Origin of the sequence: Ideonella alba, from assembly GCF_018069845.1 — a bacterium.
In the GTDB taxonomy this organism is placed as follows: domain Bacteria; phylum Pseudomonadota; class Gammaproteobacteria; order Burkholderiales; family Burkholderiaceae_C; genus Ideonella; species Ideonella alba.
On sequence record NZ_JAGQDD010000021.1, the window covers coordinates 1 to 56,208 of the forward strand.

51 protein-coding genes (1 of these 51 only partly in view) are annotated in these 56,208 nt (G+C 70.3%); 33 read left to right on the forward strand and 18 right to left on the reverse strand.

All coding sequences use genetic code 11. The features are described from left to right. The first annotated feature begins 50 nt into the window (after nt 1-50). From KAK03_RS25460 to KAK03_RS20580, 5 genes are all read left to right on the forward strand, one after another. Entirely contained in the window at nt 51-464 is a 414-nt protein-coding gene (locus tag KAK03_RS25460; protein WP_310738692.1) for a CFI-box extended C-terminal domain-containing protein, read from the forward strand. Nucleotides 465-1,034: 570 nt separating this feature from the next. Further along, nucleotides 1,035-1,562 carry a helix-turn-helix transcriptional regulator gene (locus KAK03_RS20570; RefSeq protein WP_210856576.1) on the forward strand — a complete coding sequence of 176 codons (528 nt, stop codon included), beginning with the start codon at nt 1,035-1,037 and terminating at the stop codon, nt 1,560-1,562. A gap of 10 nt (nt 1,563-1,572) precedes the next feature. Further along, a complete protein-coding gene (locus tag KAK03_RS20575) occupies nt 1,573-2,232 on the forward strand; it encodes a nucleotidyl transferase AbiEii/AbiGii toxin family protein (protein WP_210856577.1) in 660 nt (219 codons plus the stop codon). Between the two features lie 279 nt (nt 2,233-2,511). After that, nucleotides 2,512-2,646 (forward strand): hypothetical protein, encoded by a 135-nt coding sequence (locus KAK03_RS25290; protein ID WP_259373447.1) that lies wholly within the window; start codon nt 2,512-2,514, stop codon nt 2,644-2,646. Between the two features lie 64 nt (nt 2,647-2,710). Then, nucleotides 2,711-3,739 carry a hypothetical protein gene (locus KAK03_RS20580; protein WP_210856578.1) on the forward strand — a complete coding sequence of 343 codons (1,029 nt, stop codon included), beginning with the start codon at nt 2,711-2,713 and terminating at the stop codon, nt 3,737-3,739. 305 nt (nt 3,740-4,044) lie between these two features. Here the strand turns inward: KAK03_RS20580 and aroQ are convergent, their stop codons facing one another. The 5 genes from aroQ to KAK03_RS20605 all read right to left on the reverse strand — a co-directional run bounded on the left by aroQ (nt 4,045) and on the right by KAK03_RS20605 (nt 9,102). Then, nucleotides 4,045-4,485, reverse strand: a complete 441-nt coding sequence (gene aroQ / locus KAK03_RS20585; RefSeq protein ID WP_210856579.1) for a type II 3-dehydroquinate dehydratase — start codon at nt 4,483-4,485, stop codon at nt 4,045-4,047. 49 nt (nt 4,486-4,534) lie between these two features. Next, entirely contained in the window at nt 4,535-4,951 is a 417-nt protein-coding gene (locus KAK03_RS20590; protein ID WP_210856580.1) for an acyl-CoA thioesterase, read from the reverse strand. Between the two features lie 7 nt (nt 4,952-4,958). Further along, nucleotides 4,959-7,235 carry a sensor histidine kinase gene (locus KAK03_RS20595; protein WP_210856581.1) on the reverse strand — a complete coding sequence of 759 codons (2,277 nt, stop codon included), beginning with the start codon at nt 7,233-7,235 and terminating at the stop codon, nt 4,959-4,961. A gap of 46 nt (nt 7,236-7,281) precedes the next feature. Next, a complete protein-coding gene (locus KAK03_RS20600; RefSeq protein WP_210856582.1) occupies nt 7,282-8,013 on the reverse strand; it encodes a LuxR C-terminal-related transcriptional regulator in 732 nt (243 codons plus the stop codon). Between the two features lie 108 nt (nt 8,014-8,121). Beyond that, entirely contained in the window at nt 8,122-9,102 is a 981-nt protein-coding gene (locus KAK03_RS20605) for an NADPH:quinone oxidoreductase family protein (RefSeq protein WP_210856583.1), read from the reverse strand. A 98-nt stretch (nt 9,103-9,200) separates the two neighbouring features. Here KAK03_RS20605 and surE point away from each other — a divergent pair, with 98 nt between their 5' ends. The 4 genes from surE (at nt 9,201) to rlmD (ending at nt 13,076) form a co-directional block, all read left to right on the forward strand. Then, nucleotides 9,201-9,971: a 5'/3'-nucleotidase SurE gene (gene surE / locus KAK03_RS20610; RefSeq protein ID WP_210856584.1), complete on the forward strand. Its 771-nt coding sequence runs from the start codon at nt 9,201-9,203 to the stop codon at nt 9,969-9,971. Further along, entirely contained in the window at nt 9,968-10,777 is an 810-nt protein-coding gene (locus KAK03_RS20615) for a protein-L-isoaspartate(D-aspartate) O-methyltransferase (protein WP_210856585.1), read from the forward strand. The genes surE and KAK03_RS20615 overlap by 4 nt, the downstream gene beginning before the upstream one ends. A gap of 14 nt (nt 10,778-10,791) precedes the next feature. Further along, nucleotides 10,792-11,658: a peptidoglycan DD-metalloendopeptidase family protein gene (locus KAK03_RS20620; protein ID WP_210856586.1), complete on the forward strand. Its 867-nt coding sequence runs from the start codon at nt 10,792-10,794 to the stop codon at nt 11,656-11,658. A gap of 71 nt (nt 11,659-11,729) precedes the next feature. Next, entirely contained in the window at nt 11,730-13,076 is a 1,347-nt protein-coding gene (gene rlmD / locus KAK03_RS20625) for a 23S rRNA (uracil(1939)-C(5))-methyltransferase RlmD (protein WP_210856587.1), read from the forward strand. Between the two features lie 10 nt (nt 13,077-13,086). Here rlmD and KAK03_RS20630 read toward each other — a convergent pair whose 3' ends face one another. Both KAK03_RS20630 and KAK03_RS20635 read right to left on the reverse strand, forming a co-directional pair. Next, nucleotides 13,087-14,322, reverse strand: coding sequence for an FAD-dependent monooxygenase (locus KAK03_RS20630; RefSeq protein ID WP_210856588.1), 1,236 nt, complete (start codon nt 14,320-14,322; stop codon nt 13,087-13,089). Between the two features lie 98 nt (nt 14,323-14,420). After that, nucleotides 14,421-15,116 (reverse strand): Bax inhibitor-1/YccA family protein, encoded by a 696-nt coding sequence (locus KAK03_RS20635; protein ID WP_210856589.1) that lies wholly within the window; start codon nt 15,114-15,116, stop codon nt 14,421-14,423. Nucleotides 15,117-15,426: 310 nt separating this feature from the next. Here KAK03_RS20635 and carA point away from each other — a divergent pair, with 310 nt between their 5' ends. The 5 genes from carA to KAK03_RS20660 all read left to right on the forward strand — a co-directional run bounded on the left by carA (nt 15,427) and on the right by KAK03_RS20660 (nt 21,651). Next, a complete protein-coding gene (gene carA / locus KAK03_RS20640; RefSeq protein ID WP_210856590.1) occupies nt 15,427-16,599 on the forward strand; it encodes a glutamine-hydrolyzing carbamoyl-phosphate synthase small subunit in 1,173 nt (390 codons plus the stop codon). 8 nt (nt 16,600-16,607) lie between these two features. Beyond that, entirely contained in the window at nt 16,608-17,249 is a 642-nt protein-coding gene (leuE, locus tag KAK03_RS20645; RefSeq protein ID WP_210856591.1) for a leucine efflux protein LeuE, read from the forward strand. A 31-nt stretch (nt 17,250-17,280) separates the two neighbouring features. After that, nucleotides 17,281-20,538, forward strand: coding sequence for a carbamoyl-phosphate synthase large subunit (carB, locus tag KAK03_RS20650; RefSeq protein ID WP_210856592.1), 3,258 nt, complete (start codon nt 17,281-17,283; stop codon nt 20,536-20,538). Nucleotides 20,539-20,704: 166 nt separating this feature from the next. Beyond that, the gene (gene greA / locus KAK03_RS20655) at nt 20,705-21,181 is read left to right on the forward strand and encodes a transcription elongation factor GreA (protein ID WP_210856593.1); all 477 of its coding nucleotides are present in this window, start codon (nt 20,705-20,707) and stop codon (nt 21,179-21,181) included. Next, the gene (locus KAK03_RS20660; protein WP_310738686.1) at nt 21,178-21,651 is read left to right on the forward strand and encodes a DUF4149 domain-containing protein; all 474 of its coding nucleotides are present in this window, start codon (nt 21,178-21,180) and stop codon (nt 21,649-21,651) included. The genes greA and KAK03_RS20660 overlap by 4 nt, the downstream gene beginning before the upstream one ends. On the opposite strand, the gene KAK03_RS20665 is transcribed toward KAK03_RS20660, so the two are convergent. Beyond that, nucleotides 21,626-22,102, reverse strand: a complete 477-nt coding sequence (locus KAK03_RS20665; RefSeq protein ID WP_210856594.1) for a YhbY family RNA-binding protein — start codon at nt 22,100-22,102, stop codon at nt 21,626-21,628. The two genes, KAK03_RS20660 and KAK03_RS20665, sit on opposite strands and share 26 nt — an antisense overlap. 30 nt (nt 22,103-22,132) lie before the next feature. Here KAK03_RS20665 and KAK03_RS20670 point away from each other — a divergent pair, with 30 nt between their 5' ends. From KAK03_RS20670 to phoR, 11 genes are all read left to right on the forward strand, one after another. Beyond that, on the forward strand, nt 22,133-22,810 hold the full coding sequence (locus KAK03_RS20670) for an RlmE family RNA methyltransferase (RefSeq protein WP_210856595.1): 678 nt from the start codon (nt 22,133-22,135) through the stop codon (nt 22,808-22,810). A 137-nt stretch (nt 22,811-22,947) separates the two neighbouring features. Beyond that, a complete protein-coding gene (gene ftsH, locus KAK03_RS20675; RefSeq protein WP_210856596.1) occupies nt 22,948-24,852 on the forward strand; it encodes an ATP-dependent zinc metalloprotease FtsH in 1,905 nt (634 codons plus the stop codon). A 77-nt stretch (nt 24,853-24,929) separates the two neighbouring features. Beyond that, nucleotides 24,930-25,772 carry a dihydropteroate synthase gene (gene folP, locus KAK03_RS20680; RefSeq protein WP_210856597.1) on the forward strand — a complete coding sequence of 281 codons (843 nt, stop codon included), beginning with the start codon at nt 24,930-24,932 and terminating at the stop codon, nt 25,770-25,772. Nucleotides 25,773-25,811: 39 nt separating this feature from the next. Continuing rightward, a complete protein-coding gene (gene glmM, locus KAK03_RS20685) occupies nt 25,812-27,152 on the forward strand; it encodes a phosphoglucosamine mutase (RefSeq protein WP_210856598.1) in 1,341 nt (446 codons plus the stop codon). Nucleotides 27,153-27,297: 145 nt separating this feature from the next. Beyond that, the gene (pstS, locus tag KAK03_RS20690; protein WP_210856599.1) at nt 27,298-28,329 is read left to right on the forward strand and encodes a phosphate ABC transporter substrate-binding protein PstS; all 1,032 of its coding nucleotides are present in this window, start codon (nt 27,298-27,300) and stop codon (nt 28,327-28,329) included. A gap of 100 nt (nt 28,330-28,429) precedes the next feature. After that, on the forward strand, nt 28,430-29,407 hold the full coding sequence (pstC, locus tag KAK03_RS20695; RefSeq protein ID WP_210856652.1) for a phosphate ABC transporter permease subunit PstC: 978 nt from the start codon (nt 28,430-28,432) through the stop codon (nt 29,405-29,407). Beyond that, complete coding sequence (gene pstA / locus KAK03_RS20700) at nt 29,404-30,273, forward strand: phosphate ABC transporter permease PstA (protein WP_210856600.1); 870 nt, start codon at nt 29,404-29,406, stop codon at nt 30,271-30,273. Before pstC ends, pstA begins: the two co-directional genes overlap by 4 nt. A 17-nt stretch (nt 30,274-30,290) precedes the next feature. Then, entirely contained in the window at nt 30,291-31,076 is a 786-nt protein-coding gene (gene pstB / locus KAK03_RS20705) for a phosphate ABC transporter ATP-binding protein PstB (RefSeq protein ID WP_210856601.1), read from the forward strand. A 19-nt stretch (nt 31,077-31,095) separates the two neighbouring features. Continuing rightward, nucleotides 31,096-31,812, forward strand: a complete 717-nt coding sequence (gene phoU / locus KAK03_RS20710) for a phosphate signaling complex protein PhoU (RefSeq protein WP_210856602.1) — start codon at nt 31,096-31,098, stop codon at nt 31,810-31,812. A gap of 8 nt (nt 31,813-31,820) precedes the next feature. Continuing rightward, a complete protein-coding gene (gene phoB / locus KAK03_RS20715) occupies nt 31,821-32,522 on the forward strand; it encodes a phosphate regulon transcriptional regulator PhoB (protein WP_210856603.1) in 702 nt (233 codons plus the stop codon). A 16-nt stretch (nt 32,523-32,538) separates the two neighbouring features. After that, entirely contained in the window at nt 32,539-33,864 is a 1,326-nt protein-coding gene (phoR, locus tag KAK03_RS20720) for a phosphate regulon sensor histidine kinase PhoR (protein WP_210856604.1), read from the forward strand. 3 nt (nt 33,865-33,867) lie between these two features. Here phoR and KAK03_RS20725 read toward each other — a convergent pair whose 3' ends face one another. Both KAK03_RS20725 and KAK03_RS20730 read right to left on the reverse strand, forming a co-directional pair. Continuing rightward, nucleotides 33,868-35,517 carry a hypothetical protein gene (locus KAK03_RS20725; RefSeq protein WP_210856605.1) on the reverse strand — a complete coding sequence of 550 codons (1,650 nt, stop codon included), beginning with the start codon at nt 35,515-35,517 and terminating at the stop codon, nt 33,868-33,870. 79 nt (nt 35,518-35,596) lie between these two features. Beyond that, nucleotides 35,597-35,857 (reverse strand): type B 50S ribosomal protein L31, encoded by a 261-nt coding sequence (locus KAK03_RS20730; RefSeq protein ID WP_210856606.1) that lies wholly within the window; start codon nt 35,855-35,857, stop codon nt 35,597-35,599. Nucleotides 35,858-36,014: 157 nt separating this feature from the next. On the opposite strand from KAK03_RS20730, the gene KAK03_RS20735 reads away from it, so the two are divergent. Continuing rightward, complete coding sequence (locus KAK03_RS20735; RefSeq protein WP_210856607.1) at nt 36,015-36,815, forward strand: transporter; 801 nt, start codon at nt 36,015-36,017, stop codon at nt 36,813-36,815. Nucleotides 36,816-36,881: 66 nt separating this feature from the next. Here the strand turns inward: KAK03_RS20735 and rho are convergent, their stop codons facing one another. Beyond that, nucleotides 36,882-38,147: a transcription termination factor Rho gene (rho, locus tag KAK03_RS20740; protein ID WP_210856608.1), complete on the reverse strand. Its 1,266-nt coding sequence runs from the start codon at nt 38,145-38,147 to the stop codon at nt 36,882-36,884. A 274-nt stretch (nt 38,148-38,421) separates the two neighbouring features. Then, nucleotides 38,422-38,751, reverse strand: a complete 330-nt coding sequence (gene trxA / locus KAK03_RS20745) for a thioredoxin TrxA (protein WP_210804071.1) — start codon at nt 38,749-38,751, stop codon at nt 38,422-38,424. 84 nt (nt 38,752-38,835) lie between these two features. On the opposite strand from trxA, the gene KAK03_RS20750 reads away from it, so the two are divergent. From KAK03_RS20750 to KAK03_RS20770, 5 genes are all read left to right on the forward strand, one after another. After that, nucleotides 38,836-41,487, forward strand: a complete 2,652-nt coding sequence (locus tag KAK03_RS20750; RefSeq protein ID WP_210856609.1) for a PD-(D/E)XK nuclease family protein — start codon at nt 38,836-38,838, stop codon at nt 41,485-41,487. Further along, nucleotides 41,484-44,795 carry a UvrD-helicase domain-containing protein gene (locus KAK03_RS20755; protein WP_210856610.1) on the forward strand — a complete coding sequence of 1,104 codons (3,312 nt, stop codon included), beginning with the start codon at nt 41,484-41,486 and terminating at the stop codon, nt 44,793-44,795. Before KAK03_RS20750 ends, KAK03_RS20755 begins: the two co-directional genes overlap by 4 nt. Before the next feature lie 86 nt (nt 44,796-44,881). Then, nucleotides 44,882-46,702, forward strand: coding sequence for a serine/threonine protein kinase (locus KAK03_RS20760; protein WP_210856611.1), 1,821 nt, complete (start codon nt 44,882-44,884; stop codon nt 46,700-46,702). Then, nucleotides 46,699-48,990, forward strand: coding sequence for a protein kinase domain-containing protein (locus KAK03_RS20765; protein ID WP_210856612.1), 2,292 nt, complete (start codon nt 46,699-46,701; stop codon nt 48,988-48,990). Before KAK03_RS20760 ends, KAK03_RS20765 begins: the two co-directional genes overlap by 4 nt. Before the next feature lie 12 nt (nt 48,991-49,002). Then, nucleotides 49,003-50,241, forward strand: coding sequence for an MFS transporter (locus KAK03_RS20770; RefSeq protein WP_210856613.1), 1,239 nt, complete (start codon nt 49,003-49,005; stop codon nt 50,239-50,241). Between the two features lie 19 nt (nt 50,242-50,260). Here KAK03_RS20770 and KAK03_RS20775 read toward each other — a convergent pair whose 3' ends face one another. Both KAK03_RS20775 and lexA read right to left on the reverse strand, forming a co-directional pair. Next, nucleotides 50,261-50,572, reverse strand: a complete 312-nt coding sequence (locus KAK03_RS20775) for a helix-hairpin-helix domain-containing protein (protein ID WP_210856614.1) — start codon at nt 50,570-50,572, stop codon at nt 50,261-50,263. A 20-nt stretch (nt 50,573-50,592) separates the two neighbouring features. Beyond that, nucleotides 50,593-51,270 (reverse strand): transcriptional repressor LexA, encoded by a 678-nt coding sequence (gene lexA, locus KAK03_RS20780; RefSeq protein ID WP_210856615.1) that lies wholly within the window; start codon nt 51,268-51,270, stop codon nt 50,593-50,595. Between the two features lie 78 nt (nt 51,271-51,348). Here lexA and KAK03_RS20785 point away from each other — a divergent pair, with 78 nt between their 5' ends. After that, nucleotides 51,349-52,278, forward strand: a complete 930-nt coding sequence (locus KAK03_RS20785) for an asparaginase (RefSeq protein ID WP_210856616.1) — start codon at nt 51,349-51,351, stop codon at nt 52,276-52,278. Here the strand turns inward: KAK03_RS20785 and KAK03_RS20790 are convergent, their stop codons facing one another. From KAK03_RS20790 to KAK03_RS20800, 3 genes are all read right to left on the reverse strand, one after another. Next, a complete protein-coding gene (locus KAK03_RS20790) occupies nt 52,279-53,625 on the reverse strand; it encodes an esterase-like activity of phytase family protein (RefSeq protein WP_210856617.1) in 1,347 nt (448 codons plus the stop codon). Nucleotides 53,626-53,714: 89 nt separating this feature from the next. Beyond that, nucleotides 53,715-54,140 (reverse strand): organic hydroperoxide resistance protein, encoded by a 426-nt coding sequence (locus KAK03_RS20795; protein WP_210856618.1) that lies wholly within the window; start codon nt 54,138-54,140, stop codon nt 53,715-53,717. A 30-nt stretch (nt 54,141-54,170) separates the two neighbouring features. Then, entirely contained in the window at nt 54,171-54,641 is a 471-nt protein-coding gene (locus tag KAK03_RS20800) for a MarR family winged helix-turn-helix transcriptional regulator (protein ID WP_210856619.1), read from the reverse strand. A 146-nt stretch (nt 54,642-54,787) separates the two neighbouring features. Between KAK03_RS20800 and argG the strand changes: the two genes are divergently transcribed. Further along, the gene (argG, locus tag KAK03_RS20805; protein ID WP_210856620.1) at nt 54,788-56,128 is read left to right on the forward strand and encodes an argininosuccinate synthase; all 1,341 of its coding nucleotides are present in this window, start codon (nt 54,788-54,790) and stop codon (nt 56,126-56,128) included. Nucleotides 56,129-56,176: 48 nt separating this feature from the next. On the opposite strand, the gene KAK03_RS20810 is transcribed toward argG, so the two are convergent. Then, nucleotides 56,177-56,208, reverse strand: the end of a protein-coding gene (locus KAK03_RS20810; RefSeq protein WP_210856621.1) for a DUF2189 domain-containing protein. Its footprint extends 742 nt past the window's final position; the window shows 32 of its 774 coding nt (coding positions 743-774); its start codon lies off the right edge, out of view; the stop codon is at nt 56,177-56,179.

Here is a 56,208-nt window from a genome sequence, read left to right on the forward strand (position 1 = left end):
CCGGGCTGAGGACCCTGGTCGCTTGGGTGGGGAAAATTCGTCCGCCCGAAATGGGGAAAAGTACGGCGCCATTGACAGTTCTCGAATCCCTGCACGGCCCGCGTCGAAGCACTTCACAGGAAGGGGCGCGCCGGAGGGGCATCGCTGCCCATGTGCGCTTCGAGTTGCAGGGTCGGCGCGCCACAGCGCCAGGCGACGGGTCGACGCGACGACCGGGCGAGAGGTGCTTCATCGCGACGATGGCATTCGGGGACGCTTGGCAGACCGATGCGTTACGCGACTTCAGGGACACGGTCCTGAGGCCGCGGCCTTGGGGGCGCCGCCTGGTGGCGGCCTACTATGCGGCCGGGCCCCGCCTTTGCACAGTTCTGCAGCACTGCCCGCCACTGCTAGGGTTGACCAGGTGGATCCTGTGTTTCGTGGCGCATGGCTGGCGGCGATGGTCGGCAAGGCGTCGACCATGAGGTTCGAGCCGATGTGGCCGTGGGTGCTGCTCCTGGCTGTTGCCTTGGCAGTCGCGTGGCATCTGTTCCGGCGTCACCGCGCACGCGTTGCAGAGTGGAGGGACCGACCGGCCGCTCTGCGGGATGCCGAATTGATCTGCGTGGAGTCGCAGTTCAGGTCGAAGAGCCGCTGGCCCATCGTGGCCAGGGTGGACAGGGCCTACCGGCTGCCGAGCGGTCTGGTCGTGCTGGTTGAACTGAAGACGCGGTCGACTGCGGCGGTGAGGGCGTCGGATGTCATCCAGCTCTCGGCGCAGCGGGTGGCCGTGGAGGATGAACTGCGTGTCCAGGTGTCTGACGAGGCGTTCGTGATCTTTCCTGGTCGGCACTCAGCGCTGCCGACCTCACGAGCGGTCCGCTTGATGTCGCGGGAGCAAGTCGAAGCCGTTGCAGCGAGACACCGTCGACTGATCGATGGACTCGATCGCCCGCAGTGGCCCGACAGCGAGCATGTTTGTCATGGCTGTGGGCAGCGAGCGGCCTGCGGCGCCGCTGGCGAGGGCCTGGCGGGTGCGGTCCGGAGGCGATAGAATGTCCAAAATCTTCGACAATTCTTCCGGCCAAGCTGTGGATCTCTCCAACCTAGGCACCATCATCCGCGAGCGGCGCGAGGCGCTGGGACTGACGCAGTCCCGGCTTGCGCAACTGAGCGGGCTTTCGCGGCAGACGCTGGTCGGCCTGGAAGCGGGCGCTTTGAGCGATCTGGGATTCAACCGGGTCGCCCAGGTGCTGGCCGTGCTTGGGCTAGACCTCGATCCGCCCAGCCAGGCCGCGCGCGCCCGGAAGCGGGGCCTGTGGATGGCGGCGAAGAACGCCAGCGTGAGCTACGTCCATGAGGTGCCGCCCGACACGCTCGGCCATGCGCTGGTCAGCGGCAGCGTCCCGAAGGGCTACGCGGCCCACCTGACGCACCTGCTCGACGAGGCGCCGGTGCCCCTGGTGGTGATGGCCGTGGAGGAAGCAGCCGCGAACGAGGGCGTGGCCCCCAAGGCTGTTTGGCGCAACGTCGCGAAGCTCGCCAGGTCACTGGCCGTGCACCGGCAGGGCCTCTGGGCGTGATGAGCGTGCAATGAGGTCGCTGCCGTCTGGCCCCTGGGAAGTGCTGTTCCAGCGAGCGCTGCAGCTGGTCGACGACATCCAGCGCCATGGGGGGCTTGCGGACCCGTTCTGGACCTTCGGAGGCGGGACCGTCCTGATGTTCAGGTACGGACACCGCCTCAGCAAGGACATCGACATCTTCGTGCCGGACCCGCAGTACCTCGGCTACGTGACGCCCCGACTCAGCGACACGGCGGCATCTCTGACCGAGGAGTACACGGAGATGCCGGGCTCGTTCGTCAAGCTGCAGTTCGAGGAAGGCGAGATCGACTTCGTGGCCGCACCGAACCTCACCGACGCGGCCTGGGAGCGGTGGGAGATCCAGGGGCGGCCGGTGCGCGTTGAGACGGCCGGGGAGGTGATCGCCAAGAAGATGTACCACCGTGGGGACCGTGCGACGGCGCGTGATCTGTTCGACCTCGCCATGGTGGTCGAGCGGGAGCCGGATGCGCTGGCGGCAGCCGCGCCTTTCCTCGTGCGGCACCGGGACAGGTTCCTGGAGCAGATCAGGCAACCCGGGGCAGGATTCGTGGCGACTTTCGAGGCGATCGCCGCGACCGGGTATCGGCCGAGTCTGGAGCACTGCATTGCCGTGGCCACAGCCTACCTGTCCGCGCTGGGGGACCGATGACCCGGTTGCACCAGGGCGACATGGCGACGCGGTAGGCGACGGAGCACCGGGGACTTGGGCACAGGAAATCCACAAGGGTTTCCACTACCGCCCGGCGAGGCCTGGATAGAATCACAGGGCCTGCAACGAACAAAGCCAGGCGGCAACCTGGCTTTGTACGCCCTGAACTGGTTCGAGCCCAGGGGAAGGGAGGCCGCTGGAACCCCCGATCGGAACGTCGGATTTTAGCGAGCCTCGTAGGCATCGGGCTCATGTTGATCGAACAGAAAGGTGATCGACATGACGAAGAAGACCCAAGAGAGCTATCGCAGCGCTGTGACCGGCAGGTACGTCAAGGAGCACTACGGCAAGACGCACCCTGACACGACTGTCAAGGAGCGGACGCCGGCACCTCAGCCGCCGAAGAAGAAGTAACCGCAAGGTCGAGGGGCACCGGGAACCGGTGCCCCTCTTTGTCTTGGTGCCGCGTAGAGGTCCTATGTTCGACAACCTTTTGCGAGAACTGCGTGCGCTCGAGCGCCGCTCGATTGCCGTCCCCATCGACAGTGACGAGAAGGGCTACATCGACAAGGAGTGCCCGTCGACCAGCTGCGAGTTCCAGTTCAAGATCAAGGACGAAGACTGGAAGAACATCTGCCGCGACGAAGGCGTCTGGTGTCCGATGTGCGGTCACGCGGCGCCAGCCAAGAGCTGGTTCACCAAGGCCCAGGTTCGACATGCCGAGCGGCACGCCCACAGGGTGATCGAGTCGACGATCGACGGCGCGATGCGCGCGGATGCGAGGGCCTTCAACGGTCGGCAGCCAAGGAACTCGCTGATCTCGATGTCGATGAAGGTAGGCGGCGCACCGCACTTCACGCCGCACAGGGTTCCAGCGGCTGCGTCGGCAGCAATGGAGCTCGAGATCGCGTGCGAGAAGTGCACCTGCCGATTCGCAGTCATCGGCTCGGCGTACTTCTGTCCCGCCTGCGGCCACAGTTCCGTGGATCGCATGTTCGACGACTCGCTGCGCAAGATCAGGGCCAAGAAGGACAACGTGGACATTGTGCGCGACGCCATCGCGGCGTCGGCTGGACGCGATGAGGCCGAACTGATGTGTCGATCGCTGATTGAGTCATGCCTTCAGGACGGAGTGACTGCGTTTCAGCGGTGCTGCGAGGGCCTGTATGCCTCGACCGGACCGGCGACGCCTGCACCAATGAATGCCTTCCAGCGACTCGCGCAAGGCAGCGAGCTTTGGGCGGCGAGGGTCGGCATGACCTACGCAGACATCCTTGGCGCTGCGGATCTTGAGCGTCTCAGGCGACTGTTCCAGAAGCGGCACCTGCTGGCTCACAGCGATGGCATCGTCGACCAGCGCTACGTCAACGAGTCGGGCGACATGACGTACAAGGTGGGACAGCGCATCACAGTCTCAACGTCGGAGGTCGACGACATCGTCGCAGGCATCGGCCGATTGGTCGCAGGCCTGCGGCGCGCCATCGGCGCATCGCCGGAACGGCCGTAGCTTGCTACGAGGTCAGGGCTGCCCGCCATAGTCGAAGGGCCGGCCCCAGGCCGTGACAGCGTCATTGCGAGTGACGAGCAAGACGGCGAGAATGTTGTTGCTGACGGTCTCAAGACGTCCCATGCGGACAAGGGGAACAGACGGGGGAACAAGTCAGTTTTCCTCGGCGCTTTTCCCAATGAGATCAACAGCTTAGGTCGCCGTTTTGTATCCCATCAGCCACCCCACCGCATTCCTGCCAACGGCCCCTCTTCAGGGGCCGTTGCTTTTGGTGGCCCACGCCCGGGTGCGGCGGGCGCTGCTGATCAGGCGCTGCGCAGGCGGCCGGCCACGAACTGCAGCGCCGCGCTGTAGCCGAACACGCCCAGCCCAGCGATCACGCCTTCTGCGATGCCCGAAATGTAGGAGTGGTGGCGGAATTCCTCGCGCCGGTGCACATTGCTCACATGCACCTCGACCACCGGGATGGCCACGCCGGCCAGGGCGTCGCGCAGCGCCACGCTGGTGTGGGTCCAGCCACCCGGATTGATGACGATGAAGCGGGTGCCGTCCAGCCGCGCCGCATGGATGCGGTCGATCATCTGGCCTTCGTGGTTGGTCTGGAAGCACTCGGCCTGCAGGCCCAGTGCGGCCGCTTCATCGCTGAAGCGCTTCTCCACGTCAGCCAGCGTGTCGGCGCCGTAGATGTGGGGCTCGCGGGTGCCGAGCAGGTTCAGGTTGGGACCGTTGAGCAGCAGGACGCGCATGGGACGTGTGGCGGGCAGGGAGAACAGACCGACAGGTTAGCAGTTCGCTTCAGCTGCAGGCCAGCCGGATGTCGTCCGGCACGGGCAGTGCCTTGAGGCGGCCTGTCTCGGGATCACGGCCCACGAAGGCGCGCACCTCGCGCGACTCGCACAGCAGGGTGTCGCCGCGCAGCACCCGGTGGCGGTGGACGAAGACCTTGGCGCGCCATTCCTCGACGCTGGTCTCCACCATGATCGCCTCGCCATAGGTGGCACTGGCCACGAAGCGGGTGTTGATTTCCAGCACCGGCGTGCCCACGATGCCGCGGGTCTTCTCCAGTTCGCGCCAGGGCGGCAGGCCGCAGGCCATGAAGAAGGCCAGCGAGGACTGGTCCATCCAGCGCGAGAAGTTGGGGAAGAAGACGATGCCCGCCGGGTCGCAGTCGCCGAAGTGCACCTGCACGGGGTGGTGGTGGATGCGGCTCATCGGGTGTTCAGGCCGTGGTGGCGGGAGGGGTCAGGTGCGGGATGTCGACCTGGCAGAGGATGCCGCGCGGCTGGCGCTCCTGCCACTCGACGGTGCCGCCCATGGCCTTGACGCGCTTGCGGATGCCGCCCAGGCCCAGGCCATGCGACCACACCGACGGGTTGCGGCCGCTGCCATCGTCGCTGATGCGGATCTGCATCCGGCCTTCATGCAGCCGGCACTCGATGCGCACCTGGCGCGCCTGGGCGTGGGCGATGACATTGCTGACCAGCTCACGCAGGATGCGGGTGATCGACGACCACTGCACCATCGACAGCGTGGGATCGGCGTCGAAATCGGACTCCCATTCCAGCTCGCAGCGGGCGGCCTGCAGGCGGTGGGTCATGTCGGTCTTCCACTCGGCGGCGGCCAGTGTCAGCGGATGCTCCTTGGCGGCCAGGCCGCGGGTGAGCGTCTTCAGGTCCTGCAGCGTGTGGCGGACATAGTCCTCCATCTCCTTGCTGGGCGACTTGTACATCAGCGTCAGCAGGCGCGCGCCGATGTCGTCATGCAGGTCCTGGGCGATGCGGGTGCGCTCCTCGCTGCGGCCGCGCTCGACCGCGCGGTCGTGGGCCAGGGCGCGCATCAGCTGCTCGACGATGCGGTCGGCCAGGCGCGCGTCCTCAGGCGTGAACAGGCGCTTGCCGCGCTCGGCAAAGCGCAGCGCCACCATGCCTTGCAGGTGGGCCGCCTCGACCAGCTTGGGCACCGGCACCAGCAGCACCGCGCCGTTGCCGGCAATGCGGCTGAGCTTGCCGTGGCCGCCCACCAGCTGCGCCTCCAGCGGCTCGAAGACGTTGCGCAGCAGCTCGGTCATGCGGTCGCCCGCGCGCTCGGGGCGCGCTTCCACCTCGCGCGCGATGCGGTAGAGGTGGGTGAACATGCGCTCGGTGGTCAGCGCCCGGGCACCCATCATCTGGTTGATCAGCCACTGGCGGATGGCCGCATAGGCGCCCAGCGACAGGAACAGCGACAGCGTCAACGAGGTGAACTGGCTGAACGAAAACACCGCCACGAACAGCAGGTCCACCGAGGTGGCCACGGTGCTGATGCCGGCCAGCATCGCGAACTCGCGCATCACATGCTGCGAGCGTGACACGAAGGGCACCAGCAGCACCACCGAGGCCAGGAAGACGTTCCAGATCATAGGCGCCGCCATCGCCATCGGCTGCACGTCGGTGGGCATGCGGTCGACATAGGACACCGACAGCGCCAGCAGCAGCAGCGCGCAGACCGTGACGGTGGTGAAGCGGCGCATCACCAGCACGAAAGGGTGGCGTTCGCGGCTGTAGGACCAGCTCAGCAGCAGCACGCAGGACACGCCCTGGACCAGCAGCAGCATGTCGCCCCAGCGCCAGGCCATCGGCTGCAGTTGGCTGGCGAAGGTCAGCGCGGCATAGCCGCCGGTGACCACCCACACGGCGGTGGCCAGCAGGCCGCGACCGGGCAGGCGCAAGGGGTGCCACAGCACGGCGGTCAGCACCGCGGCGCCGGTGATCGCGTCCAGCAGCGTGCGCAGCATCGGCTCGCTGCCCACCAGCATCACCGGCAGGGCCAGGCCCGGCACCGAGGCGATGGCCGACAGCAGCAGCTGGGCGGCCTGCGCATGGGCCATCACCGCATAGAGAAAATTGCCCTCGCGCGGCTGGACCAGCGGCACGATCCAGCCCACCAGGAACACCACCATCGCGAAGGCGCTGAGCAGCCAGAACATCGAGCCCAGCTCGACATAGCCGCGTGGGCGAGACGCGATCTCGACCCGGCTGCCGTCCCGGAACACCAGCACCACCTGGCCGTCGGCCAGCGCGTGGGCGGCGGTGAGCCGCGCGTTGAGCAGTCGCTGGCGCAGTGTCGGGTCGCTGATCCAGCGCGAGGAATGGGTCAGCGCCAGGCTGTTGAAGGGCACCGGCTCGACCCCGGCACCACCGATGGCCAGCAACTCCTTGCCCATGTGCTCCTTGAGCGCCGGCAGCGGCGAGAAGACCAGTTCCAGCCGGTCGTCATTGCCCTGTCGCCACTCGGCCGCCACATGGGGGTGGTTGGCCATGGTGCGGGCCAGCAGGAAGACCGTCAGGCAGCCGACGATGGCCGCCAGCAGCAGCGCGTGGCGCCGCCAGCCGATGCGCGGCGTCGCCGTGGCCAGACCGCTGGGCAGGGCGTCGGCCGGCCCGTCGCTGTCGGTGGGCAGACCGGACGCGGGGAAGCGGCTCGAGGGTTGGGTGGAGTCCAGCGGGTTCAGCGCCATCCCGCGATGATGCCCCAGCTTCGGCCCGTGGGCCGAAGGCAATGGATCAGACCAAACCCTGCTTGCTGGCCAGCACCGCCGCCTCGGCGCGGCTGGACACGTTGAGCTTGCGGTAGATCGACTTGATGTGGTCGTTCACCGTGAACCACTTGATGCCCATGAGGTTCGCGATCTCCTTGATCGTGAAGCCCTTGCTGAGGTAGGTGAGCACCTCGATCTCGCGCGGCGTCAGGTGGGGCAGGTCCACCGGCTTCTCGATCGGCACCGGCGCCTTGGTGGCGCCGCCCATCGTGCCGATGCCGGGGGAGGGCGGCGGCGCATCGGCGGCGGTGCCGTGGCGGAAATGGGTCAGCAGGCGGCGGGCGATGGCCGGCGACAGCGGCGGCTGGCCCAGCACGATCTTGCGCAGCTCCTCGACCAGCACCTCGAAGCGGTCTTCCTTCAGCAGGTAGCCGTCGGCGCCGCATTGCAGCGCCGGGAACAGGTGCTCGTCGTCCGAATACAGCGTGGTCACGACCTTGGTGGCGGGGTACTGGCCCAGGTCGGCCAGCAGCTCCAGGCCGTTGCCGTCGGGCAGTTCCAGGTCGACCAGCATCAGCTTGAACGGGTCGGCGCCGTGCAGGCCACCCGGGCCGGTCAGGGCGATCTGCCGCCGAGCGGTCTCCAGATCGCCTGCTTCGGTGATCGTGATCGGATCACTGAACGCCTCGCGCAGCACGCGTGACAGGAAATCCCGGGCGACCGGGTTGTCTTCGAGTATCAGAACCTTGACCGACATGGCGACCTCTCGACAGGCCACCAGGACCCGCGCTATCCACGACGGCCGCCATGCTAGCAGGCGGTCGCCTCGGGCAGTTGCCCTGTATGGGGGACAGCGGCGGCGTCCTCAGTCTGGCTGGACCATCACCAGCTTGCCGCGCACCTGGCGGGCCGCCAGGCGACGGAAGGCCTCCCCCAGCTCGCCCAGGGGCAGCTGGCTGTCGATCAGCGGCCGCACCCGGCCCTCGGCATACCACCCGGCCAGCTGCGCCAGGCCGCGGGCGCTGGCGGCCGGCTCGCGGCGCACGAACTCGCCCCAGAACACGCCCACCAGGGACGCGCCCTTGAGCAGCGGCAGGTTCAGCGGCAGCGCCGGGATGCCACCGGCGGCGAAGCCCACCACCAGGTAGCGGCCGCGCCAGGCGATCGAGCGGAAGGCCGCCTCGGCCAGATCGCCGCCCACCGGGTCGTAGACCACATCGGGGCCACGGCCGCCGGTCAGCGCCTTCAGGCGCTCACGCAGGTCCTCGCTGGCGTAGTCGATGGTCTCGTCGGCGCCGATCTCGCGGCAGAAGGCCACCTTGTCGGCACCGGCGGCGCCAGCGATCACCCGCGCGCCCGCCGCCTTGGCGATCTGCACTGCCGCGGTGCCCACGCCGCCGCCGGCGCCCAGCACCAGCACGGTCTCTCCGGCCTGCAGCGCGCCGCGGTCGATCAGCGCGTGGTGCGAGGTGCCATAGGTGAAGGCGAAGGCCGCGCCATGCTCGAACGGCATGCCCGCGGGCAGAGGCAGCAGCCGCGCCTCGTCGACCAGCGCATGGGTGGCGAAGCCGCCGGTGCCGGCCAGCGCGATCACCCGGTCGCCGACCTTCAGCCGTGTCACGCCGTCGCCCACGGCCTCGACCACGCCGGCGAACTCGGCACCGGGCACGAAGGGGTAGGGCGGCTTGTGCTGGTACTTGCCCTGGGTGATCAGCAGATCGGGGAAGTTCAGGCTGGCGGCGCGGATCGCCACCCGGGCCTGGCCCGGGCCGGGCTCGGGCGTGGCCTGCTCGGTCCAGCGCAGGGCCTCGGGTCCGCCGTCGTTGTTGCAGATCCACGCATGCATGGCTTGTCTCCTGTCAAAGGTCGTCGTGGGGCGCGATGATAGGCAGGCGCGCTGCGCGGCGGCGTCACCCTGGCGACGCGTCCCTACAATCGGTGCGCATGCGCATCCTCATTGCCAACGACGACGGCTACCTGGCCCCCGGCATCGCCGCTCTGGTGCGGGCCTGCCAGGGCCTGGGCGAGATCGACGTCATCGCGCCCGAGCAGAACGCCAGCGGCACCTCCAACGCCCTCAGCCTGAACCGGCCGCTGTCGGTCTACGCCGCCCAGGGCGAGCACCTCAGGGGCGTGCGCTACGTGAACGGCACGCCCTCCGACTGCGTCCACATCGCCCTCACCGGGCTGCTGCCGCAGCGGCCCGAACTGGTGCTCTCGGGCATCAACCAGGGCGCCAACATGGGTGACGACACGCTCTACTCGGGCACTGTGGCGGCGGCCATGGAGGGTTATCTGTTCGGCATCCCGGCGATCGCCTTCTCGCAGGTGGAGAAAGGCTGGGTCGAGCTGGACGCCGCCGCCCGCACCGCGCGCCGGGTGGTCGAGACGGTGCTGGCCCAGCGCCAGGCCGGCACCTGGGGGGCGCCCTTCCTGCTCAACGTGAACATCCCCAACCACCCGCAGGCCGACACCCTGGACTGGCAGATCACCCGCCTGGGGCGGCGCCATGCCAGCGAACCGGTGATCCGCCAGCAGAGCCCGCGCGGTGAGACGGTCTACTGGATCGGCCCGGCCGGTGATGCACGTGAGGCGGGCGAGGGCACCGATTTCCACGCCACGGCGCAGGGGCGGGTGTCGATCACGCCGCTGCAGGTGGACCTGACCGACCACGCCCACCTGGGCGACTGGGCCGCCCGCCTGGCGCGGCCATGACCAAACCCCGCACCGGCCGCTTCCCGGCCTCGCTCGACGCGGTGGCGCCCGGCGCCCGTGCCGGGGCGGGCGCCACGCTGCGGCCGCAGCGCCCGCTGGCCGAAGCGGCGCGCGACCAGCGCCAGCAGTCCACCCCCACCGGTCTGGGGCTGGACGGCACGGCGGTGCGCACCCGCATGGTCGAGCGCCTGCGCGCCGATGGCGTGCTCAGCGAGCCGGTGCTGCAGGCCATGCTGGCCGTGCCGCGGCACCGCTTCGTTGACTCGGCGCTCGCCAACCAGGCCTACGAGGACACCAGCCTGCCGATCGGCCTGGGCCAGACCATCTCCAAGCCCTCGGTGGTCGCTCGCATGCTGGAGTGGTGCTTCCTGGGCGAGACCGCCCGGGCCCGCGGCCACCTGGGCAAGGTGCTGGAGATCGGCACCGGCTGCGGCTACCAGGCGGCGGTGCTGGCGGCGCTGTCCCGGCACGTGGTCTCGATCGAGCGCCTGGGCCCGCTGCACCAGCTGGCCCGCAGCCACCTGGGCACCCTGGGCGTGCACCATGTACGCCTGATCCACGGCGACGGCATGCGGGGCCACGCGCCCGGCGGCCCCTATGACACGATCGTCGCCGCCGCGGGTGGCGAGGACCTGCCCGCCGCCTGGCTGGACCAGCTGGCGCTGGGTGGACGCCTGGTGGCGCCGGCGCTGGCCGCCGATGGCCGCAGCCAGGTGCTGGTCATCGTCGACCGCCGTGCCGACGGTTGGCAACGCACCGTGGGAGAGACGGTGCAGTTCGTCCCCTTAAAATCGGGTATTGCATGAACCAGGGAAGTTCCATGACCGACGCGCTGCGGCCGCTCCTGCGCCGAACTCTGATGATCGGCCTGGCGACGCTGCTGGTGGCCTGCTCCGCCACCCGCCCGCCCGCGCCCGTCGAGGACCGCTCGGCCGGCCGGGGTGCCCGGCCAGTGGCCGAGGCGCCCAAACCCGCGGCGCCGGCCTCGGCCCCGGCGGCCGCGCCAGCCGACCTCAAGCCCGGCACCTACGTGGTCAAGCCTGGCGACACGCTGATGCGCATCGCGCTGGAGAACGGCCAGGGCTGGCGCGACATCGCCCGTTGGAACGGCATCGAGAACCCCAACCTGATCGAGGTGGGTCAGGTGCTGCGCGTGGCCCCGCCGGAAGGCACTGCCGTGGCCACCAAGCCGGTGACCGCACCCAAGGTGGACGCCAAGCCGCTGCCCGGCGCGGCCTCCGCCTCGGCCAGCGGCGCGGCCAGCGCACCCGCTGCGACGCCTGCGCCGGCCCCGGCGCCGCTGCCCAAGGAGGCCGACGACGACATCCCCTGGGGCTGGCCCGCGGCCGGTCCGGTGATCAGTCCCTTTGACGAGGCCCGCAGCAAGGGTCTGGGCATCGGCGGGCGGGCAGGTGACCCGGTCCTGGCGGCCGCGGATGGCCGCGTGGTCTATGCCGGCTCCGGCCTGCGGGGCTACGGCAACCTGGTGATCGTCAAGCACAACGCCACCTACCTGACGGCCTACGCCCACAACCAGACCCTGCTGGTCAAGGAAGACCAGGCGGTGCGCAAGGGCCAGAAGATCGCCGAGATGGGCAACACCGATGCCGAGCGGGTGCAACTGCACTTCGAGATCCGGCGCCAGGGCAAGCCCATCGATCCGGCGCGGCTGCTGCCCGCGCGCTGAACCCGCTGGCGCCACGGCCGGGGCCGCCTGCGGGCGGCCTCGGTGTTTTCAGCCCCCCGATAATCCCCACCATGACAGCACAGGACGAATGGCTGCGCGTTGATGCGCTCGACATCGAGGCGCAGGGCGTGGCCCGCAATGCCGAAGGCAAGGTGGTCTTCATCGAGGGCGCGCTGCCCGGCGAGGAGGCCCTGGTCACGGTGGCTCGCCGCAAGAACAACTGGGAGCAGGCCAGCCTGCGCGAGCTGCGCAGTGAAAGCGCGCAGCGCGTGACACCCGGCTGCCCGCATTTCGGCCTGCATGCCGGTGCCTGTGGTGGCTGCAAGATGCAGCATCTGCACGCCAGCGCGCAGGTGGCGATCAAGCAGCGGGTGCTGGAAGACAACCTGTCGCACCTGGGCAAGGTCAAGCCCGAGCGCGTGCTGCGCCCGATCGAGGGACCGACCTGGGGCTACCGCCTGCGCGCCCGGCTGTCGGTGCGCTACGTGGCGCGCAAGGAAACCGTGCTGGTGGGCTTCCACGAACGCAAGTCGCGCTACGTGGCCGACATGCGCGAGTGCCACGTGCTGCCGGCGCGCATCAGCGCGATGCTGATGCCGCTGCGCGCGCTGGTGGGCGCGATGGATGCGCGCGACACGCTGCCGCAGATCGAACTCGCCGTGGGCGACCAGGTCACCGCGCTGGTGCTGCGCCACCTGGCGCCGCTGTCCGACGCCGACCGCCAGCGCCTGCGCGACTTCGCGGCCGAGCACGGCGTGCAGTGGTGGCTGCAACCCAAGGGGCCGGACACCGTGCACCTGCTGGACGACGGGGGCGAGGAACTGGCCTACTCGTTGCCCGAGTTCGGCGTGACGATGCCGTTCAAGCCCACCGACTTCACCCAGGTCAACCACCAGATCAACACCGTGCTGGTCGGGCGCGCGCTGCGCCTGCTGGATGCGCAGCCCGACGAGCGGGTGATCGACTGGTTCTGCGGCCTGGGCAACTTCACGCTGCCGATCGCCACCCGCGCGCAATCGGTGCTGGGCATCGAGGGCAGCGAGACCCTGGTCGAGCGCTCGCGCCAAAACGCGCAGCGCAATGGCCTGGCGCACAAGACCGCCTTCGAGGCGCGCAACCTGTTCGAGCTGACGCCCGACGACCTGGTGGGCTGGGGCAACGCCCAGCGCTGGCTGGTCGACCCGCCGCGCGAGGGCGCCTTTGCGCTGGTCAAGGCGCTGGGCGACCTGCAGCAGGCCCCGCGCGCGGGCTGGACGCCGCCGCAGCGCATCGTCTATGTCAGCTGCAACCCGGCCACGCTGGCGCGCGATGCCGGCCTGCTGGTGCACGTGGCCGGCTACCGCTGTGTGGCGGCCGGCGCGGTGAACATGTTCCCGCACACCGCGCACGTCGAGAGCATCGCGGTGTTCGAGCGCTGAGGCGCGTGCCTCAGGGCAGCAGCATGCTGCGGATGCCGCGCCAGGTCAGCAGGCTGCCCGGCATGCGCCGCTCGTTCAGGATGTCGCTGAGCTTGGCGCGGATGCGCGGGCTCTGGTTGGCACGCCAGACCATGATGTTGAGCAGCCAGGGGTGGCGGTTGAAGCTGGCCGCCTGGCGGTACATCTCGAAGCGCGGTTTCAGCGCCTGCAGGCTGGCGCGGTAGGCGGCCTCCACCGCTGCGTCATCGCCCCGGTGGGCGATCAGCGCTTCGGCCGCGGCGATGCCAGTTTCCATCGCCTTGCCAATGCCCTCGCCCGAGAACGAATAGGTGGCGCCCACCGCGTCGCCTGCCACCAGCACGCCGGGGGCGGTCCAGGCCGCGCCTTCCAGGTCGCAGCGCAGCGGCGCGCCCTTGAGCTCGCCCACCATCGTGCCCTCGCGCACCAGGCGAGCGGCCACCGGGTCGACGGCCACGAAGTCGTCGAACATGCGGCGCAGGTTGCGGGGCGGCTTGCCGCGGTCCTCGTCCAGCTGACCCACCAGCACGCCGGTGCCCAGGTTGTAGGTGTGGTCAGGGCCTTCGAAGATCCAGCCGTAGCCATCGCGCAGTGTCGGGTGCCAGACGAAACGCAGTCCGCCCACGGCTGCCGCCATGTCGGGGTCGGTGTGCCGGACATAGCCACGGATCGCCATGCAGCTGGGCGACTTGCGCTGGCACAGGCCCATGGCCGCCAGCGGGCCGGTCCCGGCCCCGGTGGCCAGCACCAGCCAGCGCGCCGACAGCGGACGCTGGCGCTGTCCGTCGTCGAGCAGCGCGCCGGTGACGCGACCGCTGTCGCCGCGCAGCGACGCGACGAAGCGCGCCGGCGCCGCGTGCAGCGCGCCAGCGGCCACCGCGGCGCGGCAGAGCAGGGCGTCCAGCTCGCGCCGTGGCAGCACCGCCAGCTCGCCCGCCACGTCCACATGCCGGCCATTGGGCGCCAGACAGCGCGCCGCCGCCGCGCCCTGGGCACGCTGCAGCACCTCGTCGATCACGCCCAGGCGTCGCAGTGCGGCGTGGGTGTCGGGCACCAGGCCGTCGCCGCAGGTCTTGTCGCGCGGAAAGGCCTGGGCATCCACCATCACCACCGAGCGGCCGGCCTGGGCCAGCACCCGCGCCGCCGCGCTGCCGGCGGGTCCACTGCCCACCACCAGCACATCGGTGGCATCGGGCAGGTCGCTCAGGGGCTGGTTCCAGTCGGGCATGGCGGGTCGGCGGGTGGCTGTCTCGCGACGCATTGTGCCGTGGCGGCGGGCATGAAAAAGGGGCCCGCAGGCCCCTGTGTGGATGCGGCCGGGCCGCGTCAGTCGTCGCCGCCGAAGATGCCCAGCAGGCTCAGCAGGCTCTGGAACACGTTGTAGATGTCCAGGTAGATCGCCAGCGTGGCGGTGACGTAGTTGGTCTCGCCGCCGTCGATGATGCGCTTGATGTCGTAGACCATGAAGGCCGAGAACAGGCCGATGCACAGCACCGACACCGTCAGGAACAGCGCACCCGACTGCAGGAACACGTTGATGATGCCGGCAGCGAAGATCACCAGCGCGCCCACCATCAGGAACTTGCCCATGCCCGACAGGTCGCGCTTGATCACGCTGGCCAGCGTGGCCATGGCCAGGAAGACCAGCGCGGTGCCGCCGAAGGCGGTCATCACCAGCGTCGGGCCGTTGCCCTTGGCCAGCACGAAGCCCAGCAGGCGCGACAGCATCACGCCCATGAAGAACGTGAAGAGCAGCAGGAAGCCGACGCCAGCGGCGGAGTTCTTGGTGCGTTCGATCGCGAACATCAGGCCGAAGGAGCCGGCCAGGAAGATCACCAGCGACATCACCGGGCTCAGGCCGCGCATCAGCCCGGTGCTCACACCCAGCCAGGCGCCCATCACAGTGGGCACCATGGACAAGGCCAGCAGCCAGTAGGTGTTGCGCAGCACGCGGTTGCGCTGGGCGGCCAGCGAGCCCGAGCCGGTCGAGAGGCCGGGGAAGGTTTGCAGGCTGTCGTTCATCAAAGAACCTCCAAGGGGTTGCCAGTCTGTGGGTTGCAGGCGGTGGCCCGCCCCAGGGCATCAGACCCTGAACGGTCATTCTAGTTCCCAGCCCGCCGAGGGCGCTTGGCCGAGGGGTCTTTCCAACGTGGACCTGACAGGCGAGCCGGTCTTTCAGGCTATAATCAGCGGGTTTACCCCAAAACAAGCCACCCAGCGAAACGACGTTTTCGGAAACTTCCTGCCAAGCCCATGGCAACCCCCTGAAACGTCGCAGGACGGGGGTGGCCTGGCGGGCGAGGGGCTGGGTGCGCGAACACCGGAGTTCCCCTTGTTGCCCGTCCTCGCTCCCGCCCTCCTCGCGCTTGCTGACGGCACGGTTTTTCGTGGCACCTCGATCGGCGCGGCCGGTCACACGGTGGGTGAAGTGGTGTTCAACACCGCGCTCACCGGCTACCAGGAGATCCTCACCGACCCGAGCTACTGCCGGCAGATCGTCACGCTGACGTATCCGCACATCGGCAACTACGGCGTCAATGACGAGGATGTCGAAGCCACGAAGGTCCATGCTGCCGGCCTGATCATCAAGGACCTGCCGGTCCGCACCTCCAACTTCCGCCAGACCCGCACGCTGGGCGAGTACCTGCAGGCCGAGGGCACGGTGGCGATCGCCGACATCGACACCCGCCGCCTGACCCGCGTGTTGCGCACCACCGGCGCCCAGAACGGCTGCATCGCCACCTTTGCCGCCGGCCACACCATCAGCGACGCCGATGTGGCCGACGCCGTGGCCCGCGCCAAGGCCGCGCCCAGCATGGCCGGCCAGGACCTGGCCCAGGTCGTCAGCGCCGAGCAGTCCTACCCCTGGACCGAGACCGAATGGCAGCTCTCGCGTGCCGACGGCACGCCGGGTTACGGCACGCTGACCAACGCGAAGTACCACGTCGTCGCCTATGACTTCGGCGTCAAGCGCAACATCCTGCGCATGCTGGCCGAGCGGGGCTGCCGCGTGACCGTGGTGCCCGCCAAGACCCCGGCGGCCGAGGTGCTGAAGCACCAGCCCGACGGCATCTTCCTGTCCAACGGCCCGGGCGACCCGGAGCCCTGCGACTACGCGATCGCCGCCGCGCGCGAACTGATCGAGTCCGGCATCCCCACCTTCGGCATCTGCCTGGGTCACCAGATCATGGCGCTGGCTTCGGGCGCCAAGACCTTCAAGATGAAGTTTGGCCACCACGGCGCGAACCATCCGGTGAAGGACCTGGACAACGGCCGCGTGTCGATCACCAGCCAGAACCATGGCTTCGCGGTGGACGAGAAGACGCTGCCGGCCCACCTGCGCGCCACCCACGTCAGCCTGTTCGACGGCACGCTGCAGGGCCTGGCCCGCACCGACAAGCCGGCCTTCTGCTTCCAGGGCCACCCGGAGGCCTCGCCGGGGCCGCACGACATCGGCTACCTGTTCGACCGCTTCACCACGCTGATGGACCAGGCCCGCGCCTGAGTTGCCCCATGCTCGGCATCACCGACCTGACCACCTACCTGCTGGGCACGATCGCGATCGTGCTGCTGCCGGGCCCGAACTCGCTGTTCGTGCTGTCGGTGGCGGCGCGCCGCGGCGTGCGGCCCGGCTATGCCGCGGCCTGCGGGGTGTTTGTCGGCGACACCGTGCTGATGACCCTGGCCGCGCTGGGCGCCGCCTCGCTGCTGAAGGCGGTGCCGGCGCTGTTTCTGGTGATCAAGGTCGTGGGTGCGAGCTACCTGGCCTGGGTGGGCATCCAGCTGCTGCTGGGGGCGATCCGCCGCTGGCGCGGTGAGCTGCCGCCGGTGGACGAGAGTCGGCTGGACCTGAGCCAGCCGTTTCGCAAGGCGCTGGTGATCAGCCTGCTCAACCCCAAGGCCATCCTGTTCTTCGTGTCCTTCTTCATCCAGTTCGTCGACCCCGCGTACCCGTGGCCGGCGCTGACCTTCCTGGGCCTGGGCGCGATCGCGCAGGCCTGCAGTGCCGTCTACCTGTCGGTGCTGATCTTCGCGGGGATGCGGCTGGCCGCCGCCTTCGCCGCCCACCGCCGCACCGCCAGTGCGGCCGCCTCGGGCGTTGGCGCCCTGTTCCTCGGCTTTGGCGCCAAGCTCGCCACCGCCAGCCTTGGCTGATGCCTGCCCGAATCAGATAAAGACTTTGACCATGCCCAAGCGTTCCGACCTCCAGAGCATCCTCATCATCGGCGCCGGCCCGATCATCATCGGTCAGGCCTGCGAGTTCGACTACTCCGGCGCCCAGGCCTGCAAGGCGCTGCGCGAGGAGGGCTACAAGGTCATCCTGGTCAACAGCAATCCGGCGACCATCATGACCGACCCGGACACGGCCGATGTCACCTACATCGAGCCGATCACCTGGCAGGTGGTCGAGAAGATCATCGCCAAGGAGCGCCCGGACGCGATCCTGCCCACGATGGGCGGCCAGACCGCGCTGAACTGTGCGCTGGACCTGCACAAGCACGGCGTGCTCGACAAGTACCAGGTCGAGATGATCGGCGCCAACGAGCACGCGATCGAAAAGGCCGAGGACCGCCTGAAGTTCAAGGACGCGATGACCAAGATCGGCCTGGGTTCGGCCAAGTCGGGCATCGCGCACAGCATGGAGGAGGCCTGGGCGGTGCAGAAGAGCATCCAGGCCGAGATCGGCGGCTCGGGCTTCCCGATGGTCATCCGCCCCAGCTTCACGCTGGGTGGCACCGGTGGCGGCATCGCCTACAACCCGGAGGAGTTCGAGGAGATCTGCAAGCGCGGTCTGGACCTCAGCCCCACCAATGAGCTGCTGATCGAGGAATCGCTGATCGGCTGGAAGGAATACGAGATGGAAGTGGTCCGCGACAAGGCGGACAACTGCATCATCGTCTGCTCGATCGAGAACCTCGACCCGATGGGCATCCACACCGGCGACTCGATCACCGTGGCCCCGGCCCAGACGCTGACCGACAAGGAATACCAGCTGCTGCGCAACGCCTCGATCGCGATCCTGCGCGAGATCGGCGTCGACACCGGCGGCTCCAACGTGCAGTTCTCGATCAACCCGGACACCGGCCGGATGATCGTCATCGAGATGAACCCGCGCGTGTCGCGCTCGTCGGCATTGGCCTCCAAGGCCACGGGCTTCCCGATCGCCAAGGTCGCGGCCAAGCTGGCGGTGGGCTACACGCTGGATGAGCTGCGCAACGACATCACCGGCGGCGCCACGCCCGCCTCGTTCGAGCCCTCGATCGATTACGTGGTCACCAAGATCCCGCGCTTCGCCTTCGAGAAGTTCCCGGCGGCCGATGCGCACCTGACCACGCAGATGAAGTCGGTGGGCGAGGTGATGGCCATGGGCCGCACCTTCCAGGAATCGTTCCAGAAGGCCCTGCGCGGCCTGGAGACCGGCATCGACGGCCTGAGCGAGCGCAGCACCGACCGCGAGGAGATCATCCAGGAGATCGGTGAGCCCGGCCCGGAGCGCATCCTGTTCGTCGCGGACGCCTTCCGCATCGGCATGACGCTCGATGAGATCTTCGCCGAGACCGCGATCGACCCCTGGTTCCTGGCCCAGATCGAGCAGATCATCCAGGCCGAGCAGGCGCTGAAAGGCCGCACGCTGGAGAGCCTGTCCCGCGACGAGCTGGTTTTCCTCAAGCGCAAGGGCTTCTCCGACCGCCGCCTGGCCAAGCTGCTGGGCACCCACCAGCACGCCGTGCGCGAGAAGCGCCATGCGCTGAACGTGCGCCCGGTCTACAAGCGGGTGGACACCTGCGCCGCCGAGTTCGCCACCCAGACCGCCTACATGTACTCCACCTACGACGAGGAGTGCGAGGCGCAGCCCACCGACAAGAAGAAGATCATGGTGCTGGGCGGTGGCCCGAACCGCATCGGGCAGGGCATCGAGTTCGACTACTGCTGCGTCCATGCGGCCCTCGCCATGCGCGAGGACGGCTACGAGACCATCATGGTCAACTGCAACCCCGAGACGGTGTCCACCGACTACGACACCTCCGACCGCCTCTACTTCGAGCCGGTGACCCTGGAGGACGTGCTGGAGATCGTGGCCAAGGAGCAGCCGGTCGGCGTGATCGTGCAGTACGGCGGCCAGACGCCGCTGAAGCTGGCCCTGGACCTGGAGCGTGCTGGCGTGCCCATCATCGGCACCACGCCCGACTCGATCGACATCGCCGAGGACCGCGAGCGCTTCCAGCAGCTGCTGCACACGCTGGGCCTGAAGCAGCCGCCCAACCGCACCGCCCGCAACGAGGAAGACGCGGTGCGTCTGGCCAACGAGATCGGCTACCCGCTGGTGGTGCGCCCGTCCTACGTGCTGGGCGGCCGGGCGATGGAAATCGTCCATGGCGACAAGGACCTCGAGCGTTACATGCGCGAGGCGGTGCGTGTCTCCGAGAAGTCGCCGGTGCTGCTGGACCGCTTCCTCGATGACGCCATCGAAGTGGACGTTGACTGCATCGCCGATGCCTCGGGCGCGGTGATGATCGGCGGCATCATGGAGCACATCGAGCAGGCCGGCGTGCACTCGGGGGATTCGGCCTGCTCGCTGCCGCCGTACTCGCTGTCCAAGGAACTGCAGGACGAGCTGCGCCGTCAGACCGCCGAAATGGCCAAGGCCCTGAAGGTGGTGGGCCTGATGAACGTGCAGTTCGCCATCCAGGGCGACGGCGACGACGCCGTGGTCTACGTGCTGGAGGTCAACCCCCGCGCCTCGCGCACCGTGCCCTTTGTCTCGAAGGCCACCGGCCAGCCACTGGCCAAGATCGCCGCGCGCTGCATGGCCGGCCAGCTGCTCAAGGACCAGACCGGTGTCGGTGGCCGTGCGCCGCACGAGGTCATCCCGCCGTACTTCAGCGTCAAGGAAGCGGTCTTCCCGTTCAACAAGTTCCCGGGGGTGGACCCCATCCTGGGCCCCGAGATGCGCTCCACCGGCGAGGTGATGGGCGTGGCCTACAGCTTCGGTGAGGCCATGCTCAAGAGCCAGCTGGGCGCCGGCAGCCGCCTGCCCGGCAAGGGCACGGTGGTCATCACCGTCAAGAACAACGACAAGGACCGCGCGGTCAAGGTGGCCTCGGAGCTGGTGAACCTGGGCTTCCTGGTGGCCGCCACCAAGGGCACGGCGGCCGCCATCGCCGAGGCCGGCATCCCGGTCAAGGTGGTCAACAAGGTCAAGGACGGCCGCCCGCACATCGCGGACATGATCAAGGCCGGTGACGTGCAGCTGGTCTTCACCACCGTGGACGAAACCCGCACCGCGATCGCCGACAGCCGCTACATCCGCACCGCCGCGCTGGCCAACCGCGTGACCTACTACACCACGATGGCTGGCTGCGAGGCAGCAACCGAGGCGTTGAAGCACCAGGACGACATCGGTGTGCTGTCGCTGCAGGAGCTGCACACGTCGCTGGCCTGACGTGCTGAACGGCCGGTCTGACTGGCCGGTCTGACGGGCCGGGTCGAGCGGCTCGCCGCACAGGCCCCGACTGCACTACACTTCGCCCATTGCACCGCCGCCGCCCACCGCCCGACCGGGCCGTGGCGGCGGTTTGCCTTTGTAGACACCCCTGAACACCCGAGACATGAGCACGATTCCCCTGACCAAGCGCGGCGCCGAAAAGCTGAAGGACGAACTGCACCGCCTCAAGCACGTCGAGCGTCCGGCCGTGGTGCAGGCCATTGCCGAGGCCCGCGCCCAGGGCGACCTGTCCGAGAACGCCGAGTACGACGCGGCCAAGGACAAGCAGGGCTTCATCGAAGGCCGCATCCTCGAGATCGAGGGCAAGCTCTCGGCCGCCCAGGTCATCGACCCCGCCAGCCTGGACGCCGGCGGCAAGGTGGTGTTCGGCGCCACCGTCGATCTGGAAGACGAGGAGAGCGGCAAGGCCGTGACCTACCAGATCGTCGGTGACGACGAGGCCGACCTGAAGCTGGGCCTGATCTCGATCAGCTCGCCCATCGCCCGGGCGCTGATCGGCAAGGAAGCCGGCGACGTGGCGGACGTGCAGGCCCCCGGCGGTGTACGCTCCTACGAGATCGTCGCGGTCCGCTACGAGTGATCCGCGCCGCTGCCTTCACCCGCCGCATCGTGCCCGGGCTGTGGGCCGGCGCGCTGCTGTGCATCGCGCTGATCGCCACACCGGCGCCCTTCGCCACGCTGGTGCAGGCCGACGCCGGCCGGGTGGTGGCGCGCATCTTCGCGCAGGAGGCGTGGCTGAGCATCGGCCTGGGTGGCCTGATGCTGATGCTGGAGCGCCGCGCCGCGGCCGAGGCGGCCGAGGCCGGGCAGGGCAGCCAGTTCACGCTGGGCATGGGCCTGGCGCTGCTGGCGCTGGGCTGCACCGTGCTGGGCTATTACGGGCTGCAGCCGATGATCGCGGCGGCCAAGGCCGGACAGCCCACCGCGCTGGGTTTCGCGGTGCTGCATGGCCTGAGCTTCGGCCTGTTCGCGATCAAGATCGTGGCGGTGACGGCGCTCGCCTGGCGGGCCGCCCGCGCCCCGGTCACTGGCTCTGGGCCTTCTTCTTGACGCTGGTGGCGCGCTTCTTGGCGCGCTTGATCTGGCCGCCGGCGGTCAGGCGCTCGTTGCCATGCACCGTCACCGTCTTGACGATCGGCCGCGGGCTGCCCTTGCGGGCGAAGGTCACCAGCTTGACAGTGCGCGAACCCCGCTTGGCCTCTTCGGGCTCGGCCTTGACCTTCTCGGGCATGGGCCGCCACAGCACCAGCAGCTTGCCGATGTGCTGCACGGGCGCCGCACCGAGCTGGTCGGCCAGTTGCGCCAGCACCGCCTCGCGGCCGGCGCGGTCGTCCGAGAAGACGCGCACCTTGATCAGGCCGTGGGCCTTCAGGGCGGCGTCGGTCTCCTTGAGGATGGCGGGGGTCAGGCCCTCGGCACCGATCATCACGACCGGGTCGAGGTGGTGGGCCTCGCCGCGCAATTCCTTGCGGCGGGCGGGCGTCAGTTCAATCGCAGGCATCGTGGCATTATCCCCCGGGGTTGAATACCGATGAAAGTCCAGACCAAGAGCAAGAAGGTGAACAAGGCGTGGCTGCACGACCATGTCACCGATCCGTACGTGCGCCAGGCGCAGAAGGACGGCTACCGCGCCCGCGCCGCCTACAAGCTCAAGGAGATCGACGAGACCTTCAGCCTGGTGCGCCCTGGGCAGGTGGTGGTGGATCTGGGCGCCGCGCCCGGCGCCTGGAGCCAGTACCTGCGCCGCCGCTTTGCGCCCAAGGTGGCCGGCAGTGGCGGCGCGGCCAGCGGCGCGCTGGATGGCACGATCATCGCGCTGGACCTGCTGGAGATGGAAGCGATCGACGGCGTTCAGTTCATCCAGGGCGATTTTCGCGAGGATTCGGTGCTGATGCAGCTGGAAGCCGCATTGGCCGGCCGTCCCGTGGACCTGGTGGTCTCGGACATGGCGCCCAACCTGTCGGGGGTGTCCAGCGCCGATGCCGCCCGCATCGAGCACCTGGTGGAACTGGCGGTGGATTTTGGCCGCCAGCACCTCAAACCGCAGGGCGCCCTGGTGGCCAAGGTCTTCCATGGCGGGGCCTACGACCCGCTGGTGGCGCTGTTCAAGCAGAGCTTCCGGGTGGTCAAGCCCTTCAAGCCCAAGTCCTCGCGCGACAAGTCGGCCGAGACCTTTCTGGTGGGGATCGGCCTGAAAACGGGCGCCTGACCCCGGTTTTCGGGGGCTGGACGGTCTGTCCACGCCCGCTGTCAGGGAACTTGTGGGGCGTAGAATCGACCCTATATGCGGTAAGTCGCAGGTGGCGGAGGGCCGCCGCCAGCGTCTGATGGCAAGAAGGAGCCGCGGTGAATAATCAATGGGTCTCGAAAATTGCAGTGTGGCTGGTGATCGCCCTGGTGCTGTTCACTGTCTTCAAGCAGTTTGATCGGGCCGCTGTGTCGGGCAGCCAGCTGAGCTACTCCGAGTTCCTCGAAGAGGTGCGCAGCAAGCGCATCAAGAGCGTCACGATCCAGGAGGGTCCGGGCAGCGTCGAGATCTCGGCCAAGACCACCGACGACCGCAACATCCGCACCACCGGCACCTACCTCGACCGCGGCCTGACCGGCGACCTGATCGCCAACGGCGTCAAGTTCGATGTGCGCCCGCGCGACGAGCCCTCGCTGCTGCAGAGCCTGCTGCTGTCCTGGGGCCCGATGCTGCTGCTGATCGGCGTGTGGATCTACTTCATGCGCCAGATGCAGGGCGGCGGCAAGGGCGGGGCGTTCAGCTTCGGCAAGTCCAAGGCCCGCATGCTGGACGAGGCCAACAACTCCACCACCTTCGCCGACGTCGCTGGCTGCGACGAGGCCAAGGAAGAGGTCAAGGAGCTGGTCGATTTCCTGAAGGACCCGCAGAAGTTCCAGAAGCTCGGCGGCCGCATCCCGCGCGGTGTGCTGCTGGTCGGCCCCCCGGGCACCGGCAAGACGCTGCTGGCCAAGGCGATCGCCGGTGAGGCCAAGGTGCCGTTCTTCAGCATCTCGGGCTCCGACTTCGTCGAAATGTTCGTCGGCGTGGGCGCGGCCCGCGTGCGCGACATGTTCGAGCAGGCCAAGAAGAGCGCGCCCTGCATCATCTTCGTCGATGAGATCGACGCGGTGGGCCGCCACCGTGGTGCCGGCCTGGGCGGCGGCAATGACGAGCGCGAGCAGACCCTCAACCAGATGCTGGTCGAGATGGACGGCTTCGAGACCAACCTCGGCGTCATCGTGATGGCGGCCACCAACCGGCCCGACATCCTGGACCCGGCGCTGCTGCGCCCGGGCCGCTTCGACCGCCAGGTCTATGTCACGCTGCCCGATGTGCGTGGCCGCGAGCAGATCCTCAACGTGCACATGCGCAAGGTGCCCATCGGCCAGGACGTCAAGGCCGACATCCTGGCGCGCGGCACGCCGGGCTTCTCCGGCGCCGATCTGGCCAACCTGGTCAACGAGTCGGCACTGTTCGCCGCCCGCCGCAACGCCCGCGTGGTCGAGATGATCGACTTCGAGCGCGCCAAGGACAAGATCATGATGGGCCCCGAGCGCAAGTCCATGGTCATGCCCGAGGACGAGCGCCGCAACACCGCGTACCACGAAGCCGGTCATGCGCTGGTGGCACGCCTGATGCCCAAGACCGACCCGGTGCACAAGGTCACCGTGATCCCGCGCGGCCGCGCGCTGGGCGTGACGATGCAACTGCCCGAGGGCGACCGCTACAGCATGGACAAGGAGCGCATGCTCTCGACCATCTCGGTGCTGTTCGGCGGACGCATCGCCGAAGAAGTGTTCATGAACCAGATGACCACCGGCGCCAGCAACGACTTCGAACGCGCCACCGCCATCGCCCGCGACATGGTCACCCGCTACGGCATGACCGACGAGCTGGGCCCGATGGTCTACGCCGAGAACGAAGGCGAGGTCTTCCTGGGCCGCTCGGTCACCAAGACCACGCACATGTCCGAAGAGACGATGCGCAAGGTCGACCAGCAGATCCGCAAGATCATCGACGAGCAGTACTCGATCGCCCGCCGCCACATCGAGGAGCATCAGGACAAGATGCACGCGATGGCCAAGGCGCTGCTGGAATGGGAAACCATCGACAGCGAGCAGATCGACGACATCATGGAGGGCAAGCCGCCGCGCCCGCCCAAGGACTGGACGCCCAGCTCCAGCAAGGGTGGCAACGGCCCGACGCCGCCTGCCCAGGCCGACAGTGCACCGGCTGCCGCCTGACGCTTTCCTCTTGCCAACCTGACGCCACGGGGCCCTGACGGCCCCGTCGGCCTTTTCAACGGCACCCCTTTCGGCCGATGTTCTGGCAGACCACCCGATTCCAGATCGCCCTGGACCGCCCGCAGGTGATGGGCATCGTCAACGTCACCCCTGACTCCTTCTCGGACGGTGGCAGCCACGCCGGTGAGCGTGCCGCGCTGGCGCACTGCGAGCGGCTGCTGGCCCAGGGCGCTGACATCCTGGACATCGGCGGCGAATCCACCCGCCCCGGATCGCAGCCGCCCAGCCTGGCCGAGGAACTGGCCCGCGTGGTGCCCGTCGTGCGCCAGGCCGTGCGGCTGGGCGTGCCGGTCAGCGTGGACACCAGCCGCCCGGAAGTGATCGACGCGGTGCTGTCGCTGGACGCCGACATCATCAACGATGTGCGCGCACTGCAGCTGCCCGGGGCGCTGGCGCGTGTGGCGGCGCATGGCAGCGTGGGCCTGTGCCTGATGCACATGCAGGGCCAGCCCGACACGATGCAGCAGCGCCCGACCTACACCGACGTGGTGGCCGAGGTGCGCGACTTCCTGGCGCAGCGGCTGCATGCAGCACGCATGGCCGGCATCATCGACGCCCGCATCACGCTCGATCCTGGCTACGGCTTTGGCAAGTCGCTCGAACACAACCTGGCCTTGTGGCAAGGCCAGGCCGCGCTGTGTGACCTGGGGCCGCCGCTGCTGGTGGGCTGGTCGCGCAAGGGCACACTGGGCCAGCTGACCGGCAGGCCGGTGGGCGAGCGCCTGGTGCCCAGCGTGGCCGCGGCACTGGCCTCGATCGCGCGGGGCGCGCGCATCGTGCGTGTGCACGATGTGGCAGCCACGGTCGATGCGGTCAAGGTCTGGTGTGCGGCGGGCCTGGGCGGTCCGCCGGCCCACTGACAATCCGGTCCAGCGCAGAACTACACAGGAGAGAGCGTCATGTCGCGCCAGTACTTCGGCACCGATGGCATCCGCGGCACCGTGGGCCAGGCGCCCATCACGGCCGACTTCGCGCTGCGCCTGGGCCATGCGGTGGGTCGCGTGCTGCGCGCCGGCCGCACCAAGGGTCCGCGCACCGTGCTGATCGGCAAGGACACCCGGATCTCGGGCTACATGCTGGAGTCGGCGCTGGAGGCTGGCTTTGCCTCGGCCGGCGTCGATGTGCTGCTGACCGGCCCTTTGCCCACGCCGGGCGTCGCCTACCTGACGCGGGCGCTGCGGCTGGACCTGGGTGTGGTGATCAGCGCCTCGCACAACCCCTACCAGGACAACGGCATCAAGTTCTTCTCGGCGCGCGGCCAGAAGCTGTCGGACGACTGGGAGCGCTCGGTCGAACTGGCACTGGAGGAAGCGCCGCAGTGGGTCGATTCCGCGCAACTGGGCAAGGCCCGGCGCCTGACCGATGCCGAGGGCCGCTACATCGAGTTCTGCAAGACCACGGTCAGCGGTGACCTGACGCTGCGCGGCCTGAAGCTGGTGGTCGATGCCGCGCATGGCGCCGCCTACCATGTGGCGCCGGCGGTCTTCCATGAGCTGGGGGCCGAGGTCACCAGCATCGGCGTGTCCCCCAACGGCACCAACATCAATGACCGCGTTGGTGCCACCGCGCCCCAGGCGCTGCAGGCCGAGGTGCAGGCCCGTGGCGCGGATTTCGGCATCGCGCTGGATGGCGACGCCGACCGCCTGCAACTGGTCGATGGACAGGGTCGCCTCTACAACGGCGACGAACTGCTGTACCTGATGGTGCTGGACCGACTGGCCCAGGGCGAGCCCGTGCCCGGCGTGGTGGGCACGCTGATGACCAACATGGGGGTCGAGCTGGCGCTGCGCCGCCGTGGCATCGAGCTGGTGCGTGCCAAGGTGGGCGACCGCTATGTGCTCGAGGAACTGGCGCAGCGCGGCTGGATCCTCGGCGGCGAAGGCTCGGGCCACCTGCTGGCCCTGGACCGCCACAGCACCGGCGACGGCATCGTCAGCGCGCTGCAGGTGCTGCAGGCGGTGCAGCGCAGCGGCCGGTTGCTGCCCGAGCTGTTGGCCGACGCGCCACTGTTCCCCCAGACCATGATCAATGTCCGCCTGGCCGAGGGGGCCGATTGGCGGTCCAACGCCCGCCTGGCTGCCGAAACCGAGGCGGTGAAGGCCGCGCTGGGTGACGCCGGCCGGGTGCTGATCCGTCCCTCGGGCACCGAACCAGTGCTGCGGGTGATGGTCGAGACGGCGGACGCTGCGCAGGCCCGCCAGGCCGCCGAGCGCCTGGCCGCCGCCGCCCAGGCCGGCTGACGCCGGTGGTCATGACAGCCGGGTGACAGTCCGGTGACCGGGATGGCGTGTGTGACAGCCGTGTCACGACGCTGTCACAGAGCCTTTCTACAGTGCGGGCATGCCGGGTGAACCGGCGCTTGTGTACCTCTGGAAAGGGCTTCCCATGCTGTCTACCCTTCGTGTCTCGCTGGCCAGTGTGCTGCTGTCGACGTCCGGCCTGGTGCTGGCGCAGGACATCACCGGCGCCGGCGCCTCCTTCCCGGCCCCGGTCTACGCCAAGTGGGCCGATGCCTACGCCAAGGCCGGCGGTGCCCGCGTGAACTACCAGTCGGTGGGTTCGGGCGCCGGCATCAAGCAGATCAAGGCCAAGACGGTCGACTTCGGCGCCTCGGACATGCCGCTGAAGGATGAAGAGCTGGCTGCCGACGGCCTGGTCCAGTTCCCCACGGTGATCGGCGGCGTGGTGCCGGTGATCAACGTCAAGGGCATCCAGCCGGGCCAGCTGAAGCTCAATGGCCAGGTGCTGGGCGACATCTACCTGGGCAAGATCACCCAGTGGAACGATGCGGCCATCGCCGCACTGAACCCGGGCGTGGCCCTGCCCGACCAGACGATCGCCGTGGTGCGTCGCGCCGATGGTTCGGGCACCAGCTTCATTTTCACCAACTACCTCTCCAAGGTGAACGCCGAGTGGAAGGCCAAGGTGGGTGAGGGCACCGCGGTCAACTGGCCCACCGGCGCCGGCGGCAAGGGCAACGAGGGCGTGTCGGCCTACGTGCAGCGCCTGCCGGGCGCGATCGGCTACGTCGAGTACGCCTACGCCAAGCAGAACAAGATGACCCATGTGCTCATGAAGAACAAGGACGGTCAGTACGTCGCCCCCGACGACCTGAACTTCAAGGCCGCGGCGGCCGGTGCCGACTGGTCCAAGACCTTCTACCAGATCCTCACCGAGCAGCCGGGCAAGGACAGCTGGCCGCTGACCGGCGCCACTTTCATCCTGATGCACAAGGCCCAGGCCAAGCCGGATCAGGGTGCTGCGGCGCTGAAGTTCTTCGACTGGGCCTACGGCAGCGGCGACAAGCTGGCCGTCGACCTGGAATACGTGCCGCTGCCCGACGCCGTGAAGGCGCTGGTGCGCAAGCAGTGGGCGACGGTGGCCGACACCGCCGGCAAGCCCGTCCTGGGCAAGTGATCGCCACTCTCCGGCGCGGCCGCACGGCGGCGCCGGAGCGAGGAGAATGCAGGTGAGTGCCACCCTTCCCGCCGATGCCGACAAGCTCGGCCAGCGCCCGATGACCCGCAGCACCCCCACTGGCGCCCCGCAGCCCCGCCGCGCACGCGCGCCGTGGGCTGATCGCCTGTTTGCCATCGCCGCCCATTCAGCCGCCTGGCTGACCCTGGGCCTGCTGGTGGCCATCCTGGGCTCGCTGGTGATCGGCGCGATGCCGGCGATCCGCGAGTACGGTCTGGGCTTCCTGTGGAGCAGCGACTGGGATCCGGCGGCCGAGCGTTTCGGCGGCCTGGTGATGATCTACGGCACGCTGATGACCTCGCTGATCGCGCTGGTCATCGCGGTGCCGGTCAGCTTCGGCATTGCGCTGTTCCTGACCGAGCTGTCGCCGCAGTGGCTCAAGCGCCCGCTGGGCACGGCGATCGAGCTGCTGGCGGCGGTGCCGTCCATCGTCTATGGCATGTGGGGCCTGATGGTCTTCGGGCCGCTGCTGGCCACCTATGTGCAGCAGCCGCTGCAGGCCGCCTTCAAGGGCGTGCCGGTGCTCGGCGCGCTGGTCTCGGGCCCGCCGGTGGGCATCGGCCTGTTGTCGGCCGGCATCATCCTGGCGATCATGGTGATTCCCTACATCGCCTCGGTGATGCGCGATGTGTTCGAGGTGACGCCGCCGATGCTCAAGGAGTCCGCCTATGGCCTGGGCTCGACCACCTGGGAGGTGGTCTGGAACATCGTGCTGCCCTACACCAAGGCCGGCGTGGTCGGCGGCATCATGCTGGGCCTGGGGCGCGCGCTGGGCGAGACCATGGCCGTGACCTTCGTGATCGGCAACATGAACCAGCTGAACTCGGTCTCGCTGTTCGAGGCCGCCAACAGCATCACCTCGGCCCTGGCCAACGAGTTCGCCGAGGCTGGCGAAGGCCTGCACCAGGCCTCGCTGATCTACCTGGGCCTGATCCTGTTCTTCATCACCTTCGTCGTGCTGGCGCTGTCCAAGCTGCTGCTGGCCCAGCTGCGCAAGGGTGAAGGGAGCCGCGCATGAGCCGCCTGACCTCACTCGACCCGGCGCGCCAGGCGCGCCACCGCCGCCGCGGCCGCACCAACACGGTGGCGCTGGCGCTGTCGCTGGCCGCCATGGCCTTCGGCGTGTTCTGGCTGATGTGGATCCTCTACGAGACGGTCCGCCTGGGCTGGGGCGGCCTGTCGCTGCAGGTCTTCACCGAGATGACGCCGCCGCCCCAGGAAGCCGTGGGCGGTCTGGCCAACGCCATCTACGGCTCGCTGCTGATGGTCACGCTGGCCACCTTGATCGGCACCCCGATCGGCGTGATGGCGGGCATCTACCTGGCCGAGTACGGCCAGCGCAGCTGGCTGGGCCGCACCACCCAGTTCATCAACGACATCCTGCTGTCGGCGCCGTCCATCGTCATCGGCCTGTTCATCTACGCCACCGTGGTGGCGCGGATGAAGACCTTCTCGGGCTGGGCCGGCGTGCTGGCGCTGGCGCTGATCGTCATCCCGGTGGTGATCCGTCAGACCGAGAACATGCTGAACCTGGTGCCGCATGCGATGCGCGAGGCCGCCTATGCGCTGGGCACGCCCAAGTGGAAGGTGATCAGCTCGATCACGCTCAAGAGCGTGCGGGCCGGTGTGCTGACCGGCGTGCTGCTGGCCATCGCCCGCATCTCGGGCGAGACCGCGCCGCTGCTGTTCACCGCGCTGTCCAACCAGTTCTGGACGCCCAGCCTGTCCGAACCCACGGCCAGCCTGCCGGTGACGATCTTCAAGTTCGCGATGAGTCCCTACGAGAACTGGCAACAGCTGGCCTGGGCCGGCGTGTTCCTGATCACGCTGGGCGTGCTGGCGCTGAACATCCTGGCGCGGGTCTTCCTGCGCAACAAGTACTGAACCTGGAGCCCATGTCCATGGACGCCAAAGTCAATCTGCCCGTGACCGAGAAGGCCAAGATCACGGTACGTGACCTGAACTTCTACTACGGCGCCTTCCACGCGCTCAAGCACATCAACCTCGACCTGCCCGAGAAGAAGGTGACCGCCTTCATCGGTCCGTCGGGCTGCGGCAAGTCGACGCTGCTGCGCACCTTCAACCGCATGTTCGAGCTCTACCCCGAGCAGCGCGCCACGGGCCAGATCCTGGTCGACGGCGAGGACGTGCTGGACAAGCGCCTGGATGTCTCGCTGATCCGCGCCAAGGTCGGCATGGTCTTCCAGAAGCCCACGCCCTTCCCGATGTCGATCTACGACAACATCGCCTTCGGCGTGCGCCTGTTCGAGAACCTCTCGCGCGTCGAGATGGACGAGCGGGTGGAGTGGGCGCTGAAGAAGGCCGCGCTGTGGACCGAGGTCAAGGACAAGCTGGGCCAGAGCGGCTCCGGCCTGTCGGGTGGTCAGCAGCAGCGCCTGTGCATCGCCCGCGGCATCGCGATCAAGCCCGAGGTGCTGCTGCTCGACGAGCCATGCTCGGCACTCGACCCGATCAGCACCGGCAAGGTCGAGGAGCTGATCCACGAGCTGCGTGACGACTACACCGTGGTCATCGTCACCCACAACATGCAGCAGGCCGCGCGCGTCTCCGACTACACCGCCTACATGTACCTGGGCGACCTGGTCGAGTTCGGACCCACCCGCGACCTGTTCATGAAGCCGACCAAGCGCGAGACCGAGGACTACATCACCGGCCGTTTCGGCTGAGCGTGCAGGAGACATTTCCATGAGCGACAAGCACCTGTCGACCCAGTTCGACGCCGAACTCAGCGGCGTCTCCACCCGTGTGCTGGAAATGGGCGGCCTGGTCGAGGCCCAGGTGGCCCAGGCCATCTACGCGCTGGTCCACTACAGCGCCGAGACCGCGACCCAGGTCCTGAAGATGGAGGAGCGGGTGAACCAGCTGGAGGTCGAGATCGACGCCGACCTCTCGGCCATCATCGCCCGCCGCCAGCCCACCGCCCGTGACCTGCGCCTGCTGATCGCGATCAGCAAGACCATCGGCAACCTCGAGCGCGTGGGTGACGAGGCCGCGCGCATTGCCCGCACCGTGCAGCGCCTGATCAACACCGGCGTCTTCAGCCGCATGAAGCTGCCGGTCAGCGATGTGTCCTTCGAGTCGGAGCTGGCCGTGGCCTCGCTGCGCAAGGCCCTCGACGCCTTCGCCCGTCTGGACACGGTGCAGGCGCTGGAGGTCATCAAGCAGGACAACCAGATCGACCAGGAGTTCGACGGCCTGATGCGCAAGCTGATCACCTACATGATGGAAGATCCGCGCACCATCTCGGCCAGCATCGACCTGGTGTTCGTCGCCAAGGCGATCGAGCGCGTGGGCGACCACGCCAAGAACCTGGCCGAGCAGATCATCTACATCGTCAAGGGCACGGACGTGCGGCACAACCCGGTCGAGACCGTGGCCTCGGTCGCCCTGCAGCGCAACTGAGGATGGCCATGACCACGATCCTGGTCGTCGAGGACGAGATCGCGATTGCCGAGCTGATCGCGCTGAACCTGCGCCATGCCGGCTTCGAGGTCACGCTGGCCGAGACCGCCGAGCAGGCCCAGGCCGCGGTCGATGCCGTGCTGCCCGACCTGGTGCTGCTCGACTGGATGCTGCCGGGCCAGTCCGGCGTAGCACTGGCGCGCCGCTGGCGCGCCGACGAGCGCACCCGCGGCCTGCCGATCATCATGCTGACCGCGCGCGCCGAGGAAACCGACAAGGTGGCCGGCCTGGATGCCGGCGCCGACGACTACCTGACCAAGCCCTTCTCCACGCAGGAGCTGCTGGCGCGCATCCGCGCGCTGCTGCGCCGCCGCCTGCCCGAGGCGCTGGACACCGCGGTGGAACTGGCCGGGCTGACGCTGGACCCGGCCACCCACCGCGTCAGCCGTGCCGGCGTCGAGCTCAAGCTGGGTCCCACCGAGTTCCGCCTGCTGCACTTCTTCATGACCCACCCCGAGCGTGTGCACAGCCGCGCCCAGCTGCTGGACCGGGTCTGGGGCGACCACGTCTTCATCGAGGAACGCACGGTCGATGTGCACGTCAAGCGCCTGCGCGAGGCGCTGCAGCCGGCGCAATGCGCGCAGATGATCGAGACGGTGCGCGGCGCCGGCTACCGCATGACGCGGCAGGTCGCCCTGCCGTCGGCCTGAGGGGGTTGCGGCGCGCATGTTCTGGTTGCTGCCACGCACCGCGCTGGCGCTGCTGTTCGCGGCGCTGGGCGCCGGACTGGGAGGCTGGCTGGGCGAGGCCTGGGGACATGGCCGGCTGGGTGCGATGCTGGGCGCCGGGGCGGCGGCCGCGCTGGTGGCGCTGGTCGACGGCCTGCGCGGCGACCGCCTGCTGACCTGGCTCAGCAGTGAGATGCACGACGGCGCACCGCCCCTGGTGGGCTTCTGGGGCGAGGCCGGTGTGCGCGTCGAGCGGGCGCTGCGCCTGCGCGAGCGGGCGCTGTCGGCCGAGCGCGAGCAGCTCGCCCAGATGCTGGAGGCCATCGACGCGTCGCCCAACGGCGTGCTGCTGCTGGATGCGGCCGACCAGATCGAGTGGATGAACCAGATGGCTGCCGCCCACCTGGGGCTGGACCCGCTGCGCGACCAGCGCCAGCATGTCACCCACCTGGTGCGCGCGCCGGCTTTCGTGGCGCATCTGCAGGCGCGCCAGTTCGAGCAGCCGGTGCAGATTCCCGGTGCGCAGGGCAAGGGCCTGCTGGCGGTGCTGGTGCGGCCCTATGGCCAGGGCAAGCGCCTGCTGCTGACGCAGGACATCACCGAGCGCGAGCGGGTGGATGCCACCAAGCGCGATTTCGTCGCCAATGTCTCGCATGAGATCCGCACGCCGCTGACGGTGCTGGCCGGCTTCGTCGAGACCATGGCCACGCTGCCGCTGACCGAGGTCGAGCGCCAGCGCGTGCTGAGCCTGATGGGCCAGCAGGCCAAGCGCATGCAGGCGCTGGTGGGCGACCTGCTGACGCTGGCGCGCCTGGAGGGCAGCGCCCGGCCGCCCGCTGACCAGTGGTGCCCGGTGGCCCGTCTGACCCAGGTGGTGGAGCAGGAAGTGCGGGCCCTGTCGGCGGGGCGCCACGAGCTGATCGTCGACACCGGCGCCCTGGAGGCACTGGCCGGGCAGGAATCCGAGTTGTCCAGCGCGCTGGGCAACCTGGCCTTCAATGCGGTGCGCTACACCCCCGAGGGGGGCCGCATCCAGATCATCGCGCGTCGCGGTGACGACGGCTCGGGCGAGCTCAGCGTGGTTGACACCGGGCCCGGCATCGCCCCCGAGCACCTGCCGCGGCTGGCCGAGCGCTTCTACCGCGTGGACGGTAGCCGCTCGCGCGACACCGGCGGCACCGGCCTGGGGCTGGCCATCGTCAAGCATGTGGCGCAGCGCCACGGCGGCGAGCTGCTGATCGAGAGCGCGGTGGGCCAGGGCTCGCGCTTCACCTTGCGCCTGCCGCCCTCGCGGGTGCGCGCCGCGGCCGTGACCCCGGCCTGAGGATCAGCGCTCGCGGCGCAGGACCCAGGTCTGTTCCTGGCGGTCGGTAGGGCGCCGCAGTGTGGCCACCAGGCGCCAGCCGTCGATCGCCGGGGCGACGCCGGGCCGACGCCCCTGCAGCACCATGGCATCGCACGGGCCATCGGTGCGCGCATCCACCCGGTAGCGGCCAAACACCTCCAGCGCCGCCACCTGGGTGCGCGGCAGGCCGGGCGCCAGCAGGCATTGGCCGGCCGGCACGATCTCGGTGATCTGCTGAACCAGCGGCCGCAGGCTGCGTGCGTAGTCCAGCGCCGGCAGCCACAGCGTCATCGACAGCAGCCAGGCCAGCGCCACGCCACTGGCCGGCAGCACCAGGCTCTTCCACAGCGGATCGCGGTGGCGGGCGGTGCGCCAGCGCACCAGCCACAGCCAGGCCAGCGTGCCCAGCACCGCCGCCAGCAGCGCCAGCCATGAGAACTGCGGCACGAAGCCCGGCGCCAGGCGCTGGATGTTGGCCAGCGGTTTGGCCGGCACGCCCCAGTGCATCGAGGCATAGACCACCCAACCCACGATGGCCGCGCCGGTGAAGAAGAACACCGAGAACCAATCGATCGCCGCGCTGGCGCCGCGGTCCAGCGTCGGCAGCGCGAAGGCCGCCAGCACCGCCACGCCAGGCAGCGCCAGCAACAGCACGCGGTCGTTGCCGTCCATGGCTGCCATCGCCAGCAGCGCCACCAGCGCGCAGCCCAGCGGCACCGCGATGTGGCGTGACTGCAGGTGCCCTCGCCAGCGCCACAGCGTCCACAGCGCCAGCGGCCAGGCCGGCCACAGGAACCAGCCGGGCAGACGCACCAGGGCCCACAGGTCGGCCAGGCTGTCCGGGCGCACGATGCGCCAGTGCCAGGTGTGCAGCAGCAAGGCCAGCGCGGCCGAGGCCGCGGCGCCCATCGCCAGCCAGGGCAGCAGGGCGCGCACGCCCTCGAAGCGGCTGCGCGCGCTGGTGACCAGCGCCACCAGGCCCATCAGCGTGGCGATGGCCGGAGCGCCGCTGGAGGCCAGCGCCACCAGCGCCAGTGGCGCCAGCAGCCGGCCCAGCAGTGGCCGCGTGGTGGCCACGGCCAGCGCGAACAGCAGCAGCGCCACCTCGCTGAGCTGGGCCAGCTCGGGCGTGGTCTCGTGGCCCAGCTGCAGCAGGCCCAGGCAGGCAATCAGCGCCAGCAGCGCGCCATCGGCCAGCGCCCGGGCGTAGTCGCGCGGCTCGGCCTCGCCACCGAAGGCGAAGGCCACCGGCTGCGCGGCCTCGGTGCGGGCCAGGTAATAGGTGGCGTACCAGACCAGGGCCAGCGTGGCCGCCAGCAGCAGTGCAAAGGGCAGCCGTGCCGCCAGCGCAGGCCCCAGCCAGCCGCCCAGGGCCTGGATGGCCAGCGCGCCCAGCCAGTGCGGCAGCAGCGCGGCGTCGGCCATGCCGCCCACCGGGGTCGGCGCCAGCCAGGACAGCCGGCCTTCGGCCATGCCCAGCATGATGCTGAAAGCGGACAGATCGGCGTTGCGCCAGGGGTCGCGGCCGAACACGCCGGGCAGCACATAGGCCGCGCACAGCAGCAGCAGCGGCACGCGCGGCAGGCGCTGTGCGGCGCGCTGCGTGACGAGGGCAGGGGTGGGCGTGCTCACGGAGGCGATGATGCACCAGGCATGAAAAAAGGCAGCCGAGGCTGCCTTCTTCGCTGCACGCGTGCGGGCAAGAAGGGGATTACTTCTTGATGCCGACGCGGGCGAACTTGTTGCGGAACTTCTCGACGCGGCCACCCAGCGTGTCCACGCTCTTTTGCTGGCCGGTGTAGAAGGGATGCGACTCGCTGGTGGTTTCCAGCTTGAACAGCGGCACTTCGCGGCCGTCGTCGAGCTTGATGGTTTCCTTGGTCGGGGCGCAGGAACGCGTCACGAACTTGAAACCGTTGGACAGATCCACGAAGCAGACGTCGCGGTAATTCGGGTGAATGCCTTCTTTCATGGCGCTTCTCTCATCGCTGGTGAGCCGGGAGCCACGCCTGGCCCCATGCCAGTCGTACCTTCGTACATTCGCACTTTCCGACAGCGGAAAAACGCGGAGTATACCCGATATGCTCTGGGCTGACATCCAACCACCCACCGCCCACCGGAGGATCCTGATGCCAACGACCCTTTCCACGCGCCTGTGCGCGGTGGCGGCCGCCCTGTTGCTGTCCATGGCGGGCACGGCCGCGCGCGCCGAAGCCGATGGCGCGATCATCACCGATCGGCCCGACATCTCCGAGTCGAGCGAGGTGGTCGGCGCCGGCCGCTTCCAGCTCGAGACCAGCGTCGAATGGGCCCGCGACGGCCGAGGTGCCGCGGCGGTGCGTGAACGCAGCTTTCCGACGCTGCTGCGCATCGGTCTGAGCCCGACCTGGGAGCTGCGCATCGAGACCGAACTAAGGGTGCGCGAGCGCACGGCGCTGGGCGGCCGCTCGGGCACGCCCGACACCGCGGTCGGCCTGAAGTGGCATGTCCAGGATGGTGATGACGATGACTTTGTGCCCAGCGTCGCGGCGCTGCTGCACTTCGACCTGCCCAGCGGCTCCTCGGGTTTCAAGGGCAGCGGCGTGCGGCCCTCGCTGCGCGTGGTGGGCGAGTGGGAACTGCCCGGCGGCTGGTCGGTCGGCGCGATGCCCGGCATTGGCAGCCTCAGCGACGCCAACGGCCAGCGCTACACCGCGGGTTCGCTGGCGGTGACCGTGGGCAAGGAATTCAGTGCCGAGTGGCGCGGCTATGTGGAATGGTCGCTCGACCAGTGGGCCTCACGCCGCCACGGCGGCACGATCCACAGTGCCGACGCCGGCGTGGCCTGGCTGGTGAACCCCGACCTGCAGTTCGATGCCTCGGTCGCACGGGGCATCAGCGGCGCCGCCACCGATTGGCGCTGGGGCCTGGGTGTGTCGGTGCGCTACTGACCCACCACCCTGAAACGACACGACCGCGCCAGGGCGCGGTCGTGCGGGTGATGCGAGGCGCGGGCTTCAGCCGCCGCGGCGCATCATGTCGAAGAAGTCGAGGTTGTTCTTCGACGCCTTCATCTTGTCGAGGACGAACTCCATCGCCTCGATCTCGTCCATGTTGTAGAGCAGTTTGCGCAGGATCCAGGTCTTCTGCATGATCTCGGGCTTGAGCAGCAGCTCCTCGCGGCGGGTGCCCGACTTGTTGATCAGGATCGAGGGGTAGACGCGCTTCTCGGCCATGCGGCGGTCCAGGTGGATCTCGCAGTTGCCGGTGCCCTTGAACTCCTCGTAGATGACCTCGTCCATCTTCGAGCCGGTGTCGATCAGCGCGGTGCCGATGATGGTCAGCGAGCCGCCTTCCTCCACGTTGCGCGCCGCGCCGAAGAAGCGCTTGGGGCGCTGCAGCGCGTTGGCGTCGACACCGCCGGTCAGCACCTTGCCGGAGCTGGGCAGCACGTTGTTGTAGGCGCGGGCCAGACGGGTGATGCTGTCGAGCAGGATCACCACGTCCTTCTTCATCTCGACCAGGCGCTTGGCGCGCTCGATCACCATTTCGGCCACCTGCACGTGGCGGGCGGCGGGCTCGTCGAAGGTGGAGCTGATCACCTCGCCGCGCACGGTGCGCACCATTTCGGTCACTTCTTCCGGGCGCTCGTCGACGAGCAGCACGATCAGGTGGATCTCGGGATGGTTCGCCACCAGCGCGTGGGCGATGTTCTTCATCATGATCGTCTTGCCGGTCTTCGGCTGCGCGACCAGCAGCGCACGCTGGCCTTTGCCGATCGGGGCGATCAGATCGATGATGCGTCCGGTGATGTTCTCCTCGCCCTTGAAGGCGTCGCGCTCGAGCTTGAACGGCTCTTTCGGGAAGAGCGGCGTCAGGTTCTCGAACATGATCTTGTGCTTGCTCTGCTCGGGCGTCAGGCCGTTCACACGGTCGACCTTCACCAGGGCAAAGTAGCGCTCGCCGTCCTTGGGCACCCGCACCTCACCCTCGACCATGTCGCCGGTGTGCAGGTTGAAGCGGCGGATCTGGCTGGGGCTCAGGTAGATGTCGTCGGTCGACGCCATGTAGCTGGTGTCGATCGAGCGCAGGAAGCCGAAGCCGTCGGGCAGCACTTCGAGGACGCCGTCGCCGAAGACCTGTTCGCCGGCCTTGGCGCGCTTTTTCATGATCGCGAACATCAGCTCCTGCTTGCGCAGGCGGGAGACGTTGTCGATCTCGAGCGCCTCGCCCATCTCGATCAGGGCCGAGACGTGGAGGGCTTTCAGTTCGGAAAGATGCATGGATACACCCTGGGGTGGTCGCCAGCGAAGCACCGCATGAGCCGGGGCTGGCCGATCGCCATCGAGGTGGGGATCACGGGGATCCCGGCCGCGTGGCGCGTGATGAAACCGGGTAGGGGAGGGGGGGCCGGGACACGTGTTCCGCAAGCGGTCAGGCTGGGCCTGGGCTTGGGGTGGCGGCCGTCCGGCGCCTGACGGGGCTCCGGGGTGGCTGCTCGGGCGCTTGGCGCGATGCAGCCGTTCCCGGCGCGTCAGGGCAGGAGTATAGGCGAGATCAGAGGTTGCCGTCGAGGAACTGGGCCAGCTGCGCCTTGCTCAGCGCACCGACCTTGGTGGCCGCCAGCTGACCACCCTTGAACAGCATCAGCGTCGGGATGCCGCGGATGCCGAACTTGGCGGGGATGTCGCGGTTCTCGTCGACGTTCATCTTGGCGATCTGCAGGCGCTCGCCGTATTCCTTGGCGGTTTCGTCCAGGATCGGGGCGATCATCTTGCAGGGGCCGCACCATTCGGCCCAGTAGTCGACCAGGACCGGCTTGTCGGATTGCAGGACATCGGCCTCGAACGAGGCGTCGGAGATGTGCTTGATCAGTTCGCTGCTCATGGGGTGTCCTTCGGGGAGCCGCCATCTGGGGCGACCGGGCACAATGATTCTGACACAAAGGTCTTGTCCCCGATGCCCGTGCCGATGACCGCTGCGCCCCCCGAGACGACCCCCCTGGACGAGCACACCTGGGCGCGTCTGGCCGACCAGGTGGGCGACTGGGCGCAGGCCAGAGGGGTGGTTCTGCGCGATGCGATCTGGCTGCTGCCCTTCACCGCGCTGCTGCCGCAGGCCCGGCGGGCCTTCGCGCGGCGCGGCGGCTGGGCGCCGCGGATCGAGACCGTGGCCACGCTGGCCCCGCAACTGGGCCCGCGCGCCCCGGCGGCGGCTGAGGCCATGGCCGGCGATACCGTCACCCGCCGGCTGCAGGTGGCGGCGCAGTTGCGCGGCGTCGACCAGGGCGGCTGGGCCCGGCGCGACCCGGCGGGCTTCGCCTGGGCGGTGGCCGCGGTGGTCGACACCGCCGACGAATGGCAGCAGGCGCTCGCCGCCCAGCCGCCATCAGGCCGCGCCGCATGGGTCGCGACGGCGCAAGCCCGGCTGGCTGGCGGCACCGGCCCGGGCGATCAGGAGCGCTCGCTGGCCGGCTATGCGCTGGCCTGGGCCGCGCGGTCGATCGCGGTGCAGCCGCCCGCCAGCGACGCCTTGTACGAGGCCCGCCCCAGTGCCTGGATCGGCCTGCGCGCCGGCGGCACGGTGCCGCTGGTGCAGGCGGTGCTGGACGAGGCCGCCGCGCGCGGTGTGCCGGTGCTCTGGCTGGACCAGGATCCGCCGCCCGAGCGGCTCTTCGAGGCCGCCGCCACGCTGCCGCCGCCGCAGGAACATCTGGCCGATGACGCCGAGGGCGAGGCCCGCGCTGCCGCTGTCGAGGTGCTGGACGCGCTGCGCCGCCATGAGCAGGGCGCCGTCGCGCTGATCGCCCAGGACCGCGAGGCCGTGCGCCGCGTGCGGGCCCTGCTCGAGCGGGCGGCGGTCGAGGTGGTCGACGACACCGGCTGGCGGGTGGCCACCACGCGCGCCGGGGCGCGGGCGATGGCGCTGCTGCGCGCCGCCCGGGCCCTCTCACGGCCCTCGGCCGGTGCCGAGGACCTGTGGCTGGCCTGGCTGAAGGACGACCCGGCCTTCGCGTCACAGGCCGAGGAGTTGCGCGTGCTCGAGGCCCTGTGGCGCGGCCGCCGGCTGAGCCCGGCGCGGCGCGACCAGGCCCAGGCCTTCTGGGAACGCGCCCAGTCCCGCCTGGCGCCGCTGCGCGAGCCGGCGCGGCGCCCGCTGGCCGAGTGGCTGTCGGCCCTGGCCGCGCTGTGGCTGGACGATCCCGCCTCGGCCGCCGCCTGGCGCGACGACCCGGCCGGGCGGGCGGTGCTGGCGGCGTGGCGCCTGGAAGCGCCCTGGAACCAGGGCGCGGGCTGGCCGGCGCTGGCGGCCGCCACCCGCTTCACGCTGGACGAGTTGATCAGCTGGGCCGACGAGGCGCTCAGCGAGGCCAGTGTCGTGCCCGACCATCCGCCGCAGGCGCGGGTGGTCATCACACCGCTGGCGCGGGCCATGCTGCGTCCTTTCGTGGCCGCGGTGCTGCCGGGTGCCGACGAGCAGCGCCTGGGCGGCCACGAGCCGGGCGTCGACCTGATCGGGCCGGCGCTGCGCCGCGCGCTGGGCCTGCCCGGTGTGGCCGAGGCGGCCGAGCGCGAGGCCCTGGCCTTCATCCAGGCGCTGCGCCTGCCGAACCTGTGCCTGGTGCGCCGCCGGGCCGAAGGCAGCGAACCGCTCGGCCCCAGTCCGTTGCTGCAGCGCCTGGTGCTGGCGCGCGGCGGCCAGGCGCTGCCGGTCTCCACGCTGGCGCCGCCGTGCCGCGCCTGGGCGGTGCAGCCCGTGGCCGAGCCGGCGGTGATGGCCAGCGGCGCGCGCTGGCCCGACTCGCTCAGCGCCAGCGCGGTGGACGCTTGGCGCGACTGTCCCTACCGCTTCTTCGCCCAGCGCCTGCTGGGCCTGGCCAGCGACGACGAACTGGACCGCCTGGCCGAGAAGCGCGACTACGGCGACTGGCTGCACGCGGTGCTGCTGCGCTTCCACGAACAACGCGCGGCCGGCGCCCGCCTGGACGATGACCGCGCGCTGCTGCGGCGCTGCGCCCAGGAGGTGGCGCCCGACGGCCGCCTGGCCGAAGGCGAGATGCTGCCCTACCTGGCCAGCTTCGACCGCCTGTGCGAGCCCTACCTGGCCTGGCTGCAGGCGCGCGACCAGGCCGGCTGGCGCTGGACCGCCGGCGAGATCGACCGCCAGCGTCCCGCACCCGCGCTGGGCGCGATGGGCCTGCATGGCCGCCTGGACCGCCTCGACAGCGGCCCCGGCGGTGCGGTGCAGGTGATCGACTACAAGACCGGCCGCGCCGACGAGCTCAAGCGCCGCGCCAAGGGCCTGGAGGACACCCAGCTGGCCTTCTACGCCGCGCTGGCCGTCGCCGATGGCGCCACGGTGGGTGCGGCCTACCTGGCGCTCGATGAGCGTGACGGGCCGCGCTGGATCGAGCACGCCGACGTGCTGGCCGACGCCGAGCGCCTGCTGGGCGAACTGGCCGCCGAATTCGACCGCGCCCGCGCTGGCGAGCCGCTGCGGGCGCTCGGCCGCGGCCAGGCCTGCGAGTACTGCGACATGCGCGGCCTGTGCCGCCGCGACCACTGGGCGGCGCCTCCCGACACCGCGGCCGAGGCCGTCACCGACTCGGGAGGCGACGAATGAACGGCGCCGCCTACGCCGCCGACGGTCAGCCGGTCGACCGCGCCGCCTTCTACGCGATCGCCTGCGACCCGTCGCGCAGTGTCGTTGTCGAGGCCTGCGCCGGTGCCGGCAAGACCTGGATGCTGGTCTCGCGCATCCTGCGCGCGCTGCTGGACGGGGCCCAGCCGCAGCAGATCCTGGCGATCACCTTCACCCGCAAGGCCGCCGGCGAGATGCGCGAGCGCCTGGACGACTGGCTGGCCGAGTTCTCGGACGTGCGCGCCAGCCACGACCAGCGCGTGCAGGCGCTGCGCGAGCGCGGCCTGGACGCCGCCCAGGCCGAGGCGATGGCGCCCGCACTGGGCGCGCTGCAGCAGCGCGTGCTGGCGCAGGGCCGGGCCGTGCAGGTGCGCACCTTCCACAGCTGGTTCTCGCAGCTGCTGCGCATGGCGCCGCTGGCGGCGCTGCAGTCGCTGGGTCTGCAGCCCGGCATGGCGCTGATCGAGAACACCGACGAACTGCGGCCCGAGCTGACCCGCCGCTTCCTGCGCCGCGTGGCCCAGACGCCCGAACTGGACCGCGCCTACCGCGGCCTGGTGGGCCGCCACGGCCGCAGCGTGGTGCAGCGCTGGCTGGACAGCGTGCTGGAGCGGCGCATCGAGATCGAGCGCGCGGATGTCCACGGCGCGCTGGCGGACTCGATCCCGCCGGTGGCCGAGGTGTTCCCGGACTGCTGCGATCTCGCGCACCCCACCGAGCTGCTGCGCGCCCCCGGCTGGGTGGCGGTGGCCACGGCGCTGCGCGACCGGCTGCGCCCGGACGCCCGCAAGACCGTGGTGCCGGTGGTCGAGGGCCTGAGCCGCGCCCTGGCGCACCTGCAGGAGGGGGCCGCCGAGCTGGCCTATGAGGCCGCGTGCGAGGCGTTGCTCAGCAAGTCCACCGGCCAGGCCCGGGGCAATGTCGCCGGCAAGCCGCCGGAGATCCCGCAACTGGCCGAGGAGCTGTTGGCCATCGCGCTGCGTCTGCGCCAGCACGAGGCGCACCACGACCACGCCGCACTGGTCCCGCTGGCACGTGCGCTGCTGCAGGAATTCGCGGCGCTCAAGCGTGCCCGGGGCCTGGTCGACATGCCCGACCTCGAGAACCTCGCGCTGCACCTGCTGCGCGACGCCGAGCAGGCCGGCTGGATCCAGGAGCGGCTCGATGCCCAACTGCGCCACCTGCTGATTGACGAGTTCCAGGACACCAGTCCGCTGCAGTGGCACGCCTTGCGGCCCTGGCTGGCCGCTTACGCCGGCGCAGGCGGGGGCGCCAGCGGCCAGCAGCCCTTGTCGGTCTTCATCGTCGGCGACCCGAAGCAGAGCATCTACCGCTTCCGCCGCGCCGAGCCGCGCGTGTTCGAGGCCGCGGCACGCTTTGTCGCTGATGCCCTGGGCGGCCGGCGCCTGTCCTGTGACCACACGCGGCGCAACGCCACGGCGGTGATCGACACGCTGAACCAGGTCTTCGCGGCCGCCGCCGACTACGACGGTTTCCGCCCGCACACCACCGAGGTCGCGCAGGCGGGCGAAGGTGTCTGGCGCCTGCCGCTGACCGAGCGCCCGCCGCGCGCCGCAAAACCGGTCGAGCCGGCCGACGCCCCCTGGCGCGACAGCCTGACCCAGCCCCGTCACGAGGAGCGCGAACACCTGGGCGCGCAGGAGGCCCGCTGGGTGGCCCGGGCGATCGCCGAGCTGGTAGCCCAGGGTCGCCGGCCGCGCGACATCCAGGTGCTGGCGCGCAAGCGCAGCGTGTTGGCGCGCCTGTCGGATGCGCTGCGCGTGCTGCATGTGCCGCATGTCCAGCCGGCCGAGCTGTCGCTGCTGGACGAGCCCGAGGCGCGCGACCTGGTGGCGCTGCTGGATGTGCTGGCCTCGCCCGGCCACGACCTGTCGCTGGCCCAGGCGCTGCGCAGCCCCGTCTTCGACGCCAGCGACCCGGACCTGATCGCCCTGGCCGCCGAGGCCCGCGGCGACGCCTGGTGGCCGGCGCTGCAGCGCCTGGCGGCCCGTGGTGAGGCGCCCCCTTCGCTGGCGCGCGCCGCGCCGCTGCTGGCGCGCTGGGCCGATCTGGCCCGCCAGTTGCCGCCGCATGACCTGCTCGACCGCATCGTCGACGAGGGTGAGTTGATGGGCCGCATGCTGCGCGCGGTGCCGCCCGAGCGCCGCGGTCCGGCGCGGGCGGTGATCGAGGGCCTGGTCGCCGCAGCCCTGTCGCTGGATGGTGGCCGCTACGCCACGCCCTATGGCTTCGTGCGTGCGCTGCGGCGGCAGTCGCCCACGGTGCCGGCACTGGCCCAGGCCGATGCGGTGCAGTTGCTGACCGTGCACGGCGCCAAGGGTCTGGAGGCCGAGGTGGTGTTCCTGCTCGACACCGACCCCCAGGCCCGCCGCCCCGATCCCGGCGCGCTGCTGGTCGACTGGCCGGTGGACCAGGACCACCCGGCGCGGGTGGCCTTCGTCGCCTCCGCGGCCAGGCGCGCGCCGTCGCTGGATGCGCTGCAGGCCGACGAGGACACCCAGCAGGCCCGCGAGGAGCTCAACAGCCTGTACGTGGCGCTCACCCGCGCCCGCACGCGCCTGGTGCTGAGTGCCGTGGTGCCGCACCACGCCGGTCCTGCACCGTCGTGGTGGGCCCGGCTGCACGACCTGGCGGCGCCCTGGACGCCCAGCCCGGCGGCGCCGCCGCCGGTCGGCGAGCAGGCCGTGGTGCACACCGACGACTGGGCGGCGCTGCGCCCGCCGGCCGCGGCCGGCAGCGGCATCGCGGCGGACTGGGTGGCCCCGGTGCGCCAGGACGACCGCCTGACCCGCCTGGGCCAGGCCTTCCACCGCCTGATGCAATGGGCTTGCGGGCCGCGCGGACCGGCCCTCGGGTCGCTGGACGAGTGGCTGGAGACTGCTGCGCGTGCTGCCGGCGCCGAGTTCGACCTGGCGCCGGTGGACATCGCCGTGCCGCAGGCCGCCGCGCGCGCCGTGCTGGCGGGGCCGCACTTCCGCCCCTGGTGGCGCGACCCGGCGATCCTCTGGGCCGGTGACGAGGTGCCGGTGGACGACGGCGCGGCCGCGCTGCGCATCGACCGCCTGGTGCAGCGCCGCGACCCCGACGGCGAGCCCAGCTGGTGGGTGATCGACTACAAGCTGGACCATGCGCCGCACACCCAGCCGGCCTACCGAGAACAGCTGGCGGCCTACGTGGCCGCGGTCCGGCGGCTGCAGCCGGGCGAGCGGGTCCGCGCGCTGCTGGTGGGCGGGGACGGCCGGGTGCATCCGCTCGACGCCAGCGAATAGCCGGGTTTGGCGCCGCTACTTCCGGACTACGGGTCGGCGGTGCGCGCGGTTCAATCGGAGCCAAGCTGCCCGCCGTGTCCGCTGCCATGAGTGCTCCCGCCCGTTCCGACGACGCCCCGAAAGCCCCCACCGCCCCGGTGCGGCGCTTCGGGCGCTACCAGCTGCTGCGCCTGCTGGGCAAGAGCGAGCGCACCATGGCCTGGCATGCCGCCGATGAGCGCCAGGGCACCGAATGGATGCTGGTGATGCCGCGCCAGCAGCCGCAAGGCGAGGCCGCCGCGGCCTGGATGCAGAGCGTGCGCCGCGCGGCGCGGCTGAACCATCCGAACCTGGCCACGCCGGTCGAGATCGCCGAGCATGAGCGCTGGCCCTACGTGGCCTATGAGCGCCATGGCCAGGTCACCTGGGCCGAGCGCTTCTCGCGCCAGGGCATTCCGGCCGAGGAGATGGCCCCCTGGGCCTCGCAGGCTGCCCTGGGCCTGGCCTATGCCCACGAGGCGGGCGTGGCCCACCATGATGTGCAGCCGTGGCTGCTCAGCGTGGACGACGGCGGCCGCGTGCAGGTGCTGGGCCTGGAGGTGCCGCAACGCAGCGGTGGCGCCGCGGTGGTGGGGGCGATGGAAGAGCTCCGCCAGGTGCGCGACGCCGCCGTGGGCGATGTGCTCGCGCTGGGCATCGTGATGCACCATGGACTGGCCGGCCAGCCAGCGCTGGACCAGACCGATGTGGCCCGCGTGGTGGCGATGATGCCGCCGCTGGGCAATGACTTCGTGCGCCTGCCGTGGAACGTGCCGCGGCCGATACCGGATGCGCTGCGGGCCATCGTCAACCGCGCCACCGACCGCCAGCCGCGCCAGCGCTACCGCAATGCGCGCACGCTGCAGCGGGCGCTGGACGGCTGGATCAAGGCCAATGCCGAACTGGAGGGCGGGCCGCTGGCCCTGCTGCTCGACCGCATCCGCGCCGCCGGCGTGCTGCCGGCCATGCCCGGGGGCGCCGACCGCGTGGCGCACCTGGCGCTGATGGAGCGCGGCCGCACCAGCGAGCTGGCCGAGGTGGTGCTGGGCGACATGGCGCTGGCCTTCGAGCTGCTGCGCCTGGTCAATGGCGCCACCGTGCAGGGCCACGCCGTGTCCAGCGACGGCCCGGTGCTGATGCTGCGTCGGGCGATCGCGATGCTGGGCCTGGAGGGCGTGCGCCGCGCGGCGCTGTCGCTGCGGCCCTGGCCCGGTCCGATGGACGAGGCGGCGGCCACCGAGATGGCGGCGCTGATGCGGCGCGTGCAGCGCGCCGGCGGCGTGGCCACGCGGCTGGCGCCGGCTGGCTATGACGGCGAGGTGATCTCGCTGATCGCCCAGATGCAGAACCTGGGCCGGCTGGTGGTGCAGTACCACTTCCCGGACGAGGCCGCCCAGATCCGCCGCCTGATGCAGCCCGGCGAATCGGCGGACGGCAAGGCCGGCGCCGAGCCCGGCATGAGCGCCGAGGCGGCCTCCTATGCGGTGCTGGGCATCGACCTCGAGGCGCTGGGCCTGGCCGTGGCCCAGCACTGGGGCCTGGACGACTCGGTGCAGCAGATGATCCGCCGCATTCCGCCCGGCGCGCCGGTGCACCACCCCGACATCGACGCCGACATCCTGCGCGTCACCGCCAGCTGCGCCAACGACCTGCTGGACGCCAGTGCGCTGGCGCCCAAGCTGGTGGGCCCCGCGCTGGCGGTGGTGGTGCGCCGCTATGCGCGGGCACTGGGCCTGACCCAGCCCGAGATGCTGGGCGCGCTGCAGGCCCTGCCCAGCACGGTGGACACAGGCCCGGCGATGGCCGGAGTCGCCGACGCATCGGCCGCCACCCGTGCCTTTGCGCAGGCCAGCGCCTCCGCCGGTGCGTCGCGGGCCGCGGCGGCGTGAAACCCTCGGTCGGCGAGCGCATCGGTCGCTTCGAGTTGCGCGGCGAACTCGGCCGCGGCGCCCAGGCCAGCGTCTGGCGGGCGCTGGACACCACGCTGCAGCGTGAGGTGGCGCTGAAGATCTTTCATCCGCAGGCCGAGTCCGAACTGGCCGCCGAGTGGCGTGAAGAGGCCCGTCTGGCGGCCGGCCTGCACCACGCCGGCATCGTCGCCGTGCACGACCTGCTGACGATCGACGACCAGGCCGTGCTGGTCAGCGAGTGCGTTCCCGGCGGCACGCTGGCCGCGCGCCTGCGCGAGGGCCCGCTGGCGCCGCGGTCGGCGGTGGAGCTGATGCTGGGCGTGCTGGACGCGCTGGCCCATGCCCACGCCCAGGGCGTGGTGCATCGCGACCTGAAGGCCTCCAACGTGCTGCTGGACGCTGACGGTGTGCCCAAGGTGGCCGACTTCGGCATCGCGGCGCGCATCACCGACAGCCATGACGGCCGCATCGTCGGCTCGCCGGGCACGATCTCGCCCGAGGCGGCGGCCGGCGCCGCCCCCGCCGCATCGATGGATGTGTTCGCCGCCGGCATGCTGCTGGGCGAGATGCTGATCGGCGCCCCACTGCGCCGCAGCGAGGGGCCGACCCAGGCGATTGCCCAGGCGCGTCATGTGGACGTGGTCTGGCCGCCGGTGGACAACGAGGTCGACGACCACCTGCGCGGCATCGTGCTGCGCGCCACCGCCCGCGACCCTGCGCGCCGCTGGCCCGATGCCGCGGCGATGCGCGACGCGCTGAACGCCTGGCTGCATCCGGCCGCGGTGCAGGGCCCGGGTGCGCATCCGACGCTGGACTTTCTGCTGCGGCGCATGCGCCTGGCAGGCGACTTCCCGGCGCTGTCCGACGCGGTGCTGCGCATCCAGGCGATCACCGCCTCCGATTCCGAGAGCGTGCACACGCTGGCCGCTGAGATCCTGCGCGACGTGGCGCTGACCCAGCGCCTGCTGCGTGTCGTCAACAGCGCGCGCTTTCACCATGCCAACCAGGGCGAGGTCAGCACAGTCTCGCGCGCGGTGGCGCTGGTGGGCTTCGGCGGCATCCGGGCGATGGCGCTGTCGCTGCTGCTGCTCGAGCACATGGGCAACCAGGCCCAGGCCGGCCGCATGAAGGGCCTGTTCCTGGAAACCCTGCTGACCGCGGCACTGGTGGATCAGCTGACGCCTCCCAGCCGCGAGCGCGAGGAGGCCTTCCTGGCCGGCATGTTCAGCCAGCTGGGCCGCCTGCTGCTGGCCTACTACCTGCCGCAGGAGGCGCAGCTGCTGCAGGGGCGCGACGGTCCGGTGGATGAGCGCGCCCAGGTCGACGTGCTGGGGGTGTCCTGCGCCAGCCTGGGCCAGGGCGTGGCCGCCTCCTGGGGCCTGCCCCAGGCGCTGTGCCAGGCGATGTCGGTGCCGCACGGCGAGCCGCCGCGCCACCGCGTGACGGCGCCCACCGAGGCCATGCGCTGGCGCGTGCGCGCGGCCCATGAGCTGGTGCAGCGCCTGCTGGACGAACGCGGCGAAGGCGCCGACCCCCAGCCCGCCTGGGCCGAGCACTTCGGCCTGCCGCTGGGCCAGTCGCAGGAGGCGATGCTGCAGGCGGTGTCGGCCGCGCGGGCGATGCTGGCCGACCTGGCCAGCTCGCTGGGGCTCGACAGCGGGCCACGGGTGCGCGCCAGCCGGCTGCTGGCGCCGCCCACCGCGCCGGCCGAGGAATTCACCGCCACCGTGGCCGAAGCCCCGGTCAGCGCTGCGGTGCAGCAGCTGCTGGCCGCCGGCATTGCCGACGTCACCGCCACCCTGGCCAGCGAATCGGGCAGCGTGGGCCAGGTGCTGCGGATGATTGCCGAGACGCTGTGGCGCGCCCTGTCACTGGACCAGGTGGTGCTGGCCTTGCGCGACCCCAAGGGCGAGCAGTTGTGCGGCCGGGTGTGGATGGGCGAGGGCGCGCCCGAGCTGGCGGCGGCGCTGAAGATCGATCTAGGCGAGGGTCCGACCCCGGACCTGTTCCAGCTGGCCTGTCGCAAGGGCCTGGACACCCTGATCGACGACGCCCGGGCCGACTCGCTGCGCCCGCGCCTGCCCATGGTGCTGCGCGAGGCGCCGCCGCGCAGCTTCGTGCTGCTGCCGATGATGCTCAAGGGGCGCTGCTTCGGTCTGCTGTACGGCGCCTGCCAGCGCCGCACGCTGCGGCTGTCGGAGGCTGAACTGAGCCTGGTGCGCAGCCTGCGCAACCAGGCGGTGCTGGCGGTGCGCACGGCAGCGTAAGCTGTCGCCCCGATGACCGCGACCGATCCCCTGGCGTTGGCGCCACCGCCGCGCCTGCGCGACCTGCCTGATTTCCGACGCCTGCTGGCGGCCCGCGCCGCCGCGACCACCGCCAACCAGATGCTGATGGTGGCGCTGGGCTGGCAGATGTACGAGCTCACCCGCAGCGCCTGGCAACTCGGCCTGGTGGGTCTTGTGCAGTTCGTGCCGGCGCTGCTGCTGACGCTGCCGGCCGGTCACCTGGTGGACCACCACGACCGCCGGCACACGCTGCTGGCCAGCCTGGGCCTGCAGGCCGTGGTGGCGGCGTGCCTGGCGGCTGGCAGCGCCGGCGGCTGGCTGGGGCCGGCCGGCATCTTCGCGGTCTCGGCGCTGCTGGGTGCCGCGCGGGCCTTGCAGATGCCGTCGCAGCAGGCCTTGCTGCCCTCGCTGGTGCCCGGCGAGGCCCTGCCGCGCGCGGTGGCGGCCGGTGGCGCCGTGCTGCAGGCCTCGATTGTGGGCGGGCCGGCGTTGGGCGGCCTGGTCTACGCCGCAGGCCAGAGCGCTGGCGCGGCCTGGGTGTATGGCCTGGCGCTGCTGCTGCTGGTGCTGGCCGGGGGCGCGGTGCTGCGGCTCACGCCGCAGGGTCGACCGGCGCGCGTGGGTGCCGAGGCCGGGGCGCTCACCGCCGGCCTGCGCTTCATCGTGGCGCACCCGGTGCTGCTGGGGGCGATGGGGCTGGACCTGCTGGCCGTGCTGCTGGGCGGTGCCACTGCGCTGCTGCCGGTCTTTGCGCGCGACATCCTGGGCACCGGGCCTGAGGGCCTGGGTCTGCTGCGCGCCGCGCCGGCCCTGGGGGCACTGGCCTGCGGCCTGTGGCTGGCCCGGCACCCGTTGCAGCGCCGCGCCGGCCAGCGCCTGTTGCAGTCGGTGGCGGTCTATGGCCTGGCCACGCTGGCCTTTGCGCTGGCCGGCAGCCTGCCACTGGCGATGCTGGCGCTGGCGGTGGCCGGTGCCGCCGACATGGTCAGCGTGGTGATCCGCCAGAGCCTGGTGCAGATGGAGACGCCCGACGCGATGCGCGGCCGCGTGGCAGCGGTGAACTCCGTGTTCATCGGCGCCAGCAACCAACTGGGCGAGTTCGAATCGGGGGCCACCGCGGCCTGGCTGGGACCGGTGGGCTCGGTGTTGCTGGGCGGCGCCGGCACGCTGCTGGCGGTAGCGGTGTGGCCGCGGCTGTTTCCGGCGCTGTGGCGGCGCGACCGCCTGTGAGCCCTGGCGGGGCGAGGGCTCAGGCCGGATGCAGCGCGCCGAACTGGCGCTTGCGGTCGGCGGTGTAGTCCCACCAGGGGCGCGGTGCGGCGCCGTTCATGAAATCGACGATGGCGAGGAAGGTGTCCAGCACGCAGGGGTCCTGCCGCTTGCCGCTGTGGCGCTCCAGCGCGCGGTACAGCGCATAGGCATCGCGACCCGCCAGCTGCGACGGGTGCCGGATGCCCAGCGAACGCAGGTCGGCGGCCATCGCCGGGCCGACATTGGGCAGGCGCTCCAGCGTGTCGCACTCGGCGGCACTGGCGGCCTTGGGGGATTTGATCGTGCCCATCGGTACAGCCTGCCGGGCCATCAGATCAGCATGTGCTGCCGCACCAGGCCCACGGCGATGCCCTCGATCGAGAAGTCTTCGCGCTCGGGGCCGACGACGATGGGCTCGAAATCGGGGTTCTCGGGCAGCAACTCCACGCCCTGGCGGCCCCGGTGGAAGCGCTTGACGGTGACTTCGTTGTCGAGCCGGGCGACGACGATCTGGCCATTGCGCACCTCGCGCGTCTGCTTGACCGCCAGCAGGTCGCCGTCGACGATGCCGGCATCGCGCATGCTCATGCCCTTGACCTTCAGCAGGTAGTCGGGCTTCTGCGGGAACAGCGAGGCCTCGAGCACATAGGTCTGGTCCACGTGTTCCTGGGCCAGGATGGGATGACCGGCGGCGACGCGGCCAACCAGTGGCAATGTCAGCTGGGCCAGGCTGGGCAGCGGCAACATGAACTGCTTGCCGCGGGCCTCGTTCAGCGCGCGCAGCGTGGCAGACTGCAGCCGGATGCCGCGCGAGGTGCCGCCGACCAGCTCGATCACGCCCTTGCGGGCCAGGGCCTGCAGGTGCTCTTCAGCGGCGTTGGGCGACTTGAAGCCCAGTTCGGCAGCGATCTCGGCCCGCGTGGGCGGGGCGCCAGTGCGCTCGATGGTGCTTTGCACCAGGTCGAGCACCTGCTGCTGCCGGGCGGTGAGCTTGGGACTTTCAAGCATGGGCGGAGGTGGCCGGCTCCGGCGGAGCACGGCTGGGGTTGCATCCAGTGGCTGTATTTTTATCCAGACTGTCGAAAAATGCAAAGTGAATCGGCACGCATCGTGATCCTGGGCACCGGCGGCACCATCGCCGGCGCGGGCGACAATGTCGGCTACGCGGCCGGCAGCCTCAACGTGACCCAGCTGCTGCTGGCGGTGCCGGCACTGGCCAGCCGCACGCTGGAGGCCGAGCAGGTGGCCCAGCTCGACAGCAAGGACATGGACCACGCCACCTGGCAGCAGCTGGCGCGCCGTGCCGCCCACCACCTGGCGCGGCCCGAGGTGGCTGGTGTGGTGGTGACCCATGGCACCGACACGCTGGAGGAGACCGCCTGGTTCCTGCAGCGCGTGCTGGCGCCGGTCAAGCCCTTGGTGATGACCGCGTCGATGCGCCCGGCCACGTCGCTGCAGGCCGATGGCCCGCAGAACCTGCTGGACGCGGTGACGCTGGCCGCCGAGCCGGGCGCCCAGGGCGTGCTGGTGGCGGTGGGGGGCGAGGTCTGGGCGGCCGCCGACGTGCGCAAGACCCAGCCGTTTCGCATCGACGCGTTCGAGGGCGGCGACGCCCCGCCGGTGGCCAGCCTGCGCGAGGGCCGGGTGCTGCGCTGGCGCGACTGGCCCCGGGGCGTGGCGCTGAGTCTGGAGACGATCGCGCCCTCGGTGGCCGCCTGGCCGCGGGTGGGCATCGTCAGCAGCCATGCCGGCGTCGAGCCGGTGCTGGTGCATGCGCTGGTCGATGCGGGCTACCGCGGCCTGGTGGTCGAGGGCACCGGCAACGGCACGGTGAACGCCGCGCTGGACGCGGCGCTGCAGGCCGCGGCGCAGCGGGGCCTGCAGGTCTGGCGGGCCACGCGCTGCCAGCGCGGCGGCATCGTCGGCCAGCCCGAGGGCGCCTGGCCCTCGGCGGGCGCGCTCACACCCGCCAAGGCGCGGGTGGAGCTGCTGCTGCGCCTGCTGGTGGGGCGCTGATCAGGGCTGCTTGAAGCGCTGCGGCTCGTAGACCGAGCCGCCCAGATCGGCGTCGTCGAACGCGAAGACGAAGAACTGGTTGGGGTTGTCCTTGCCGCCCACGCTGGCCAGGAAATCGTTGTCGTTGGCCAGGTACAGCGTGTGCTTGGTGACGCCGTCGATCACCACGTCCTCACCGAAGGCCGCGCCCTCGAGCTTGGCCGGGATGTCGGCGTCGGCGATGCCGGCGGCATTGAGTGCCGCGCGCAGGTCCAGGAACAGCGTCTTGGTGGGCGCCACGGCCAGCAGGGCCGCCGCGCCGCTCAGACCGCTCACGTCGGTGGCGCCGCTCAGGTCCACCTTCCACAGCTGCTTGACCACCGCCAGCGTGCCATCGCCCAGGCCCTTGCCGTCGCGCTCCAGCACCAGGAACTCGTGGCTGTTGATGGCCAGGATCTCGCTGCTGTTGTAGGCCTTGTTCATCGCCGGGATGAAGTTGTCGTAGGCGAACTGCTCGACGGTGCCGGTCGCGATCTCGATGCGCACGATGCGGTTGGCGCGACCGCCGTCGCCGCCGTCCTGCAGCAGCGGGCTTTGCATGAAGCCGATCAGGAACCGGCCGTCGGGCGTGATCGCCAGGCCTTCCATGCCCTTGTTGGCCACGCGACCCGTGGTGTTGCCGCTGATCTCGGCCGCGCCGGTGGCCGCCAGCGTGTGCGCCGCAAAGGTGGCCGAGGGCAGCGAGAACGCGCGCTGGCGCTTGCCGGAGGCGCGGTCGAAGGCGTAGACGTAGGCGCCGTACTCGTCGCTGATGTAGACCGTCTTGCCGTTGCGCGAAACGCGCAGGCCTTCCGGATCGAGGCGGGCGTGCAGCGGGTCGAGCGAATCGCCGGGGCCGAAGTTGTCGCTGCGGCCGCTGAAGTAGTGGCGCCTGGCGGTGTTGATCGCGGGCACGGCCGGGCCGTAGTGCAGCGCATCACGCGACCACAGCAGCGTGGTGCCGGTCAGCGTGGGCGTCAGCGTGAAGGGCAGCGGGCCCGCCGGGTTGGGGCTCAGCGCGATCGACAGTGTGTGGAAGCGCGGAATCCAGCTGGTGGTGTTGTCGACCGCCGCATTCCAGGCCGAGGCGTTGGGGCCGCGGTCGGGCAGGGCGATGAAGGTGGTGCCACCGGCCCAGGCCAGGGCCGAGCCGAGCCCACCCAGCAGGTTGGCGGGGGCGCCGTTCTCCAGGGTGCCGCTGAGACCGGACAGGTCGGCGGCGTCACCGGGCAGGCTGCCGCGGGCGATCAGCGTGGGGGCGGCCTGGGCGCTGGCGAGCAGGGCGGCCAGGGCCAGGGTGGACAGGCAGGTACGGCAGATGGACGGCATGGCGGGAAGCGTTGGTCACGGATCCCGCCATGCTCGTGAGGCCGCATGACGGTGTCATGGCGGCGCCATGACACCTGGGTGACGGCGCTTCAGACGACGGTCAGCACCACGTCGATGTTGCCGCGGGTGGCATTGCTGTAGGGGCAGACCTGGTGGGCGGCCGCCACCAGCGCTTCGGCGGCGGCGCGCTCCATGCCCGGCAGGCTGATGGCCATCGCGACCTGGATGCCGAAGCCGCCCGGGATCGGGCCGATGCCGACATCGGCGCTGATGCTCACATCGGGCGGCAGCTTGAACTTCTGCGAGGCAGCGACCGCGCCCATCGCGCCGATGAAGCAGGCCGAGTAGCCGGCCGCGAACATCTGCTCGGGGTTGGTGCCGTTGCCGCCGGCGCCACCCAGCTCACGCGGGGTGGACAGCTCGACGTTGAGCTTGCCGTCGTCCGACTTGGCAGAGCCGGTGCGGCCGCCGGTGGCGGTGGCGTGCGCGGTATAGAGGACTTTTTCCAGGGCCATGGTCATCTCCTGATGGGGGGGTGAAAGGGATCAGGCGGCGGCCTGGTCCAGGTGGTGACGCAGCGCCTGCAGGCGACGCGTCAGATCGGTGATTTCATCGAGCTGGCAACCGCTGGCGCAGGCAATCGCCTGCGGCACGGCCAGGGCCTGTTCGCGCAGTGCGCGGCCGGCGGGGGTCAGACGCAGGCGCACGCGGCGCTCATCGGCGCTGTCGCGCAGGCGCTGCACGCGGCCGGCGGCCTCCAGGCGCTTGAGCAGCGGGGTCAGCGTGCCCGAGTCCAGTCCCAGGCGCTGGCCGAGTTCGCTGACCGTGGCGTTGTCCTGCTCCCACAGGGCCAGCATCACCAGGTACTGCGGGTAGGTCAGGCCCAGGGGGTCCAGCAGCGGTTTGTACAGCCGGGTCATGGTCAGCGAGGCCGCGTAGATCGCGTGGCACAGCTGACGGTCCAGCGACAGCCAGTCGGCGGCCGGGACAGCGGAAGCGGAGGGGCGCGATGTCATGGGCTGAATGATTTCACACAATTCAATTGCACACAATTGAAATGGTCTTTGGGCCCGGGCGCACGCCCTGCACACTGCAGCCGCGGAGCGCCACAGCCCGGGCGGTAAAATCGAGGGTTGCCAGATTTCCCCCACCCGAACACGCCATGTCCAACATCCTCCAGCAACTGCCCGTCGGCGAGCGCGTCGGCATCGCCTTCTCCGGCGGCCTTGACACCTCGGCGGCCGTGCACTGGATGCGCGCCAAGGGCGCGGTGCCCTGCGCCTACACCGCCAACCTGGGCCAGCCTGACGAGTCCGATTACGAGGAGATCCCGCGCAAGGCCAAGGCCTACGGCGCCGACATCGCCCGCCTGATCGACTGCCGCCATCAACTGGTGGCCGAGGGCATTGCGGCGATCCAGTGCAGCGCCTTCCACATCTCCACCGGCGGCGCCACCTACTTCAACACCACGCCGCTGGGCCGCGCGGTCACCGGCACCGCGCTGGTGGTGGCGATGCGCGACGATGGCGTCAACATCTGGGGCGACGGCAGCACCTACAAGGGCAACGACATCGAGCGCTTCTACCGCTACGGCCTGCTGGCCAACCCGTCGTTGAAGATCTACAAGCCCTGGCTGGACCAGACCTTCATCGACGAGCTGGGCGGCCGCAAGGAGATGAGCGAGTACCTCATCGCCAACGGCTTCGACTACAAGATGAGCGTCGAGAAGGCCTACTCGACCGACTCCAACCTGCTGGGCGCCACGCATGAGGCCAAGGACCTGGAGTACCTGAACGCCGGCATCAGCATCGTCAAGCCCATCATGGGTGTCGCCTTCTGGCGCGACGACGTCGAGGTCAAGCGCGAGACGGTGTCGGTGCGCTTCGAGCAGGGCGTGCCGGTGGCCCTGAACGGCCAGACCTTCCCCGACCTGCTGAGCCTGTTCTACAAGGCCAATGAGATCGGCGGCCGCCACGGCCTGGGCATGTGCGACCAGATCGAGAACCGCATCATCGAGGCCAAGAGCCGCGGCATCTACGAGGCCCCGGGCATGGCGCTGCTGCACATCGCCTACGAGCGCCTGGTCACCGGCATCCACAACGAGGACACGATCGAGCAGTACCGGATGAACGGCCGCAAGCTCGGCCGCCTGCTCTACCAGGGCCGCTGGTTCGACCCGCAGTGCATGATGCTGCGCGAGACCGCGCAGCGCTGGGTGGCCTCGGCGATCACCGGCGAGGTGACGCTGGAGCTGCGCCGCGGCAACGACTACACCATCCTCAACACCGAGAGCCCCAACCTGACCTACGCGCCCGAGCGGCTGTCGATGGAGAAGGTGGAGGGCGCGTTCACGCCGGCCGACCGCATCGGCCAGCTGACGATGCGCAACCTGGACATCCAGGACACCCGCCACAAGCTGGGCATCTACTCGGGGGCTGGCCTGCTGGGCTCCAGCCAGGACGGCCTGATACCCCTGCTGACCGGCGACAAGCCGGCCGTCTGAGTCCGCTCAATCCCTGCGCACGGGCCCGCTTTGGCGGGCCCGTGTCGTTCAGGCCTGCACCGCCGCCCGGTAGGCGTGCC

Excerpts from the sequence above, each read along its gene's own strand:
- KAK03_RS20775 (WP_210856614.1), bottom strand. The coding sequence starts at position 50,572 with ATGGGCACGATCAAATCCCCCAAGGCCGCCAGTGCCGCCGAGTGCGAC.
- KAK03_RS20595 (WP_210856581.1), bottom strand. The coding sequence starts at position 7,235 with ATGGCGCTGAACCCGCTGGACTCCACCCAACCCTCGAGCCGCTTCCCC.
- surE (WP_210856584.1), top strand. The coding sequence starts at position 9,201 with ATGCGCATCCTCATTGCCAACGACGACGGCTACCTGGCCCCCGGCATC.
- KAK03_RS20630 (WP_210856588.1), bottom strand. The coding sequence starts at position 14,322 with ATGCCCGACTGGAACCAGCCCCTGAGCGACCTGCCCGATGCCACCGAT.
- KAK03_RS20670 (WP_210856595.1), top strand. The coding sequence starts at position 22,133 with ATGAAAGTCCAGACCAAGAGCAAGAAGGTGAACAAGGCGTGGCTGCAC.
- carB (WP_210856592.1), top strand. The coding sequence starts at position 17,281 with ATGCCCAAGCGTTCCGACCTCCAGAGCATCCTCATCATCGGCGCCGGC.
- greA (WP_210856593.1), top strand. The coding sequence starts at position 20,705 with ATGAGCACGATTCCCCTGACCAAGCGCGGCGCCGAAAAGCTGAAGGAC.
- KAK03_RS20605 (WP_210856583.1), bottom strand. The coding sequence starts at position 9,102 with ATGCATGCGTGGATCTGCAACAACGACGGCGGACCCGAGGCCCTGCGC.
- KAK03_RS20570 (WP_210856576.1), top strand. The coding sequence starts at position 1,035 with ATGTCCAAAATCTTCGACAATTCTTCCGGCCAAGCTGTGGATCTCTCC.
- KAK03_RS20770 (WP_210856613.1), top strand. The coding sequence starts at position 49,003 with ATGACCGCGACCGATCCCCTGGCGTTGGCGCCACCGCCGCGCCTGCGC.
- pstA (WP_210856600.1), top strand. The coding sequence starts at position 29,404 with ATGAGCCGCCTGACCTCACTCGACCCGGCGCGCCAGGCGCGCCACCGC.
- KAK03_RS25290 (WP_259373447.1), top strand. The coding sequence starts at position 2,512 with ATGACGAAGAAGACCCAAGAGAGCTATCGCAGCGCTGTGACCGGCAGG.
- KAK03_RS20635 (WP_210856589.1), bottom strand. The coding sequence starts at position 15,116 with ATGAACGACAGCCTGCAAACCTTCCCCGGCCTCTCGACCGGCTCGGGC.
- KAK03_RS20590 (WP_210856580.1), bottom strand. The coding sequence starts at position 4,951 with ATGAGCCGCATCCACCACCACCCCGTGCAGGTGCACTTCGGCGACTGC.
- KAK03_RS20760 (WP_210856611.1), top strand. The coding sequence starts at position 44,882 with ATGAGTGCTCCCGCCCGTTCCGACGACGCCCCGAAAGCCCCCACCGCC.
- argG (WP_210856620.1), top strand. The coding sequence starts at position 54,788 with ATGTCCAACATCCTCCAGCAACTGCCCGTCGGCGAGCGCGTCGGCATC.
- pstS (WP_210856599.1), top strand. The coding sequence starts at position 27,298 with ATGCTGTCTACCCTTCGTGTCTCGCTGGCCAGTGTGCTGCTGTCGACG.
- KAK03_RS20600 (WP_210856582.1), bottom strand. The coding sequence starts at position 8,013 with ATGTCGGTCAAGGTTCTGATACTCGAAGACAACCCGGTCGCCCGGGAT.
- phoB (WP_210856603.1), top strand. The coding sequence starts at position 31,821 with ATGACCACGATCCTGGTCGTCGAGGACGAGATCGCGATTGCCGAGCTG.
- phoR (WP_210856604.1), top strand. The coding sequence starts at position 32,539 with ATGTTCTGGTTGCTGCCACGCACCGCGCTGGCGCTGCTGTTCGCGGCG.
- KAK03_RS20620 (WP_210856586.1), top strand. The coding sequence starts at position 10,792 with ATGACCGACGCGCTGCGGCCGCTCCTGCGCCGAACTCTGATGATCGGC.
- pstC (WP_210856652.1), top strand. The coding sequence starts at position 28,430 with ATGACCCGCAGCACCCCCACTGGCGCCCCGCAGCCCCGCCGCGCACGC.
- KAK03_RS20615 (WP_210856585.1), top strand. The coding sequence starts at position 9,968 with ATGACCAAACCCCGCACCGGCCGCTTCCCGGCCTCGCTCGACGCGGTG.
- KAK03_RS25460 (WP_310738692.1), top strand. The coding sequence starts at position 51 with ATGGGGAAAAGTACGGCGCCATTGACAGTTCTCGAATCCCTGCACGGC.
- rho (WP_210856608.1), bottom strand. The coding sequence starts at position 38,147 with ATGCATCTTTCCGAACTGAAAGCCCTCCACGTCTCGGCCCTGATCGAG.
- leuE (WP_210856591.1), top strand. The coding sequence starts at position 16,608 with ATGCTCGGCATCACCGACCTGACCACCTACCTGCTGGGCACGATCGCG.
- KAK03_RS20580 (WP_210856578.1), top strand. The coding sequence starts at position 2,711 with ATGTTCGACAACCTTTTGCGAGAACTGCGTGCGCTCGAGCGCCGCTCG.
- KAK03_RS20735 (WP_210856607.1), top strand. The coding sequence starts at position 36,015 with ATGCCAACGACCCTTTCCACGCGCCTGTGCGCGGTGGCGGCCGCCCTG.
- glmM (WP_210856598.1), top strand. The coding sequence starts at position 25,812 with ATGTCGCGCCAGTACTTCGGCACCGATGGCATCCGCGGCACCGTGGGC.
- KAK03_RS20800 (WP_210856619.1), bottom strand. The coding sequence starts at position 54,641 with ATGACATCGCGCCCCTCCGCTTCCGCTGTCCCGGCCGCCGACTGGCTG.
- KAK03_RS20755 (WP_210856610.1), top strand. The coding sequence starts at position 41,484 with ATGAACGGCGCCGCCTACGCCGCCGACGGTCAGCCGGTCGACCGCGCC.
- KAK03_RS20790 (WP_210856617.1), bottom strand. The coding sequence starts at position 53,625 with ATGCCGTCCATCTGCCGTACCTGCCTGTCCACCCTGGCCCTGGCCGCC.
- KAK03_RS20730 (WP_210856606.1), bottom strand. The coding sequence starts at position 35,857 with ATGAAAGAAGGCATTCACCCGAATTACCGCGACGTCTGCTTCGTGGAT.
- KAK03_RS20665 (WP_210856594.1), bottom strand. The coding sequence starts at position 22,102 with ATGCCTGCGATTGAACTGACGCCCGCCCGCCGCAAGGAATTGCGCGGC.
- KAK03_RS20795 (WP_210856618.1), bottom strand. The coding sequence starts at position 54,140 with ATGGCCCTGGAAAAAGTCCTCTATACCGCGCACGCCACCGCCACCGGC.
- KAK03_RS20575 (WP_210856577.1), top strand. The coding sequence starts at position 1,573 with ATGAGGTCGCTGCCGTCTGGCCCCTGGGAAGTGCTGTTCCAGCGAGCG.
- aroQ (WP_210856579.1), bottom strand. The coding sequence starts at position 4,485 with ATGCGCGTCCTGCTGCTCAACGGTCCCAACCTGAACCTGCTCGGCACC.
- phoU (WP_210856602.1), top strand. The coding sequence starts at position 31,096 with ATGAGCGACAAGCACCTGTCGACCCAGTTCGACGCCGAACTCAGCGGC.
- rlmD (WP_210856587.1), top strand. The coding sequence starts at position 11,730 with ATGACAGCACAGGACGAATGGCTGCGCGTTGATGCGCTCGACATCGAG.
- KAK03_RS20785 (WP_210856616.1), top strand. The coding sequence starts at position 51,349 with ATGCAAAGTGAATCGGCACGCATCGTGATCCTGGGCACCGGCGGCACC.
- trxA (WP_210804071.1), bottom strand. The coding sequence starts at position 38,751 with ATGAGCAGCGAACTGATCAAGCACATCTCCGACGCCTCGTTCGAGGCC.
- pstB (WP_210856601.1), top strand. The coding sequence starts at position 30,291 with ATGGACGCCAAAGTCAATCTGCCCGTGACCGAGAAGGCCAAGATCACG.
- KAK03_RS20750 (WP_210856609.1), top strand. The coding sequence starts at position 38,836 with ATGACCGCTGCGCCCCCCGAGACGACCCCCCTGGACGAGCACACCTGG.
- folP (WP_210856597.1), top strand. The coding sequence starts at position 24,930 with ATGTTCTGGCAGACCACCCGATTCCAGATCGCCCTGGACCGCCCGCAG.
- lexA (WP_210856615.1), bottom strand. The coding sequence starts at position 51,270 with ATGCTTGAAAGTCCCAAGCTCACCGCCCGGCAGCAGCAGGTGCTCGAC.